The sequence below is a fragment of the uncultured Methanobrevibacter sp. genome, assembly GCF_947170395.1.
Classification (GTDB): Archaea; Methanobacteriota; Methanobacteria; order Methanobacteriales; family Methanobacteriaceae; genus Methanocatella.
On sequence record NZ_CAMVTE010000004.1, the window covers coordinates 1 to 57,671 of the forward strand.

40 protein-coding genes (1 of these 40 running past the window's edge) are annotated in these 57,671 nt (G+C 36.0%); 18 read left to right on the forward strand and 22 right to left on the reverse strand.

What is annotated here, in order from left to right:
• Positions 1-231 precede the first annotated feature (231 nt).
• Complete coding sequence (locus Q0W04_RS01785; protein ID WP_298499545.1) at positions 232-1,467, forward strand: transposase; 1,236 nt, start codon at positions 232-234, stop codon at positions 1,465-1,467.
• Positions 1,468-1,506: 39 nt separating this feature from the next.
• On the opposite strand, the gene Q0W04_RS01790 is transcribed toward Q0W04_RS01785, so the two are convergent.
• Positions 1,507-1,884 (reverse strand): DUF4258 domain-containing protein, encoded by a 378-nt coding sequence (locus tag Q0W04_RS01790; RefSeq protein ID WP_298499548.1) that lies wholly within the window; start codon positions 1,882-1,884, stop codon positions 1,507-1,509.
• A gap of 40 nt (positions 1,885-1,924) precedes the next feature.
• Here Q0W04_RS01790 and Q0W04_RS01795 point away from each other — a divergent pair, with 40 nt between their 5' ends.
• Entirely contained in the window at positions 1,925-3,379 is a 1,455-nt protein-coding gene (locus Q0W04_RS01795; RefSeq protein ID WP_298499551.1) for a sodium-dependent transporter, read from the forward strand.
• Between the two features lie 236 nt (positions 3,380-3,615).
• On the opposite strand, the gene Q0W04_RS01800 is transcribed toward Q0W04_RS01795, so the two are convergent.
• From Q0W04_RS01800 to Q0W04_RS01815, 4 genes are all read right to left on the reverse strand, one after another.
• Positions 3,616-3,837, reverse strand: a complete 222-nt coding sequence (locus tag Q0W04_RS01800) for a hypothetical protein (protein WP_298499554.1) — start codon at positions 3,835-3,837, stop codon at positions 3,616-3,618.
• Positions 3,838-4,180: 343 nt separating this feature from the next.
• Entirely contained in the window at positions 4,181-4,447 is a 267-nt protein-coding gene (locus Q0W04_RS01805) for a hypothetical protein (RefSeq protein WP_298499557.1), read from the reverse strand.
• A gap of 156 nt (positions 4,448-4,603) precedes the next feature.
• Positions 4,604-4,897, reverse strand: coding sequence for a hypothetical protein (locus tag Q0W04_RS01810; RefSeq protein WP_298499560.1), 294 nt, complete (start codon positions 4,895-4,897; stop codon positions 4,604-4,606).
• Positions 4,898-5,153: 256 nt separating this feature from the next.
• Entirely contained in the window at positions 5,154-5,858 is a 705-nt protein-coding gene (locus Q0W04_RS01815; RefSeq protein WP_298499562.1) for a type II CAAX prenyl endopeptidase Rce1 family protein, read from the reverse strand.
• Between the two features lie 82 nt (positions 5,859-5,940).
• Here Q0W04_RS01815 and Q0W04_RS01820 point away from each other — a divergent pair, with 82 nt between their 5' ends.
• The 8 genes from Q0W04_RS01820 to Q0W04_RS01855 all read left to right on the forward strand — a co-directional run bounded on the left by Q0W04_RS01820 (position 5,941) and on the right by Q0W04_RS01855 (position 13,219).
• Entirely contained in the window at positions 5,941-9,318 is a 3,378-nt protein-coding gene (locus Q0W04_RS01820) for a right-handed parallel beta-helix repeat-containing protein (protein WP_298499567.1), read from the forward strand.
• A 4-nt stretch (positions 9,319-9,322) separates the two neighbouring features.
• Positions 9,323-10,267, forward strand: a complete 945-nt coding sequence (locus Q0W04_RS01825) for a hypothetical protein (RefSeq protein WP_298499570.1) — start codon at positions 9,323-9,325, stop codon at positions 10,265-10,267.
• Between the two features lie 18 nt (positions 10,268-10,285).
• Positions 10,286-10,795, forward strand: a complete 510-nt coding sequence (locus Q0W04_RS01830; protein WP_298499572.1) for a hypothetical protein — start codon at positions 10,286-10,288, stop codon at positions 10,793-10,795.
• A 10-nt stretch (positions 10,796-10,805) separates the two neighbouring features.
• Positions 10,806-11,480 carry a biotin/lipoyl-containing protein gene (locus tag Q0W04_RS01835; RefSeq protein WP_298499576.1) on the forward strand — a complete coding sequence of 225 codons (675 nt, stop codon included), beginning with the start codon at positions 10,806-10,808 and terminating at the stop codon, positions 11,478-11,480.
• 140 nt (positions 11,481-11,620) lie between these two features.
• A complete protein-coding gene (locus Q0W04_RS01840) occupies positions 11,621-12,109 on the forward strand; it encodes a toll/interleukin-1 receptor domain-containing protein (protein WP_298499579.1) in 489 nt (162 codons plus the stop codon).
• Between the two features lie 211 nt (positions 12,110-12,320).
• Positions 12,321-12,596, forward strand: a complete 276-nt coding sequence (locus tag Q0W04_RS01845) for a hypothetical protein (RefSeq protein ID WP_298499582.1) — start codon at positions 12,321-12,323, stop codon at positions 12,594-12,596.
• Positions 12,597-12,608: 12 nt separating this feature from the next.
• Positions 12,609-13,001, forward strand: coding sequence for a type II toxin-antitoxin system VapC family toxin (locus Q0W04_RS01850; protein WP_298499585.1), 393 nt, complete (start codon positions 12,609-12,611; stop codon positions 12,999-13,001).
• A gap of 11 nt (positions 13,002-13,012) precedes the next feature.
• Positions 13,013-13,219 carry a hypothetical protein gene (locus Q0W04_RS01855; RefSeq protein WP_298499588.1) on the forward strand — a complete coding sequence of 69 codons (207 nt, stop codon included), beginning with the start codon at positions 13,013-13,015 and terminating at the stop codon, positions 13,217-13,219.
• 8 nt (positions 13,220-13,227) lie between these two features.
• Here Q0W04_RS01855 and Q0W04_RS01860 read toward each other — a convergent pair whose 3' ends face one another.
• From Q0W04_RS01860 to Q0W04_RS01895, 8 genes are all read right to left on the reverse strand, one after another.
• Positions 13,228-19,803 (reverse strand): right-handed parallel beta-helix repeat-containing protein, encoded by a 6,576-nt coding sequence (locus tag Q0W04_RS01860; RefSeq protein ID WP_298499591.1) that lies wholly within the window; start codon positions 19,801-19,803, stop codon positions 13,228-13,230.
• A gap of 86 nt (positions 19,804-19,889) precedes the next feature.
• Positions 19,890-20,816: a DUF11 domain-containing protein gene (locus Q0W04_RS01865; protein ID WP_298499594.1), complete on the reverse strand. Its 927-nt coding sequence runs from the start codon at positions 20,814-20,816 to the stop codon at positions 19,890-19,892.
• The gene (locus Q0W04_RS01870; protein ID WP_298499597.1) at positions 20,813-27,904 is read right to left on the reverse strand and encodes a right-handed parallel beta-helix repeat-containing protein; all 7,092 of its coding nucleotides are present in this window, start codon (positions 27,902-27,904) and stop codon (positions 20,813-20,815) included. Before Q0W04_RS01870 ends, Q0W04_RS01865 begins: the two co-directional genes overlap by 4 nt.
• A gap of 87 nt (positions 27,905-27,991) precedes the next feature.
• A complete protein-coding gene (locus Q0W04_RS01875) occupies positions 27,992-28,963 on the reverse strand; it encodes a DUF11 domain-containing protein (protein ID WP_298499600.1) in 972 nt (323 codons plus the stop codon).
• The gene (locus Q0W04_RS01880; RefSeq protein ID WP_298499603.1) at positions 28,960-35,217 is read right to left on the reverse strand and encodes a C1 family peptidase; all 6,258 of its coding nucleotides are present in this window, start codon (positions 35,215-35,217) and stop codon (positions 28,960-28,962) included. Before Q0W04_RS01880 ends, Q0W04_RS01875 begins: the two co-directional genes overlap by 4 nt.
• Positions 35,218-35,294: 77 nt before the next feature.
• Positions 35,295-36,170 carry a toll/interleukin-1 receptor domain-containing protein gene (locus Q0W04_RS01885; RefSeq protein WP_298499606.1) on the reverse strand — a complete coding sequence of 292 codons (876 nt, stop codon included), beginning with the start codon at positions 36,168-36,170 and terminating at the stop codon, positions 35,295-35,297.
• Positions 36,171-36,181: 11 nt separating this feature from the next.
• The gene (locus Q0W04_RS01890) at positions 36,182-36,991 is read right to left on the reverse strand and encodes a toll/interleukin-1 receptor domain-containing protein (RefSeq protein ID WP_298499608.1); all 810 of its coding nucleotides are present in this window, start codon (positions 36,989-36,991) and stop codon (positions 36,182-36,184) included.
• Positions 36,988-37,482 carry a hypothetical protein gene (locus Q0W04_RS01895; RefSeq protein WP_298499611.1) on the reverse strand — a complete coding sequence of 165 codons (495 nt, stop codon included), beginning with the start codon at positions 37,480-37,482 and terminating at the stop codon, positions 36,988-36,990. The genes Q0W04_RS01890 and Q0W04_RS01895 overlap by 4 nt, the downstream gene beginning before the upstream one ends.
• A gap of 103 nt (positions 37,483-37,585) precedes the next feature.
• On the opposite strand from Q0W04_RS01895, the gene Q0W04_RS01900 reads away from it, so the two are divergent.
• Complete coding sequence (locus Q0W04_RS01900) at positions 37,586-40,765, forward strand: right-handed parallel beta-helix repeat-containing protein (RefSeq protein WP_298499614.1); 3,180 nt, start codon at positions 37,586-37,588, stop codon at positions 40,763-40,765.
• Positions 40,766-40,865: 100 nt separating this feature from the next.
• Here the strand turns inward: Q0W04_RS01900 and Q0W04_RS01905 are convergent, their stop codons facing one another.
• Together Q0W04_RS01905 and Q0W04_RS01910 are read right to left on the reverse strand one after the other, a co-directional pair.
• Positions 40,866-41,582, reverse strand: coding sequence for a zinc ribbon domain-containing protein (locus tag Q0W04_RS01905; RefSeq protein ID WP_298499618.1), 717 nt, complete (start codon positions 41,580-41,582; stop codon positions 40,866-40,868).
• Positions 41,583-41,714: 132 nt separating this feature from the next.
• Positions 41,715-42,467, reverse strand: coding sequence for a hypothetical protein (locus Q0W04_RS01910; RefSeq protein ID WP_298499621.1), 753 nt, complete (start codon positions 42,465-42,467; stop codon positions 41,715-41,717).
• A 117-nt stretch (positions 42,468-42,584) separates the two neighbouring features.
• Between Q0W04_RS01910 and Q0W04_RS01915 the strand changes: the two genes are divergently transcribed.
• A complete protein-coding gene (locus Q0W04_RS01915; protein ID WP_298499624.1) occupies positions 42,585-42,758 on the forward strand; it encodes a hypothetical protein in 174 nt (57 codons plus the stop codon).
• Positions 42,759-42,892: 134 nt separating this feature from the next.
• Here the strand turns inward: Q0W04_RS01915 and Q0W04_RS01920 are convergent, their stop codons facing one another.
• On the reverse strand, positions 42,893-43,483 hold the full coding sequence (locus tag Q0W04_RS01920) for a stage II sporulation protein M (protein ID WP_298499627.1): 591 nt from the start codon (positions 43,481-43,483) through the stop codon (positions 42,893-42,895).
• Positions 43,484-43,654: 171 nt separating this feature from the next.
• On the opposite strand from Q0W04_RS01920, the gene Q0W04_RS01925 reads away from it, so the two are divergent.
• The 3 genes from Q0W04_RS01925 to Q0W04_RS01935 all read left to right on the forward strand — a co-directional run bounded on the left by Q0W04_RS01925 (position 43,655) and on the right by Q0W04_RS01935 (position 50,291).
• Complete coding sequence (locus Q0W04_RS01925; RefSeq protein ID WP_298499631.1) at positions 43,655-46,918, forward strand: Ig-like domain-containing protein; 3,264 nt, start codon at positions 43,655-43,657, stop codon at positions 46,916-46,918.
• 70 nt (positions 46,919-46,988) lie between these two features.
• Positions 46,989-49,154, forward strand: a complete 2,166-nt coding sequence (locus tag Q0W04_RS01930) for a hypothetical protein (RefSeq protein ID WP_298499634.1) — start codon at positions 46,989-46,991, stop codon at positions 49,152-49,154.
• A gap of 201 nt (positions 49,155-49,355) precedes the next feature.
• Positions 49,356-50,291 carry a hypothetical protein gene (locus Q0W04_RS01935; RefSeq protein ID WP_298499637.1) on the forward strand — a complete coding sequence of 312 codons (936 nt, stop codon included), beginning with the start codon at positions 49,356-49,358 and terminating at the stop codon, positions 50,289-50,291.
• A gap of 166 nt (positions 50,292-50,457) precedes the next feature.
• Here the strand turns inward: Q0W04_RS01935 and dmpI are convergent, their stop codons facing one another.
• Entirely contained in the window at positions 50,458-50,646 is a 189-nt protein-coding gene (gene dmpI, locus Q0W04_RS01940) for a 4-oxalocrotonate tautomerase DmpI (RefSeq protein WP_298499640.1), read from the reverse strand.
• Between the two features lie 334 nt (positions 50,647-50,980).
• Between dmpI and Q0W04_RS01945 the strand changes: the two genes are divergently transcribed.
• Together Q0W04_RS01945 and Q0W04_RS01950 are read left to right on the forward strand one after the other, a co-directional pair.
• Positions 50,981-51,439 carry a deoxyuridine 5'-triphosphate nucleotidohydrolase gene (locus tag Q0W04_RS01945; protein WP_298499643.1) on the forward strand — a complete coding sequence of 153 codons (459 nt, stop codon included), beginning with the start codon at positions 50,981-50,983 and terminating at the stop codon, positions 51,437-51,439.
• Positions 51,436-52,968 carry a thiamine pyrophosphate-binding protein gene (locus Q0W04_RS01950; RefSeq protein ID WP_298499646.1) on the forward strand — a complete coding sequence of 511 codons (1,533 nt, stop codon included), beginning with the start codon at positions 51,436-51,438 and terminating at the stop codon, positions 52,966-52,968. Before Q0W04_RS01945 ends, Q0W04_RS01950 begins: the two co-directional genes overlap by 4 nt.
• On the opposite strand, the gene Q0W04_RS01955 is transcribed toward Q0W04_RS01950, so the two are convergent.
• From Q0W04_RS01955 to Q0W04_RS01975, 5 genes are all read right to left on the reverse strand, one after another.
• Entirely contained in the window at positions 52,962-53,222 is a 261-nt protein-coding gene (locus tag Q0W04_RS01955; protein WP_298499649.1) for a hypothetical protein, read from the reverse strand. The genes Q0W04_RS01950 and Q0W04_RS01955 overlap by 7 nt on opposite strands.
• Positions 53,215-53,676 (reverse strand): DUF2953 domain-containing protein, encoded by a 462-nt coding sequence (locus Q0W04_RS01960; protein WP_298499652.1) that lies wholly within the window; start codon positions 53,674-53,676, stop codon positions 53,215-53,217. Before Q0W04_RS01960 ends, Q0W04_RS01955 begins: the two co-directional genes overlap by 8 nt.
• 130 nt (positions 53,677-53,806) lie before the next feature.
• Complete coding sequence (locus Q0W04_RS01965; protein WP_298499654.1) at positions 53,807-54,229, reverse strand: GerW family sporulation protein; 423 nt, start codon at positions 54,227-54,229, stop codon at positions 53,807-53,809.
• Positions 54,230-54,617: 388 nt separating this feature from the next.
• A complete protein-coding gene (locus tag Q0W04_RS01970) occupies positions 54,618-55,760 on the reverse strand; it encodes an alanine--glyoxylate aminotransferase family protein (protein WP_298499656.1) in 1,143 nt (380 codons plus the stop codon).
• A 236-nt stretch (positions 55,761-55,996) separates the two neighbouring features.
• A complete protein-coding gene (locus Q0W04_RS01975) occupies positions 55,997-57,022 on the reverse strand; it encodes a hypothetical protein (RefSeq protein ID WP_298499659.1) in 1,026 nt (341 codons plus the stop codon).
• Positions 57,023-57,244: 222 nt separating this feature from the next.
• On the opposite strand from Q0W04_RS01975, the gene Q0W04_RS01980 reads away from it, so the two are divergent.
• Positions 57,245-57,671: the 5' portion of a 6-hydroxymethylpterin diphosphokinase MptE-like protein gene (locus tag Q0W04_RS01980; RefSeq protein WP_298499662.1), read on the forward strand. It continues 293 nt past the right edge of the window; the window shows 427 of its 720 coding nt (coding positions 1-427); its start codon is at positions 57,245-57,247; its stop codon lies off the right edge, out of view.

Consider the following 57,671-nt stretch of genomic DNA (forward strand, 5'->3'; position numbering starts at 1 on the left):
AAAAAAATTATTACTCTTCAAATGCTCTCTTTGATAAACTCTTTTTATTATAAGTGTATATAATTATAGTTATGGAAAAGAACAGTTATTTAGTTTCTTGGGGAAAATGCTGATTCTTTTATGGGATCCGAAATGTATTTTTTTTTAGGGATATGAAATATAATGATTGTTCTTTCTTTGTCTAAAAATATTTGTGTGGATTTGAGTTTTATGGTTGAAAAGAGTTTTATTTTGACTGATAAAATCGAATTTGTTCCTGATGAGGATTTAGAAAGGACATTGAATTTCAATTTGCGTGCCACAGGTTATGTATTCAATAAAACATTGGAATACAGTATTTACCGTGAAAACCTGGTCAAAGAGTTTAACATTGGCAACCAATTTAAAGTAAATCGCAGTTACACACAAAAAATCATTAAACATCTAATAAAACGCAAACCTTTTTTGAAAAAAGCAGATTCCACATATCTTCAAGCATCTACCGACCGTTTAATCAGAGCATATGAAGGATACTATGATGGCAGAACTGGATTTCCCAAGTTCAAATCACTTAAAAAAAATCCAGTACAATCCATCACACTGAGAAACAACGAATACTCCACCAAAGATGGGATTAAAAGCACCATCAGGTGGGAAGATAATCGATTAAGGTTAAACAAGCTAGGATATCTTGAAGTCAAGTATAAACGGGATATTGATGGTAAAATCAAAGAAGCAACACTTTTAAAAGAAAACGGCAAATGGTTTGTTTGCATAATTTATGAAATGGATAAAATACAACCAAAAGACGAGTTCTCCTACAATGGATTATATGTGGGCATTGATGTGGGTTTAACAGACTTTTTAACCTTTTCCAACGGCAAAACCGTTCCCAAACCTGACTTAAAAAGAATAAATGGCAGAATACAATATTATAATCAAAAACTGGCCAGGCAAAAAGAAGGTGGATCCAACTGGAAAAAAACACTAAAAAAACTCCACAAATGGATAACCAAGAAAAACAACGTAATCAACGACTACTACCATAAAGTATCCTATAATATTGTCAAACTCTGTGAATTCATAGCCATGGAAACATTAAATATACGTGGAATGATTAAAAGTAATTTAAGTCGCAGCATTCATGAAATAGGATGGGGAAAACTCATAGAAATGATACGATACAAAGCCAAATGGTATGGGCGTGAATTCGTACAAATTGACAGGTGGTTTCCTTCCAGTAAAAAATGCCATGTTTGCGGCGAAATAAATCACGACTTATGTCGTGAAGAACGAGAATGGGAATGTCCACATTGTCACGCTGTACATAAAAGGGATGTTAATGCGGCTAAAAATATTTTAGACGAAGGTTTACGGGCCACTGGTTCAATGGTCCTATGCTTAGTAGATTTCATGCCTATTGGTCAAGACAAATTCATATATACATATGAATGGAAATGTTTTGACGAAACAATATGCATGGCCTAAGAATCTCCAGCTTCTTTAAGCCGGAGAGGTTCAATGGGTTTACCATTTTCTTTTTGATAATGCCTTCAATCTCTTTTTTTCTATATTTTTCTTTTTGTCAGACTGATATTGCTTATTTTGGCGATTGGTTGTTGTTTCGTTGTTTCTCATTACGGTTACAAGATCAATGTCATTGCCATTGCAGGCCATAATCACTCTTATTTCCTTGTAATCCTTTGATGGGGGTGCTTTAAATACTGCAGCATACTTTTCCCTTTCGATATGCTCCCAGCTTACGGGTTCCTCATTCATCAGGCAGTCCACTACAAATTCCCTTGAAATCCCATTTTCATCAAGCCTTTCTATGAAGTGTCTGTTTTCAAAACACCAGTTTATGCTTGCAGTGTCGCCCATAATAAATTTGTCAAAAACATTCATCAAGTAAATTTATTATACATCTTACAATAAAAATATTGTCATGAGTCAACAAGCACAATGGGATTCGTCATTGGCATTTATTTTCGCTATGATTGGGGCGGCTGTTGGGTTAGGTAACATTTGGCGTTTCAGCTATGTACTGTATTCTAATGGTGGAGGATCATTTTTCATCCCTTATTTTGTAGCAATCGCAATTATGGGAGTTCCATTTTTAATATTGGAATATGGTGTGGGATTCAGCTTCAAGCAATCATTTTCGAAAATCATGAAGAAAATCAAACCTGAATTTGAAATTATTGCTTGGATACTTGTCCTTTTTGTTTTTATAGTAACAATTTATTATATGGTAATCCTGAGCTGGGATTTGGTTTACCTTTTAAGTAGTTTTACATTCAATTGGGGAACCGATACTGCCGCTTACTTTGTAAATTCTGTTGGGGGAGGTTCAAACCTTTCAAAAGCCGGTTTTTTACTTATTCCAACAACTGTTGGTGTATTGATCTTATGGGTTATCCTATGGTTTATTTCCAACAGGGATGTGGATAAGGGAATCGGTAAGGTTTCAAAGATTTTAATCCCAGCATTGTTTGTGATAATGGGAATTATCATCGTTTATGCATTGACACTTCCGGGTGCTTCTCTGGGAATTAATACGTTGCTTACTCCTGACTGGAGCATGCTTTTGAATGTAAACATCTGGCTTGCTGCATTTGCACAGATTATTTTCTCATTGAGTATGGGTCAGGCAATTGCGCTTACATATGCAAGCTATCTTCCAGAAAACTCAAAACTAATAGATAATGTTTTGATTGTTGTAGCGTCAAACTCCGCTTTTGAGATATGTACGGCTTTTGGGGTATTTTCAATTTTGGGGTACATGTCAACCACTGCGGGAACTCCGATGGTTCAGCTTGTCACTGAAGGTACCGGTCTGGTATTTATCGTATTTCCAATGATTTTCAACATTATGGGTCCTATTGGCCGCATATTAGCTCCAATGCTGTTCTTGGCAATATTGTTTGCCGGTGTCACTTCAGCCCTTGGATTTTTCGAGCCGATGCTGAATTCAACTTCTGATAAGCTTGGATGGTCACGTAAAAAGACTGCAACAATATTGTCCGTTATAGGATGTGTATTTTCAATTCTCCTGACAACCGGAATCAGCAGTTATCTTGTCGGAATCATCGATTCATTTGTTAATGAGTTCGGTATTTTGCTTTTAATCGGTGTTCAGTGTATCGTATTTGCATGGTTCTATGGTGTTGAACACTTCTTGCCGGCATTAAACGTGCATTCTACATTTAAAGTAGGTAAGACATGGAGTTTTGTAATTAAATACTTATTGCCGCTAGTTTTAATCGTAATGTGGGCAATTGGTATCATACAATTGTTTTCAACTGCAAAAACATTTGAAATAATGGTTGATGTAATAATCATTGTTGCGGTATTCGTGTTTGCGGTTGTTTTGACTAAATTTAAACCTGCAGGTGAATGATTGTTCATTCACTTCAACTTATTTTTTTGATTTTCGAAAGAAGAAATTTTAATTATCTTTCAGGCATTAGAATTTCTCTATTGAATTATTAATTTTAGATATAATTAAATTGATTTTATTTTAAAAACTAGTAGAATTATTGATTGTAAATATTAATATATTTATTATAGGATTATTTTTCACAGATTACTTTTGATACATCTATATCTATCAAAGGATAAATATAAAACTCTGTCCTATTGAGGACTTTGCGCTTTTGTGAATGTAAGGTACAATCCAAGAATCCACACCAGAATTGAGATGTGGCTGAATATGGAAAATGTCCACATTCCCAGAATGTTCAGTGCGACTGCAGCTCCGAAAAGGGTAACTCCCTTTTTAACATCTCCCAGATAGGCAATGCCCAAACCTGTAAAGATAAATGATATTACAAGTGCAATTTTCATATCCTTTTCCATTATATTTCCTCCTTGCTGAAAAATTTGTATTTAGTTTGATTAAATTTAATTTTGTTTTTTAGGATAATTGGTTGCCGGAATTATTAAAAAAGTGTTTTGAATGTCTGTAATGGTTATGATTTGTATTGGATAAGTGAATCTAAGGGAAAACCCTTAGATTAACTTAAACTAAAAAATTTTTTTAGCATAACACGAGAGTGTTATATTAATTAGTATTTTTAGGATATTATTTAAATATTTAGATATTTTTGAATGCCTAAATATTACTTTTAATTATAATAATGCCAATTGCATACAATTTAACGAGTTTGGAGCAATTTTTTCGAGATTTAAAAAAAATAGTTTAGTCGAATTCGAGTTTGTTGACGATGTTTTTCATATGGGTAATGGAATCAGTAACTTCTTTTGGGGTTATATCAATGAATGGTTCGTAATCAGCTTTTTTCCTTAAATTAGATAGTTGAAACAATTTTGATTTAATATATATCTCACCATAATCGTATAATGCATCTCTTAACTGCTTATGTTCACTAATTTCTTCACCTTTTTCAAATTCCCAAGGTTTAGTTGTTTTAAATCCATATTTGTCTTCAAGCCATAATTCACACATTAGATATGCACTATAATATGCTCTATTGATGATTGTCGCATCAATACATCATTCATCACAATTTTCTGGTATTAACTGTGTTTTTAGATTCAATAACAAGAGAGTTAGTAAATATAGTTGAAATTGAGGATATTTTTGTATATTCATTATATCACCTTATATGAATAATATTATTGTATTTCTAGAAAATTCGCCGATTCCTTTGTTTTTTGAGAAGTTTTCCATATGGGAATAGAGTTTCTCAAGTATTTCATCAAGTTCTTCTTCTTTGGTACTGTTCAATTTTTCAAAAGAGTAGACATAGTCAAGTGTGTCTATATCCGGCACTTCTTTTAGTTCCATTGTACCAAGAGCATCGAATTTCTTGGAGAATCGTTCAATCTCTTTGGTGTATATTTTTTCTGCCGGTTCCATTTCGCGTTTGAATTTCATGAATCTCGGTTCGCTCATATTTGTCACCATTTATTATTCTGTTATTTGTTTAATAAATAGTTTTTCTTGCTTTTAAACTCAATTTAAGCTTTAAAAATCAATATTTACTTTACTCTGTAATTTTACATCTGTATTATAATATTTGGATATTATTTTTAAATAGTTTTTCTTCTATCTCAAAGCAATTTAATAAAATCAGAACAACTTATATTTAAATCTATCATGTTAATCAAAAAATAAGGGATGGTTGATGGTATTGGGTTTGGCAGATCAGTTAAGCAACGCCTGAAAGCATTATGATAAATACCATGGCATCTGTTAACAGGTGGGATAGATATGGCACGAATAGGTTTTTGGTTTTAAGGTATCCGTACATCTCAAATACGGTTCCAAGCCCCTGCAATAGGAGAACTGAAGCTAAAGTTGAGTATGGCGGATAATAGTGAAGCATACCAAATCCGAACATGACTATAATGACAGAAACAGTAATGGCCAATTTACGGTTTTTGCTAAATTTATAGACAAAACGCATGAAAAACATCAATGGAATAAATTTGACCAGTTCTTCGCCCAGCATTGAAAATACCAGTCCGATAGTACTTTCAGGAGTGACTCCCATGACTTCCGCACTTGCCTCAACTCCTCCAAGTCCAAAAATATCTAAAATATTTCCCATTGCGATTGCATAAACCATATATCCAATAAACATCAGCACTCCAAGTATTATTTCATTTTTTGTTGGCTTGTGGAAAAATAGGCTGTAATCCCAGTTTGAATAATACAGGAGTGGAATCAGCATCAATGAGCAAAATACGAGTCCGCTTATTATTTCAGAGTTTGACACTTCCCAAAGAATAGCATAAAGAATATATGAAATGACTACACTTAACATCAGTACAATCCAACCGATTTTTGAAATTCGGGGATTGTGGTTGTAATATGGAAAATCTCTTGTTTCATCAAATTCTAAAAAGCTCATTTTATCACTACTATAACTTTTGATTTCATCATTTTAAACATTTCGGAAAAGATAATAATATTGACTTAAACATATAATATTAATGGCATTATCAACCCAACACAACTTCCAGTATCTCGATGATTTAATCAAAAACAACAAGGACATCCTTCTTGACTGTGATATCACCTTGCAAAAAGGTGAGGAGGAAATATTTCCTCAGGGAATTGAAATTGCAGGCGACATTGTCATTGACGGTGGGGGTTTTGCTATAGATGCCTGTGAGAGCTCAAGAATCTTTAACATATTGTGCGGAAATGTCACAATAAAAAACGTTATTTTTAAAAATGCTTTTCATGATGAAGATGGAGGGGCAATCAAACACCTTCAGGGGGATTTGAATCTCATAAACTGCACATTCATTGACAATTTCTCAAAAACCGGAGGTTCTGCAATATTTTGTGAGATGGAAAGTAAGGTAACTCTCAGGGATTGCGGCTTTTTTGGCAATAGTGCGGATGAGGTCGGATGCATATACAACTTCAACGGAATTGTCAATGTCTTTGATTGTGAATTCTCCAAAAATAAGAATTCATCCATTTTAAACCAAAGAAGGGGACGTTTGCTCGTTAGAAATTGTGAATTTAAGGCAAACGAAGCTGAAAACGGAGCTGGAATAGCCAATTTCGGAAAATGTGATGTTTTTGATACTTGTTTTGAGGGTAATGTCGCAACACAAAACGGCGGAGCCATCAACACTCAGAGCCGAAGTCTTCTTAATGTTTCAAATTCAAGATTCATACGCAATAGTGCAGGAAGTGACGGTGGTGCCATAATCAACTTTTCCAGGGCGAAAATTGATGGCTGTCTGTTTTTGAATAATAAATCGGATAATCACGGAGGGGCCCTGAGCAATCAGAAAAAGAGCCGTATTTCTCTTTCAAAATCTGATTTCATCGCCAACTCTTCAGTAAAGACAGGAGGTGCAATTTTAAATTGGGGTATAATCGACGCTGATGGTCTTAAGCTTGAAAACAATACTGTAAAGGAGTTCGGCGGGGCGATATTCAATCAGGAAGACAGCATCCTTAAAATTACTCGCTCGGAATTTGGCCAAAACAGCTCACAGTATTCGGGCGGAGCCATCATGAACTGGGCAGGGCTTACAGTAAATGACGTGTCATTTAAAGGCAATTCCTCCAATTTGGGAGGTGCTATAAATAGCTCGAAAAAGGCAAGCACAACAGTTATTAAATCTGAATTTGAGCGAAATTCTGCCTTGAGCGGATCTGCAATATTCAACAACAGTGCAGACTCCATAATTTTTGACTGTGAATTTGCCAATCATTTTGACGATAATGCAATATACAATTTCAAAACGATATCAATTTTTGACAGCCGTTTTCATGACAATCACTGCAAAAATATCATTTTCAACGATGAGGATGCCCATTTGAAGGTTCTGGGCGGTGAGTTTCGGGCAAATTTCTCAGGCATTTCGGCAATATATAATGCAGGAGAGCAGTGCATAATAAACAAGTCAACATTTGATGAAAACAAATCCAATATAACGTTTCCAGACATTTACAACAGAACATACATGATAATTTCCGCTTTGAAATTAAACTCAAAGCAAAGGACAGTTTTAAACAAGGGTGTGCTGGATGTTAAGAAAATGTCTGCTGGTCAAATCAGGCTGAGCATTAAAAACATCAAAACGCTCAATGACTTTTCCAAAATCGTGATAAGCAGATTTGATTTCTCTCATTTGGACAGGCTGGTAAATTCAAAACCTAAACTGACATTAACTCGCGATTATTGTCTTGAAAAGTACGAATCCGATTTTTATGAAGGCGGTATCGAGATTAAAAACGACAATCTCATCCTTGACAGTCAGGGTCACATAATAGACGGCAGAAATAAGACCCGTATATTTATAATCAATGCCAGTAATGTTGTATTGAAAAATATAACTTTTAAAAACGGATTATTTTCAAACAACATGGACAGATACGCTTCAGGCGGAGGAGCGGTACATGTCTTAAAAGGCTGTTCTGTAAGGCTTGAAAACTGCAGATTTATTGAAAACGCATCATCCTCCAATGGAGGGGCAATTTTCAACGATGGTGAAATAACTTCCATCAATTCAAAATTCATTAAAAACAAATCCAAATCATTTGGGGGAGCTATTGACAATAAATCCACATTAACTACTTCAAATGATGAGTTTGATGGAAATTCATCAAGAATAGGTGGGGCAATTTACAATAGGGGTCATTTAAGTATTAATAGCATAGACTTAAAAGGCAACGAATCCCATTTTAATCAGGATATCTATAATGCAAATGTCATTGAAAGCGATGATGATGAGCTGTTTTTGGATTCTATTTTCAATTCATCCAAAATAAGGCTCAGACATGTTGATGTTAAGTCATTTGCACATTTGGCTGATAAAATTCAAAATTCAAATGAAATTAAATTGGAACATGACTTTGTTTTCGATTATCCAAGCGATTATCTCCTGAAACATCACTTTGACATCAAAAAGGATCTTGTCATTGACGGATGCAACCATACGATTGAATATAATCTTTTAGACCATGAAAACTTCATCATCAGTGGTGGAGGATCATCTTCCCTGTTTAGAATAAGGGAAAATGACGTCAGGGTTGTACTGAAAAATATTATCTTTAAAAACTGTTATTCCAATGGCCGTGATATCATTGAAAATGAGGGAAACCTTATCATCGAAAACTGCAAGTTCATCAACACCCGTTTGACATCAGACAATGCATTCATAAACAATAAAAACACTTTGACGGTTGCAAATTCCTATTTTTCAAACAATGTCGCATCCGGCCAGTCCGTTATAGTCAGCTCCTGTAAATTGGACATTTCAAATTCACTATTCATTAACAACAACTCCCATGCCATCGGATCATGCATTTCCAACAGCGGGAAAGCCAGCATAAATCATTCAGCTTTTAAAAGCAACAATACAAAAAACAAGGCATCCTGCATTTACAATGAATCTGACGCCTCTTTGAAGCTCTTTGATGTGGATTTCATACATAATGATGCAGACATTGACGGAGGGGCTATTTACAATTACGGTGAAATAGACATTGACGATTCAAGATTTGTGGGCAATCTCGCACGCGATGAGGGTGGTGTTATAAACAACCGGACAAGTGGGGATATAAAGATTAAAAACTCAGAATTTTTGGAAAATGAATCCAAAACCAACGGAGGAGCCATTTTCAGCTACGGGAAAGTTGTTGCTTCAGGCTGTATTTTTAAGGAAAATATGGCAAAAATAAGGGCAGGTGCAATAGAACACACCAGACCGTTGGACATGAGATTGAAAACCCATCTTAAAGTTTCAGATTGCGAATTTATTGACAACAGAAGCCCGGACAAAAATGCTGTTTATGGCTATGAAGGTGGAGATGTAAAGCTTGTGAGATGTAAATTCAGGTGAAAAAATGAGCATTTGGCAGGACTTGGTTGAAGAAATTAACTCATGGGATAATTTTTTCATAATTCATGATGATGAATCGGCCGATAGGGTATGTGAGTTTTCAAAAGCTCTGGGCGAATTTCATATTGACCATTTCATTATCGGCAGTGATGATTTTCAGTTATTTAAGTCCAATTCGTATTTTGGAGATTGCATTCTGGCAATTTCCGGTTCAGTTGAGGACGAATTCATTCTGGATTTGGTTAAAGAGGCAAAACCGATGGGATTTAAAGTTTATGCAATCTGCAGGGATGTTTGCAGTTTGGCACCGCTTGCAGATGAATTATTTGATGTTGAAGGGGATTTCACAGACTCTTTGACAATAACTCTTGATACTATAATTGATGAAATACGCGATGACAGGCGCAAAAATATTAGGTTAAAGTTCAAAAAATCAGGTGCAGGACTTATTGGAGAAGATTCTGACAATCCGTGTTATTTGTATGTGGCAGACAAGACATCTTGGCTGGTCAAATGCAAGCTTGAAAGGACTATTTTCATCTTTGCTGATTCCCAATTTAAGGATATAGCTTATGCATTAGGAGAAAAGTTACACTCTTTGGATGTAAATGCCTGTGTAGTTAGTGACGGGAATCAGAAGCCTTTCAGAAATCTTGATTTGGACAACTACAATTATAATATTGAACTTCCGTCCTCCGGGAAATTCTCGGTGAGTAGAGCTGACGGATTTGTACTGATTTCAAAATCCTGTAGTGAAGACTATTTCAGAGATATTGCTAAGTTTTGTGACTATATTATCTGTGGTGAAAAATGCAGTGGCTTTTTAGAAAAATCCATAGCCGTCGGCAGTGAGGATTTCCAAAAACACTCATTGGCGGTCATTGATTTTTTGAATATTGAACTCAAAGATAAGTCACTTTCAAATAAAGTTAAAAGGTTATTTAAGTGAAATTTGGAGGAATATGATATGGATATTGAAGGGTTGCCCCCTGAGTTTGTTAATCAATTAAAGAAAACTACAGTAAGGCCTGAATATAGGGCTGCCGTCAACAGTATGGTAAATGATTTGATGTCCTGGGGAGATTTTTACATTCTCTATGATGGTGGTGTTGATCAAGATGTTATCGCATTGCTTTTGGGGAGTTTGACTCAGTTAAAAATCTCCTGGAAACCCGTTGCAAGCATCAGCGACTTGGGGGGTGCAGGTCCTGATGATGCTCTTTTGGCCATTTTTGACGGGGAAAATAGTGCGATTGGTGAGGCAGTTAAATTGGCGGGGATTAATGAAATGTCAGTATATGTAATCTCTAAAATAGGGTCTGATTTTACCAGCCTGGCCGATGAGGCCATAATTTTGGGTGATGAAAATTTAAGAGTAGAATTGGCATTGATCTTTGCAGGAATACTAGCCAAACTGATTGATGTGGTAGATGATAATAAGGTAGAAATGAAACGGTCCCATTTTTTGGGTCACTGAAGGTGTTTAAATGGAAAGTTATCTTGGTGAAGGGCTGATTGCAGATATTGCCTCATGGGAGGATTTTTTCATTGTTTGCGATGAGGAGTCAATGGATTTGGCTTTGAAGTTTAGTGCTGATTTGGATTTGTTGGGTGTATCTTCAAGGCTTGTTGACTACGGTGGTAGCTATGAGAGTATTTTTTCTGATGGCGGTTCCGTTTTGGCCATTTCTAAATCAGGTAGGGATGATTTTGTAATTGGTGCTGTCAAGTCTGCAAGGGCAAACGGCGTTACCGTCTATGGGCTTTGCGGCAATTTCAGAAGCGGTTTGGCATTGCTTTCAGATGAGGTTTTTACAGTTAAAAATCGGGAGGATTTTGGGCAATTTTGCCTTAGGACTTTTGATGAGATTACAGAAAAACTGAAGGATTATTATCTGCAATCCGACGATAATTTTGATGACTCACAAATAGCATATGCTCCTCCGGGCGAGTCTCCACAATTTTTAGGTACTGTAGTCGATATTAAGGTAAAGGTGGGGGACCGGCTTGAAAAAGGTGATGTTATCTGCACAGTCGATGAACTGAAAATGGAAAAGGAAATCTGCATTGAAGTGGAAGGTATTGTAGAGGAAATACTAATTAAACCGGGAGATGATATTTTCACTACTGAAGAAATAATCAGATTAAGGGGGCCAAAATAAACGGTTTTTAGGTTAAAAGATAATCGGCAATGAAATATGTCAGCTCCGGCGGCAGAGTCAAATAATGAAATTAGCAGATGGTGATTTTCTGGATTCATATTAATAATCAGTATTTTCAAAGATAATGTTAGGTGTTAGCTATGACCATTAAGGATTTTTTAGGCAGAATATTCAAACCCCGCCGGGAGGTGGAGGAGGAAATTCCCACAATGTATTCAATACAGCCTTCAGTTTCAAGCATCTATATTTCCTATTCCACAAAGGACAGGGATGTGGCGGATTATGTTTGCGGGCAATTGGAAAACCGTGGATTCAGATGTTGGATTGCTCCTCGAAATATTATTGCAGGCCATCCTATTGATGAACAAATATATGAAGCAATCAAAAAAACCGACTGTTTTCTTTTAATATTTTCCGGTAACTCTCAGGAAAGCAAATTTGTCATGAGGGAATTGAACGCAGCTTATAGTTTAGGAAAAAAGCTTATTTCCTTTCACATTGACAGCAGCTTTTCAAATCGTGAGATGGAATTCTATTTGGCGTGTTATCCTCACGTTGACGGAAGGGAACTTGAATCCCGCGGGGATGAGATAATGGATGATTTGAAAAAGACATTGTCTTATGTGTGATATTATTTGGTTTGAATATTAAAGTGGATTTCATCTTGGGTTTTACTCTCTAAACTCCTTTTAAATTTGTTTTTTAAAATTCAATCTTGGCTTGGGGAAATGTTTATATATGTAGTATTACTAATATTAAAATAAGTAATACTTCATGGTTGGTAATTCCATATTGATGACCTCCAAATTGAATATGCATTATTGGCCGGGAGTTGTTATTGTGTCTGATGACAAAACAAGAATTGGTGATAAAATGATAGCTGCGAAATTAACTGAAAAATCGCTTGAACTTAATTTGTCTTTCAATGGTTTGATTGAGAGGTATATTAGGAGAGGATTGTTTAGTGATGACTACTCTGATCCTCCTCATCTTACTCGTGAGGAGTTGATGGAACTTAGTAGAAGAGAAGTGGAAAAGGACAAAAAAAGGGGAATTCCTCCAAAAAAACATGATTTTAGTGTTTTTATTGGTTTATTAAATAAATCTGACGATTAATGGGGGATTTTAATGATTTTTCTTGATACTGGTTACTTTAAGGGTTTACTGGACAAAAAAGACAGGCATCATAAGGATGCCCTAATTAATGAATTTTTAGTGGATTCTAATGAAACTACTGTAATCAACACCACAGTTCTTGTAGAAACATTAAATCGGGTGGTTGGAACTGGAAATAGTATAAACAAAGTTTTTAATAATTTGCATGATGAAAATCGAGTAATCCAGCTAACTGGTAAAGATTACCTAAGATCTTTAGAAATTAATGGTTGGTATGGTAATTCAATTAATTATGCGGATTGCACTATCATCAATACTATGATGAATCTGGGAATAACTCAAATAGTTTCATTTGACAGTGATTTTAAAAAAATTAATGTTTTTGAAGTAATCTGCAATGTTTAGGAGGTGTTAACGTGGATTTTCACTATGAAATAGAAAACCCAAAACTTAAAAAAATGGTCGAAGACAAAGCCAAGGAATTGGGCATGACTGTTGATGAGGTAGTTTGGGGCTACATTAACCGTGGATTGATGGAAGATAACTTCAGTGAGGAAAGCTGCAAAAGACTGCATTCTGAAGAGTTCTTAAAGATGGTTGATGAGGCGTTAGGCCTTGATTAACCTTTTTATTATTTTTTAACAATTATTGTTGCTGTTTTTGTAACTGAATTGTAGTATTTGTTTCCGCCGTATTTTACAGTAGCCTTGAATGTTCCTTTTTTGGTAATTTTCAGGTTGAATGTGGCCTGGCCTTTTGAGTTGGTTTTGGCGGTGTATGTTTTGCCGTTTATCTTTAGGGTGACTTTTGTGTTTTTCATTGCTTTTCCCATGTTGTTTTTGAGTGTTACTGTGTATTTTTTGGTTTTTGTTTTGAATGTCTTTTTGTTTGCGGTCAGTTTTGGGGTTGCCTTTTTGATTGTGATTTTGATTTGTTTTGTTGCAGTTGAGTATTGGCTGTTTCCTCCATATGTTATTGTTGCTGTGTATGTTTTTGGGATGAGATTTACGGCAACGTATACTTGGCCTTTTGAATTTGTTTTCAGTTTGGTTGTTTTGCCGTTGATTTTAACATTAACATATGCGTTTGCTATTGCATTTCCTTTATCATTTTGTAAAGTTATTGTTAGCTTTTTACTTGTTCCGTATGTTTTTGTTAATGCAGATGCCTTTATCACAGATTTTTTTACAATATTCAGGGTTCCGTCCTTTACGATGCAGTTTGTTGTCTCATCATCCAGACTTCCAGTCAGCTTGTAGGCTCCGTAATCAAGTGAAGATGTATCAAACAGGTATCCTCCAAGGGTATCGTTGTATATGATCTTATGGCTTGTAGTCTTGCCTTGCTTGGTCAGGCGTACATTCAAATCACTAATTTTAAATGTATTTCCGTCAGCATTTTTTATTTGGGCCACACTGACAGTATTTCCCTTAACAGCATTAACATTGCTGAAAACAAGGTATAGTGGTGAGGAGTCTTTCACGGTACTTATATACCATATTGCAGCCGCATTTTTATTGCTCATTTCCATTTTATTGTTTTTCAGATATAGACTATTGGAAATGTTGTTTGTGTTGTTTGAAAAGATTATTTCCATATTTTGATTGGATTTGAAGATGGAATCTGTGATTTCAAGCATGTTCTGTGAATATATGGTTCCCCCATTGTCTTTTGCACTGTTATATATGAATTCAGAACTGGTTATCTTTGCATGTGATGTCTCTTCTGTGTATATTGCTCCGCCGTGTCTTGCCCTATTGGAGCTAAACTTCGAGTTTTCTACAGTGCAGTCCTTAGCCGAATAGATGGCTCCTCCGCTTTCATTTGCATTATTGTTTTTGAAATTGCAGTTTTTGACATTAATTTCTTCAAATGATAATGCCGCCGCTCCGTATTGGGCCTCATTGGATTCGAATATGGAATCTGTTATGCAAAATCCTTCAGGTGCGTATACCGCCCCGCCATCTTCATTGGCAAGATTGTTTTTGAATGTGCACTTTGAAATGTCAACATATCTTTCGCCGTATGCTGCTCCTCCAAAATCTGCACTGTTATTGTTAAATGTTGAATCTGTGATGATGCATTCGTACTGGGAATAGGTCGCTCCTCCGCTTTTATTGGCGTGGTTGTTTTTGAATGTGCAGCTTGTGATGGTGATGTCTTCACAAGAAAGAATAGCTCCTCCAAAGTTGGCGCTGTTATTGTTAAATATAGAATCTGTGATGAAGTTGAATGCAGTGTAAGCATCGTCTTCAGGATCTAAAAATGACCTTGAATCTATCTCAATTGCCCCTCCATTGATGGCATTGTTGCTGTTGAAGTTGCACCTCTCCACGTTTATATCCTGTTCGCAGTATATTGCACCTCCATTTTCCGCGGTATTTTCCTGGAATGTTGAATCTGAGATATAACCTTTGGCAATTGTATCGATAGCGCCTCCATATTTTGCCGTATTATTTTTGAATGTTGACTCTGTGATTGAGTATACCGAAACTAACTCAAGTGCTCCGCCACTTACATTGGCATAATTGTTTTTGAAATTGCAGTTGTAAATTCTTATATCTTCGAGAGCCGAAATTGCACCGCCGTCATCGGCACTGTTTGATTCGAATATTGAATTTTCGATGTATGTTTCGTTTTCTGAATGAATTGCTCCGCCTCCGGCTTGAATTTCATCTGTAACATGATTGTTTTTGAATGTGCAGTTTATGATATCCATAGTTTCTAGAGAGCATATTGCACCTCCAGCAAATCCCGCAGTATTTGAGTCAAATATTGAATTTTCTATAATGCAGTCTCCATTTGAATCAATTGCACCTCCTGTCATGTTGACAGTATTGTTTTTGAAAATACAGTTGTGGATGCTTAAATATCCTTTTGAATAGATTGCCCCGCCGTATTCTCCGACATTATCTGTAAAACTGCAGTTGTAGATGTTGAGGTTTCCAAAAGAGTATATTGCTGTGAGGTTTCCTCCTTTGAAGTTGATGTTTCTTAGGGTGACATTGCAATCATAATCAATTCCAAGAATGCTTGACTTTAACAGTCCGTTTAAGGTATGGCCGTTACCGTCAATGGTTATGGAATGGTCAATTATGATGTAATGTTCAATGAAATTGTCATCGTAGTGGCAATCTTTATCTAGAGTGATTATATATCCGTCGGCGCTGTTGGAAATCATTGCATTGAGTTCTGTAAATGTGGATGAAAGTTCATATTCAGTAACATTTGCACTGACGATGAAATTAAACTCAGTAGTATTTGATGAGTAGTAATTGGATTTGAGTTTGGCTGAAAAGGTGTAGTTTCCTTCCTTATCAAATTTGATTTCCAATGAACTCATTGCCCTTTGAATCTTTGAATAATATGTTTCATTGTTTATCTTTATTTCAACAAGATGTTCGTATTGTTCATCTTGGTCCCATTCCGGAATAGTCATTAGGATGTAAACAGTCTTATTAAGTGGAAGTTCGCTAACGGAATATACGTCAAGATTATAAACGCTAAAGTAAGGATTTAAAAGACTTCCTCCAGGGCTTATGATGAATGATGCTGCAGGTGTATAATCCATTCTGCATACTGTGGTGAATGCCTTTATACAGGCTACCTGTGAGGTATTTGTTTTAAATCCACTGTAGGCAAAGTTGTATTGGCTATTCAAATCATACATATCAATCCAGTCTTTGCCGTTGTAGCTGAAAAATGAAACGTTGCTTGGGTATGTCAGTTTGTATAGTTCGTCCGCCTGACAGACGGGGATATTTGCATCAATCAATTTGATGATGATTTCAAATTCATCGCTTTTGTTTAGTGAAAGGTATTCATCCAGTCTGATTGTATGATATCCTGCAGGAGAATATATTTTTTCGCTTGTTGCGGCCTCTTTGCCGTTTATTGTAATTGCATATGTGAAATAGGTTGGCTTTTCAAAGTATGTGGAAAATGCAGACAGGAATTCATTGTCCTTTGCGATAAACCTGTTTTTATAGTAGATTTCATTTGCATCCACATTTAAAAAGTCGCTTAAGCCTGAAAAGTCGTATTGGTATAAATCCTGATAACCAATATCTGCCTCATTGAAAATAAAGGTGTATGCATGCATATATGGTGCAATTTCCTGTGAAAGCTTTTGCTCGTAGGACAGGTATCCAAAACCGTTTTCTCCCCATAATTCTCCCCAGCTGTTTTTAAATATCCACGCACCCTGTGAAGGATTTCCTAAAATGTCAAGACCTTTATATTCATCATCCCAGCCGATAAGAGCCACTGTATGATATCCCTGAGAAACATTATCAACTGTCCAGTCAAGAATTACACAAACCGCACCGCAGTTTATTATTGCGCTTTTTAATTTGTCGTTGTCGGAACTGTTGTCTCTGGCTGGTATGAATGCAATATCCTGGATATGGTATACAGAAGGCATGTCTGTTGACATTGATGATATCGGATTGTAAATGTCATATGTTTCATGTACCGGACCTAACCAGCTTGCAAGATAGCCTATAAACATTGTATCATATCCTCCGGCATTGGAATCTATATTTAAACCGTATATTGATGAAGCTGCCATTATGTTTTTGGCGTTGTTTTCTGAAAAGTCATATATCTGTCCTGTTGCTTTTGCAAGACATGCTTCAAGTGTTGCAATGCCTGCAAATGCCCAGCAGTTCTTTCCGATTCCCTGGTCTTTGGCTATTGTAATGTAGTGATAATCTCTCGAATCGTAATAGGATGGCAAATCGGTTATGTTGGATGTAAAATTGATTAGTGGAACTTCGCTTAATCTGCTTTTAAATTCATATGCATTTCCAAAATTGGAATCCAACTTTCTGTCTTCAAAATTAAAGTAAAATTTGCCCTTAATGCAGTCAAATGTAAATTCGCTGGAATTAACCGGGTAATGCCAGAAACCGACCCCGTCTTTATCTTCATTTATTATTGCTCTTGTTTCATCTTCAAAAATAGGAAGTGCCCACCATCCACTAACTTGTTTATGATCAATTGTTGAGTAAATGTAATTGTATTCTGATGAGGTGCCGTCTGCATAAGTTGTGTTTGCTATAACTGCAAGGACATCCAGATTTGTGTATTCAAAGCCATCATAATTATATATGGAAACTGTCAGTTCACGAAAATCCATTTCAGCAGGCGGATGACTGCAATCATATATTATGGTTCGGTTTTCATAATCGTTATAGTTTAAAAGGATTACTGAATCATTAGGATATGCTTCATCATGGATATTAAAGTTTCCGGATTTTGCAGTAAATCCCATCATTGAAGCAAATAGGTCTCCCAAATCAGTATAATATGAAAAATTGCTTAGATAATCATTGGAATTGGACACTACATAAGTTATAACATTACTGTAATCGCCGTAGTCAGTATCATTATCATCAGTTCCATTGAAATGCCCTACTGCAAAATAAACGTCTTCATAAATATTTCCGCTTTCAGCAATTTTACCATAATATTCATCAATGTATATTCTTGGTCCTTTTTTCGCTGAAGAGTGTATAAAATAGTTATTGGTAATATTTATCTTTTGGGGGCTTCTGATATATATTGCTCCTCCGTCCTGTGACTTGGAGTAGATGAATACTGAATTGTTAACTGCAACAGATCCGTAAATTGAATATATTGCACCTCCGGAATACCAGGCAGTATTGGCGTAGAACCAATTTTTTTCAATTTCCAAATCTGAATTTAGAGAACAGATTGCACCTCCGAAGGCAGAATAGGAATTGTAATACTCTGTGGATTGGATGTATACTACGGAATTCAAACAGTATATCGCACCTCCTCCGTCCATTTCTGATGTGCAATCTGTAAAAGTACAGTTTTTAATCTGAACATAATCATCATTGAAACTTAAGGAACCTCCGAACCATGAACAGCGGGAATTGGAAAATGTTGTGTTTTCTAAAAAGATCATACTGTTTTGGGTGTAGATGTCTCCTCCTGCGGTTTCTGCATAATTGTCAGAGAACCTGCAGTTTGAAAAATCCAATGCAGAGGAGAGGGCATTTATCGCTCCGCCGATATCTCCTCCCTCAGCATTCATAAAAGAAGATGCTGTGGAGTGAATATTGGACTTTTTAGCGAAAATGCAGCTTCCATTGCTACCTCTGTTACTGTCAAAATCACAAAAGTTAAGATAAATGTTGGTATTGTTGGCTAAAACGGCGCCTCCCAGTTCAGTTCCTTCATTGTCATAGAAATTACAGAAATCAAAAATGATGTCCTTGTTGTTGGTTGCATAAACTGCACCGGCATTTTCAGCATAATTTCTATAAAAGTCACATGAATCAAAGAATGAATTATTATTGCCTGCAAGATAAACCGCTCCTCCTGCAATTAATTGCGCTGAGTTGTCTTCGAAATTGCATAACTCAAAGGAGGGATTATTGCTGTTGATTAGATAAATCGCTCCGCCACAGTAAAAGGCAGTATCGTCGATAAAATCGCATCTTATGAATGTTGTGGAATCGTCATTGCTTGAAAAAATTGCTCCTCCATCATCAGCACCATTTGCAATAAAACTGCAGGTTTTAAATGATGTTATGTAGTTTTCATTTGAATAAATGGCTCCACCGGTTAAATCTGCAGTATTTGCATCAAAATCACATTTGAGAAATGATGTGAATCTGTTATGGGCCATATAGATTGCTCCTCCAGTATATTCGACACTATTTTCTAAAAATTCGCAGTTGGTAACTGATGTGTAATTGGTATTATCCAAATAGACAACGCCTGTACCTGCATTGTTTTCATTGAAACTGCATTTATTAAATTTCACATGGTTGGAGTTGATTACGCTTACAATACCTGCATTTTTATTATATCCATTTTTAAAGACTATATTTTTTAAGACAACATTGTCTGCCTTATTAATTAAAAGAAGTTGTGATTTTTCCAATCCGTCAATGGAATGTCCGTTACCGTCGATTGTTATTGTTTTGGTGATTGTTATTCCGTTTTTACCTGTAAAATTCTTGTTGTAGGTGTAATCTTTGGTCAGGTATATGGTTGAGCCTTTTTCAGCATTGTTTATTTGGCTTTGAAGTTCTGAGAAAGTTCCCGGTTTTGAACTTTCCAAAGGAGTATCCTCATCAATGGCTGTTGGTGTTTCATAGCCTGCACTAGTTATATTGTCTGCTAAATCACTGGCACAGACGGCCGAAAGCATTCCAATTGCTATAATCATTAATAAAAAAATGAAGATAATCCTTTTATTAATCATAATATTATTATATATTATAATCTATTTAAATAATCCGTAAACTGTTTTGTTTAATTTGGATTTGAGTGGGATTTTATTTTATCATATCCTACAAGAGCAGCTAACATAATCATAAACACTGTAAAAATAATAATTGGAATTTGCGCATAGTCATATGCTGGAAGCGGACTGAAATTTTCACCTGTTTGATTATTATTTCCAGGATTTAGTATGTTTTCCAAGGATACAGCTTTTGAAACTGTATTTTGCTGTGAATTTCCGGTTCCATTTTGGTATGGATGTGGATCTGGTTGTGGGTCCGGACCTCCTTGGGGTTCTTCAGTTTCATCTTCCCATATTATGAATCTTGCTCCGCCCATACTTGCCTGGTGGACAGTGTGCTGTGAGCCTTCCCTGTCGTCACTTGTTTCGGTAACGCTTGATGTGACCTTTGATGAACCTGTTTTCATTTTTGTGATTACAAAGTTGTTTAGAAGGTTCTTTTCTTTTGTATCTGTTATTGCATATACCTTGTTTACGTATGTTCCGGCGGATTTAAGTTTTGTTATTACTGTCAGGGAAGCGGTTTCGGAATCTTTAAGGTCTCCTATTGTCCATGTTCTGGTTTCAGGGTTGTAGTCTCCCATTGTTTTGCTGTGGGATACATATTGGAGATTGTTTGAAAGCACTTCAAGGATTTTGGTGTTATGTGCGGTTCCTCCTTTTGCGTTGACAGTTATTGTCCATGGAACCTCGGATCCGACAGTATTGTACTTCCCGTTGACATATGATGGTGTTGCATTGACAACCACTGACAAATCAGCGCTTTCGGTTGTACTAGCCTGTCGGTTTAAAGTGTCTTCACTAACGGAGCCATAGCTATCGCCGGTATCCTCTATGGATATGGTGTCGGTAATGTTTTCACTGGCTGAGACTGCAGACAGCGAAATCAGTATTATCATAATCGCCGTTAGTGTAAGTAAGTATTTGATTTTCATTTTTTAACCGTTATTGTAGTTGTCTTTGTAACTGAATTATAATATTTGTTTCCATTATATTTCACAGTTGCCTTGAAATTTCCTTTTTTGGAAATTTTCAGATTGAATGTTGCCTGGCCTTTTGAGTTGGTTTTGGCGGTGTATGTTTTGCCGTTTACCTTTAGGGTGACTTTTGTATTTTTCATCACTTTTCCCATGTTGTTTTTGAGTGTTACTGTGTATTTTTTGGTTTTTGTTTTGAATGTCTTTTTGTTTGCGGTCAGTTTTGGGGTTGCCTTTTTGATTGTGATTTTGATTTGTTTTGTTGCAGTTGAGTATTGGCTGTTTCCTCCATATGTTATTGTTGCTGTGTATGTTTTTGGGATGAGATTTACGGCAACGTATACTTGTCCTTTTGAATTTGTTTTCAGTTTGGTTGTCTTGCCGTTGATTTTAACATTGACGTATGCGTTTGCTATTGCCTTTCCCTTGTCATCCTTAAGGGTGATTGTAAGCTTTTTACTTGTTCCGTATGTTTTTGTCAAGCTTGATGCTGATATGACGGATTTTTTAACGACATTTAAACTTCCTTCTTTTACTTTGTAAGGTGTCCTGTTGTCAATTATGCTTCCTTTCATGTTATAGATTCCATAGTCAAGTGAGGATGTATCCAATACATATCCTCCCAGGGTGTCGTTGTATTCCAGTTTGTATTTTATAATCCTGCTTTGTTTTGTCAATGCGACCTCAATGTCATTCAGTCCATATGTATTTCCATTGTCATCCTTTAAATAGCATATTTTGGCATTATTTCCTTTAACAGCACGCATGTCGTTGAAAATCAGATGTAATGGTAAATCATACCGTTGGTCATCTTTTCGGATAGGGGAAATGTTTTTATATTTCATCACCATCTTGTTGTTTTTCAGATTTACAGTACCATTGTGCAGACTTTCAATGTATATTATCTCTTGATTTGATTTGAAGATGGATTCCTTAATGCTGAGATTATTTTGCACATAGATGCTTCCACCCTCCTCAAAGGCTTCATTGTATGTAAACTCGGAATTGGTTATGTCCAAATCTGATTTTTCCACTGAAACTATTGCTCCTCCAAATTCTGCACTATTTTCAGTGAATATTGAATTGTCTACTTTGCAGTAGTTTACTGAATAGATTGCCCCTCCATTTTCTGCACTATTTTCAGTGAATATTGAGTTGTCTACATGACAGTAGTTTACTGAATAGATTGCCCCTCCGCTATATGCTACAAGGTTTTCTTTAAATGTGGATTTTGAAACAGTTGAATTTTCAAGTGTATATATTGCTCCTCCATATTTTGCAAAGTTATATTCAAAGTTGCATTCGGATGCGCTCAGATATTTTGATGATAGGACAGCTCCTCCATATGATGCATCATTTGAAATAAATCTATTATTGTCCAGGGCGCATTGTTCTGAATAGATTGCTCCTCCACTATATTCTGCAGAGTTTGATTTGAATAGGGATTTTGAAACAGTTGAATTTTCAAGTGTATATATTGCTCCTCCATATTTTGCGGAGTTATAATAAAATATGGTTTTTGAAACGATCAGTTCATAGGCATAAATAGCTCCGCCATGATTTTCAGCATTGTTGTCATCAAATTCGGATTCTGTAATGATTATATCAGATGAAGATATTGCACCGCCATATTTTGCGGTGTTATTTTCAAAGTAGCAGTTTGATATGGTTGAGTTTGCATTTGATAGGATTGCACCGCCCTCATCTGAGGTGTTGTTTGAAAATATTGAACTTTTTATATTGCATTTAGATGAATCTATCGCTCCCCCATATTTTGCGGAGTTATTTTCAAATTCGGATTCTGTAATGATTATATATTCAGATGAAGATATTGCGCCGCCATACTCTTTTGCGGAGTTATTTTTAAATATGGATTCTGAAACGATTAATTTATAGGCATAAATAGCTCCGCCATAATTTTTAGCATTGTTGTCTTCAAATTGACAGTCGGATATGACGGACTCTTTAAATGTATTAACTGCTCCTCCCTCTTTAGCAGTATTATTTTTAAATACACAGTTTTTTATGGCTAATTTTCCAGTGGCAGATATTGCTCCACCATCTGTTGCATTTCCATCTTCAAAGGTGCAGTTGCATACATTTAATGTAAATAGCGCATCAATTGCGCCACCGTCTTTTTCTGCACTGTTGTTTTTGAAACTGCAGTTGGTAATTGTTGATTTGCCTTCGAGGTATATTGCTCCACCATCTTCTGCGAGGTTATTTTCAAAATGGCAGTTTGAAATGTTTATATTTCCGTCAAGAAGTAATGCTCCGCCCCATTGTGCAGTATTGTTTATGAAATTGCAGTTGAAAATGTTTATATACATATTGCATTCGTATGAATCATCTTCAAGGTCTTCTTCATCATATTCATATTCTTCATCTTCATCATATTCGTATTCTTCATCTTCATTATCTTCATCATCTTCGTATTCTTCATCTTCAGAGTCTTCATCTTCATCGTAGTCACTAGTCTTTAATATATCATCTGAATTGGAATCATTCTTTTCATCTTTGCCATAAATATAATCAAATAATTCTTCAAGATCTAAATCACTGTCTTCTTCGGCGTTATCAATATTTGAATGGATTGCTCCGCCAAAATCACCGGAATTGTTTGTAAAATTACAATTGCAGACAGTCAGGTTTCCATATGAAATTATTGTGCTGCTTTTTGTATTTCTAAAATCAATGTTTTTCAGGGTAACTGTGTTGCCTTCGCTTATGTTAAAGATGCCTGACTGTGACATGCCGTCAATAATGTGGCCGTTACCGTCAATGGTTAGATCTTTATTGATTTGGATATGTCCTTTTTGATATACGTTCTTTTCAAAGTAATAATCTCTATCCAGAATAATTGTTGAGCCTTCCTCTGCGGTCTCAACAAGTATCATAAGGTCGGTAAGTGTTTTATAGGTTGAATTGTCAGTATAGTTGGAATCGACAGTAAAATTGAATCTGACTACATTTGAAGAGTAATGATTTGATTTGAGTTTTGCTGAAAAAGTATATGTTCCCTCTTCATCAAATCTGACTTTCAGATAACTGATTCCACCTATAATTTTAGAATAATAAATTTCATTGTTTATAATCACTTCAACATAATTGTTATTGTTTATAGCTGCTTCAGCAGAATTCTTATACTTATCACTGTCATCTTCCCAGTCCGGAATTGACATCAATATATAAAATGTTTCATTGGCTCTGATTGCTGTAAACGGATATACTTCAAGTTTATAGATGGTAAAATACCCATCAAAAATGATTTCTTTAGGATTTGCAATAGTTATAGGCAAGTCTGTCAGATTCATCATGTAAGTTGTGGTCAATGCCTTTATACATGCCACCTGGCTGGTATTTGACTTCAAACCTCCATAAGTGAAATTACATGTAGGATCCAATTCATATAAGTCAATCCAGTCTTCACCGTTGTAGCTGATATAGGAAACGTTGCTTGGATAGGATAACTTGTATAATTCATCGGCCTGACAAACAGGGATATTGGCATCAAATAATTTGACGATGACTTCAAATTCATCTCCTTTTTCCAATATCACCTTATAATCCATAGGAATGGTATGATATCCTGCAGGGGAGTAATACAGGGCATTTTTTGCCACGTTAATCTTTTCACCGTTTAAAGTAACTGAATAAGTGAAATAGGTTGGCTTTTCAAAGTATGTGGAAAATGCTGATAACAGTTGTTGGTCCTTTGCGGTGAATCTGTTTTTGTAATAGACATATGATGTATTTGTGCATAAAAAGTCTGTTACTCCAGCATAGTCGTATTGATAATTGTCTTGATAGCCGATATCTCCTTCATTGAAAATGAATGTGTAGGCATGCATATACGGAGCTATCTCTTCTGAAAGCTTTTGTTCATATGAAAGATATCCGAAACCGTTATCTCCCCATTCTTCGCCCCAACTGTTTTTAAATATCCATGCGCCTTTGGCGTAGTTTCCCAAAGAGTCAATGCTGTTGTAATTGTCATCCCATCCGACGATGCAGACTGAATGCAGGCCGTTAGAAATGCTGTCTGTAGTCCAATTGAATATTGCTGAGATTGCACCATAATTTATTATTGCATATTTGTATTCGTAATTGTCGCTGCTGTTGTGGCGGGCAGGCAGAAATAGAATGTCCTGGATATGGAATTCTGAAGTAAGGCCTATAGATATGGAAGACATTGGATTGTAATAGTCATATATTTCATGGATAGGGCCGAACCAGCTTGCAAGATAGCTCATAAACATTGTGTCATATCCTCCTGCATTCGGGTCTATGTTCAAACCGTATATGGATGTGACGGCCATCAGATTTTTCGCGTTGTCTTCTGAAAAGTCATAAGTTTCACCAGTTATTTTTTTAAGGCAGGCTTCAAGTGTTGCAATACCTGAAAATGCCCAGCAGTTCTTTCCAACATTCTGATTTTTGGCAGGTGTAATATAGCCGTAGTCCCTTGAATCATATCTGGATGGCAGGATGGTTATTGATGAAGTATAGTTGAATAGTGGAACTTTGCTGTCGTAACTTTTGGATTCATAAACGTTTCCGAATTTGGAAGCCAATAATCGGTCCATATAGTTGTAGGAAATTTTTCCGCTGTTGTTGGTGAACGGATATTCATCATATGTCAGTGGGGAAAACCATGTAGTGCTAGCATTGTCATGTGTAATGTAGCTGATTTTTGTTTCATCCTCAAAGATAGGTACTGCACTCCATCCTGTGGTGTCGGACTCATTGGCAGCATGGTATATGAGGTTGTATCGGCTTGTGAAGTTTTCATCATAAGTCATGTTGTTTATTATGCTTAAAATCTCTATGTATGCAAGTTCCAGACCGCTAGGGCTATAGCACGCAATTTTTGTGTAGGAATTCATTTTATTGGCCTCATAATAGGACTCATAGCCTATGGTCTGTTTTTTATAGTCATCATAATGCATGAAAATTGTGGAATTGTCGGGATTGTCATTGTCGAAAATTTTAAGACGGGAAATATTGTCATCCATGGTAATCGGAAGCAAAAGCATCATGTAGGAGAACTCTTTTCTTAACTTATCATAATATGATAAGTCGTTTTGATAATCTGCACTGTTGGAGAAGACATAAGTCAAAATATTGCTGATATTGAAATAGGTCTTATTGCCATCCAGGCCGTTGAACATTCCTGCAATGAAGTAAACGTCTTCATATATATTTCCGCTTTCAGGGATTTCCCCATAATATTCATCAACATAGATTCTTGGACCAAGGGTGGCTGAAGAGTACATGAACTTGTTGTTGGTAATGTTGTATATCCTGTGCGGGCTTCTGATATACATTCCTCCTCCTTGCTGTGCGCTTGAAAAGAGAAACTCTGAGCTGTCAACAGTTATTGTTCCATAAATGGAATAAATTGCCCCTGCCCAATAGCTTGCGCTATTATTATAAAATGTGTTGTTTTTGATGTCCAAATCACTATTCAGGGAACATATGGCTCCTCCATATGCGGATTTTGAATTAATGTATTGTGAAGAATAACTGTACAGCACGGAATTTAAGCAGTAGAGCGCACCTCCACCGTCGTGTATTGCACTACAGTTTTCAAAAGTACAGTTCTTAAGCTCTATGTAATCGTCATTGAAACTTAGGGAACCTCCAAAACCATTTGTCACGGAATTGGAAAATGATAAATTTTCCAAAAAGACCATGGAATATTGTGAGTAGATGTCTCCTCCTGCAAGCTCTGCACCATTGTTGAAAAAGCTGTTGTTTACAATATCCAAAGCAGAATTGGATGAGTATATTGCTCCGCCGGCGTTGCTTAAAGAACCGTTGAACATGTTGTTGTATGAATGGATGTTTGATTTATATGCGTAGATGCCGCTACCATTATTTGCATAATTGCCATCAAAATGGCTGGAATCAACATAGATGTTGGTATTGTTGCTTAATATTCCACCACCAAGGCCTGTTTTAGCATAATTTCCCTTAAAATCACATGAGTTGAAATAACATTCATCACTTTGGCTTAAATATAGGCCTGCGCATGTGCCTTCGGCGTAATTTGCCTCAAAGCTGCAGGAATTCCAGATAAAGTTATTGCCGCAATCCATGTAAACCGCACCGCCGCATGAAAGTGCAACATCAAGTAAAAAATTGCAGGAATCGAAATTGAAATTCATGTCATTGTTTGAATAGATTGCGCCACCGTCTGTAGCGGCATTATTGAAAAAGGTACAGGATTCAAATTTGGAGTTTTTATTGTGGTTTGAATAAATCGCTCCTCCGGTATAGCCCGCATAATTTTGCTCAAAAATACAATTGACGAATTTAAGATTGGTATTGTAATTGAGATAAATTGCTCCTGCATCATTTGCACCGTTCTCAGCAAAGAAACATGCTTCAAAATAAGAGTCGTCACATCTGTTTAAAAAAATTGCACCTCCGGTATTTTGGCCGGTATTTTCACTAAAATCGCAATTAATGACTGACAGGTGTTTGGTGCGTGTAGAAAGAATGGATCCTCCTATTGTATATGCAAAATTGCTGTTAAAATCACATTTAACAAATTTGACATATTCATCACTATCCAAATAGACAATGGCAGTTATTGCTTCATTTTCACTAAACTCACAGTTGTTAAATTCAATATGGGTGGAGTTAACAACACCTATGACTCCTGAATCACAGTCTCCATTTTGAAATACTATATTTTTTAAAACGACATTTTTTGCTTTATTAATTAAAAGCAATGGTGATTCTTCCAATCCGTCAATGGAATGTCCTTTACCGTCGATTGTTATTGATTTGGTGATTGTTATTCCGTTTTGTCCTGTAAAATTAGTATTGTATTCATAATCTTTGGTGAGGTAAATGGTTGAGCCTTCAGGCGCATTTTTTATTTTTGTCTGGAGTTCTGTGAAAGTTCCCGGTTTAGAACTTTCCAAAGGAATATCTCCATCATTAATGGCTGTTGGTGTTTCATAGCCTACACTAGTAATGTTGTCTGTTAAATCGCTTGCGCTGACTGCTGAAAGCGTTCCAATTGCTATAGTCATTAATAAAAAAATAAGGAAAATCCTTTTATTAACCATAATATTATTATGTATTATAATGTATTTAAAATCATGCTTAAATGGTTTTGTTTAGCTAGCATTTGAGCGGGATTTGACTTTGTCATATCCTACAATAGCTGTCAATAGGATTAAAAATAGGGCAAAAATTATTATTGGGATTTTTGTGTAGTCGTAAGCTAGAATTGCCATAAATTCTTCTATGGTTTGGTTATTTCCTAATTTTAATATGTTTTCTAATGAAGCACTTTTTGAGACTGAATTTTGTGGACTATTGCTTATAGGGTTTGTATTTGGGTCCGGATTCGGTTGTGGCTGTGGGCTTGGTTCAGGCTCAGGATCCGGATTCGGTTGCGGTTGTGGATTTGGGTCTTCGCCTCCGCCACCACCTTCTTCTTCCCATATTGTGAATCTTGCTCCTCCTGTACTTGCCTGATGGACTGTGTGCTGTGATCCGCTTCTGTCATCGCTTGTTTCAGTTATACTTGAGGTTACTTTTGATGATCCGGTTTTCATTGATGTGATAACGAAGTTGTTGAGCATATTTTTTTCTTTGGAATCGGATGTGGCATAGACTTTATTTATGTAGGTTCCTGCGGATTTCAGTTTGGTTATTATTGTTAATGATGCGGTTTCAGATGGACCTAATTCACCGATTGTCCATGTTCTTGTTTCAGGATTGTATTCACCTATTGTTTTTGTATGGAACATATATTGAAGGTTGTTTGACATTATTGAAAGGACTTTGATATTTTTAGCTGTTCCTCCATTTGAGGTGACTGTTATTGTCCATGGAACTTCCGATCCGATTGAATTGTACTGTTCATTGACATATGATGGAGTTACATTAACATTAACGGCTAAATCAGCACTTTGTGAGGTGTATGTATTCTCATTTAAAGTGTCTTCACTAACCGCGCTATAACTGCTTCCCATATCATCTGAAGATACGGAATCTGTTATGTTTTCACTGGCTGTGGCTGTTCCCAGTGAAAGTAGGATTATCATAATCGCTGTTAGTGTCAGTAAGTATTTTATTTTCATTTTTTAACCGTTATTGTTGTTGTCTTTGTAACTGCGTTGTAGTTTTTATTTCCACCATATTTTACAGTTGCTTTATGTGTTCCTTTTTTGGTAATCTTTAATGTTAATGTGGCCTGACCTTTGGAGTTGGTTTTGGCAGTGTATGTTTTACCGTTTACAGTTATTGTAACTTTGGTATTTTTCATTGCTTTTCCTAAATTATTTTTAAGTGTAATTGTGTATTTTTTATTGCTTGTTTTAACCTTAAATGTCTTTTTGCCAGCAGTAAGTTTCGGAGTTGCCTTTTTAACAACTATTTTCACCTGTTTGTTGGCACTTGAATATTGGTCGTTTCCACTGTATGTGATTGTTGCTGTATATGTATTCACTGCCAGATTAATTGCAAGTGTGGCCTGACCTTTTGAATTAGTCTTGACGGTATATGTTTTTCCGCTAAGTTTAACTTTAACATTGGCATTTTTTATTGCATTTCCTTTATCATCTTTAAGAGTTAATGATAGTTTATTGCCTGTTCCATATGTTTTTGTTAAAGTGGATGCATATATGACTGATTTTTTTACAATTTTCAATGTTCCTTCACATACTGTATAATCTAGTTTTCTGTTTTCCAAACTTCCTTTAAGCTTGTAGATTCCATAGTTAATTGAAGAGGTGTCCAGCAGGTATTCTCCTGAATCGTCGTTATAGTGGATAATGGCATTGTTTAATGCAAGATTTATGTCTCCCATTACGTAGGAATTTTTATCTTTATCAATCACTTGACATACTTTAACTGAATTTCCTTTAACTGTAGTGATATTGTTGAAAACCAAATATAGCTGTGGAGTATATGATTGACCATTAATCTTAAAGTAGGTTGGATCTTCATAATCAATAAACATCCTATTATTCTTTAAAGAGAAATAACTTGAATTATTTTTTGAAGATATTATTGCCTTGTTTTGACTAGTTTTGAAGTTAGAATCATTGATATTGAGAATATTTTCCGAATAAATGACTCCTCCATTACTAATTAAGGCAAAATTTTCTGTAAAATCAGAATTTTCAATGTTCAAAATGGAATTGAAATTAGAAAATACTGCACCACCATATTGTGCGATATTTAAATAAAATGTTGATTGGCTTATGTGGCAGTGGGAATCCTGCAGATATATTGCTCCACCCCATTTTGCAAAATTTGTGTTGAATGATACTTTTTCTATGCTGCAATTGCCCTTTGAATATACAGCGGCTCCGCTGTTTTCAGCAGTATTGTTGTTGAACTCACAAGTATTAAGGACCATATTGGTGGAGTAAATTGCCCCTCCCCATTTAGCATGATTTGAACAGAATATTGTTTTTTCAATAGTGCTGTTCAAAGTTGAATATACAGCTCCTCCGATTTCTTCGGCAGTATTGTTGTTGAACTCACAATTATTAAGGGTTATGTTGGTGGTATAAATCGCTCCTGCCCATTTTGCATTGTTTTTATTAAATATTGAACTATCTATTTTGCAAAGGCCACTACAATAAATTGCACCACCGGTAGCATTTGCCATATTGTCGTTAAATCTGGATTCACATATGGTTAAATCGTTAACTACATCGATTGCACCACCGAATTTCGCATGATTATATTCAAAATTGCTGGATGATACAGTTTGATATCCTTTGCAGTATATTGCTCCTCCGCTGTTTTCGGCATTGTTATTTTTGAAGTTACAATTATTAACGGTCAGATTGCTATAAGAATATATTGCAGCTCCATTTGTCGCATTATTAGAGTAAAATGTTGAGTTTTCTATAATACATTCCCCATGTGATGTTATTGCACCTCCGTTAGTTCCATAATTGTCACTAAAAGTACAATTGATAATGTTCAGTTTTCCTATTGAAAATACTGCAGTTTTTGCATTTCTAAAGTTAATATTTTTCAAAGTTACATTTGAGACATAGATTGTAAAAATGCGTGTACTATTTGATCCATCCAAATAGTGTCCGTTTCCATCAATTGTCAATCCTTTGAAAATGTTAACAGAGGAATAGTCAGAATAATAATCGTCATCTAATGTAATTGTGGATTCTTTATCGGCATTGTCGATAATTTCTTGAAGTTTAGTGAATGTTCCGTTTTTAACGTTTTCAACAGTAAAATTAAATTCAACTAAATTTGAAGAATAATGGTTGGATTTAAGTTTAGCGGAAAAACTGTAATTTCCACTTTTATCTAACTTGACTGTCAAAGTGGAACTCTTGCCATTATTAATTGGGGAATAATATGTGTTATTGCCAATTCTAACTTCAATTAAATTTTCAAAGAGATTATTATTACTGTTCCAACCTTCAAGAGTCATCTGGATGGTAATGCTTTGATTTACTAGGGCTTTTTTAATTGGAGTTGCACTAAGTTTATATAAATCAAAATAGACGCTTTGTTTAACTCCGTTAGGAGTTATTATTGTCAGTGCCAATGGTACAAAATCCATTCCGCATGTTGTTGTAAATGCTTTAATGCATGCTACTTGGCATGTGTTTGTTTTCAATCCGCCATAGGCAAAATCATGTTCGCTATCTAAATCATATATGTCAAACCAGTCTTTTCCGTTTTGGCTGTAAAATGAAACGTTGCTTGGGTATGACAGTTTGTACAGTTCATCAGCCTGACAAACTGGAATGCTATTTTTATATGGATTAATCAGTTTTATAATTATTTCAAACTCGTCGCCAGGGGTTAATCTAATGTCATAACCTAATCTGATTGTATGATATCCGGATTCTGCATGGCGTATTGAATTTTCTATTGGGGTGCCGTTTTCTGTGGTTGTTACTTCTTTACCGTTTTTATTGATTGAAAATGTGAAATCGGTTGGACTTTCGAAGTATGTTGAAAATGCAGTAAGATACTCATCTCCTTTAGCGGTGAATTTATTTTTGTAGTATATACAGTCTGTTTTCACATTTAAAAAGTCGCTTAAGCCTGCAAAGTCGTATTGATATATGTCCTGATATCCGATGTCGCTTTCGTTGAAAATGAAAGTGTATGCGTGGAAGTACGGATATATTTCTTCTGAAAGTTTCTGTTCATAGGATATGTATCCGAAACCTTCATCTTCCCATTCGTCTCCCCAGCTATTTTTAAATATCCAAGCACCTTTTGCATAATTTCCAATGGAGTCAAAATTATTATATTTATCATCCCACCCGATAAGACATACTGAGTGCAATCCGTAAGATGTATAATTGCTTGTCCAGTCGAAAATAACTGAAACAGCTCCATTGTTTATAATTGCTTTTTTATATTCGTCATTGTCTGAACTGTTTGCTCTTGGAGATATGAAAGAAATGTCCTGAATATGATATAAAGGAGGTAATAATGGGGATATTGAAGATAAAGGATTATATTTGTCATTTTTTTCATTTACTGGTCCTAACCAACTTGTCAGATAACCTATAAACATTGCATCATATCCTCCGGCATTAGAATCTATATTTAAACCATATATGGATGCGGCAGCCATTAAATTTTTAGCATTGTTTTCTGATAAATCATATGTTTTTCCTGTTGCTTTTTTAAGGCATGCTTCAAGTGCAGCAATGCCTGAAAAAGCCCAGCAATTTCTTCCAATGCTTTGGTCTTTAACTGGTGTGACATACCCATAGTCTCTGGAATCATAATGTGAAGGAAGATAGTCGGTGGAAGTTGTATAATTAAGTAATGGAACTAGATAATAATCGTTTTTAAATTCATAAACATTTCCCAACCGGGATTCCAGATTTCTGTCTTCAAAATTAAAAGAAAATTTTCCGCTGAATTCATTGGCAGGAAATTCATCCGGGTTTACAGAATAACTATGGAATGAGGACTGATTGTTATTATTGTTTTGTGTGTTAAGTCGTGATTCATCGTCAAAAATAGGTCTTGTCCACCATCCGTTAGTTTGTGTATCATTTCTTGAAACGGCCAATATGGTCAATGTTTTTTCCGTTTCGGTTTCATTGATAATTCTTATGGATGTTATAAATGTATTCAGTAAGCTAGTAAGTTCAAATCCAAAAGAATTGTAAATTTTAAGGTTTATCATACGTAAGTTTAACAGATTTTCGCAGAAATGGGTTGCATTATAGATTACTGTTCTGTTTTGATATTCATTGTAATTTAAAAAGATTGTGGAATTATCGGGAGCATCCTTGTCAAAAATACTGAAATAAACATTATTGTCAGAAACGGCAGGTTCAACTCCCTTATTTAAAGCAAATTCATATCTTAAGTTATTATAATAGGATAAATCATTTTGATAATCATTGGAATTGGATACAACATAAGTTATAATATTACTATATTTTTGGTAGTTGTCTCCTTCTCTTGAAGAACCGCTGAAGTTGCCCATAACGAAATAAATATCTTCATAAATATTTCCGAATTCAGGGATTTCTCCGTTATATTCATCAACATATATCCTTGGACCTTCCCCGGTTGATGAGGAATATAAGAAACGGTTATTGGTAATGCTATTTATTTTATATGGGCTTCTAATATAGAGGGCGCCTCCTTTTTGAGCATTTGAATTCACAAAATCGCTTCCATTAATTGAAATTGATCCGTAAATGCTGTAAATTGTACCTCCATATAAAAAGGTATAACTATCCTTAAATTTATTTTGATTAATTGTTAAATCCGTATTTAGACTACAAATTGTTCCTCCAACATTTAATGAAATGCACTTTGTAAACTCTGAAGAAGAACAGTTTACTATGGAATTTAGGCAATTTATGACTCCTCCGCCTTCTCCCCATGAAACGCACCTTTCAAAAGTACATTTGTTAATATTCACATAATCGTCATTGAAACTTAATGAACCGCCAAATCCGTATGACTGGGAATAGGTAAATTCAGAATTTTCTAAATTAATCATACTGTATTTGGAGTAAATGTCTCCTCCACTTTCTGATGCAGTATTATCTTCAAATCCATTATTTATTATATTTAGGCTTGATGCGACTGAATATATTGATCCTCCAACTTGTTTTACATTAGAATTCATAAAGTATGAATTAATGGAATTGACATGGGATTCTTGAGTGTGGATGCAGCTGCCGTTATATCCTTTGTTGTTAATAAAACCACAGGATATTAGATAAATGTCTGAATTGTTAGTTGCTATTGCTGCGCCACAATCTGCATAACTTCGAGTAAATCTGCATGACTGGAAGATAGATTCGTCATTTTTAGTTAGATATATTGCTCCACCTGACTTGGATGCATAATTATTATAAAAGTAATCATAGGCAAATGCAGTTTGGGTATTGTTTTCTAAATAAATTGCTCCTCCAGTATATGAGGCATTATTGTCGTCAAAATGACAATCGATGATTGATAAATTATCATTTTTGGATAAATAGATTGCTCCTCCTTTATATGACGCATTATTTGCTGTGAAAGTACATTTGGAGAATGCGATTTGATTAGTAGTGTCAATATAAATACTTCCTCCATCTTCTGCAGTATTGTTTTCAAATGTACATTGTTTATAATTTGTCCCAGAATTGCAGCTGGAATAAATTGATCCTCCGGTATATGTTGCATTATTATTGTCAAACTTACAGTAATTGAATTTTAAATTTTTATTTTCAGTTAAATAGATTGCTCCTCCATAATTTGCTTTATTTTCCCTAAAACTGCAATCTATAAAGTTATTATGGTGATTATTTGTCAAAAATACTGCTCCACCAGTATATTGTGCTGTGTTATTGTTAAAATCACATTCATAAAAATTACAATAAGAACTGTTAGCTAGATAAACTGTCCCTGAGCTGACATTGTTGTTGGTAAAGTTACATTCATTAAAATCAATGTTAAAGGAGTTAACAATGCTTATCACTCCTATGCTGTCATCTTTTCCATTTGTAAATTTTATATTATGTAACTCTACAACGCCGGTTTCAGTAATTAGGAGTAATTTGGATTTTCCCATTCCATCAATTGTATGTCCTTCACCGAAAATTTTAATGTTCTTATCAATTGTTATTCCATTTCGGCCCTTAAAATCATCGTTATAGTAATAGTCTTTGGTCAGGTAAATGGTTGAATCTATTTCTGCAGTGTTTATTTTTGCTTGGAGCTCTGTGAAAGTTCCAGGTTTTGAACTTTCTAAAGGAGTATCTTCATTGGTGTTTTCGTCAGTCGGAATTGCTAACGTTTGCGTTTCATAGCTTACACTAGTTGTATTGTCTGCTATATCGCTAGCGCTGACGGCTGAAAGCGTTACAATTGCCATAATCATTAATAAAAAAATAAAGATAATCCTTTTATTAATCATAATATTATTATATATTATAATATATATAAAGGATTTTATTTATTGATGACATAACTTTCATTTGACAGCATTTTGTCGTTGATGTCAAACAGTTTAAAGTCAATGTGGTCTGCATTATCATTGCCGATAGGTCCTGACCATATTTTTCCGGATTTAAACTCGTCTGCTGTCGAATTTACTTCATAAACCAGATTGCCATCTTTATCCATGAACTTGATGTTCATGAAGTATGATTCTGAATTTGCAGGCAAATTATATGAGTTGCCGTAAATGGTATATTTGTATTCTCCGTTTTCAGGTGTTACATCAACACCGGTTATGTTCATGGTAAACACGCCATCATCTGTTGTATACTGGCCGGTTGGCACAATAACAAACAGGTAAATTAAAATAAGTATAACAGCTATTGGAACTGCAACTACAAGGGCATTTTTGATAAGGTTCTCTTTTCTTTTCGGATTAATCTTTTTAAATAAATCCACACATTCACTGTCAAGCTTTACATTGCCCGGCTGTTTTTTCATAATTTCTGAGATTTTTTTAACCAGTTCTTTCAGCTGCTTTTTGGTGTATGGATATGCAGGTATCTTTTCCTGGTTTTCCAAAATGAACTCCAGATTGCCTTCAAGCTCTGTTCCGTCAATGTTGAATGCAACAATTGGAACGTCTTTTGAGAATGCGAGATCAGCTTCAGTAATAATCTGGTTGGTTTTCTGATTGTTTTTTGATATCAGCAGAAGAAAGCATTTTGCTGAAGAAATTGCATCGTTTATCTGTGTGGCATCATCTTTTGAAGTGCTGTCCTTTGATTTCATCCATACATTGATGCTGTTTTCTTCAAGCAGATTGTAAATCGCATCGCAATACTTGCCGTCTGCCTCATCATAGTAAAGATAAACGTAATCATTCATTTTAAAAGCCTCTATAAATCAACGTATTCGTCGTAAAGGTAATTGAACAGGTCATCATCTGATATGGTAAACCTTAAGACGGATTTTCTTGTCAGGAATTCGTTTCTTATTACAAATCCGTGTATGATTGCTATTGCCCAGAATATCAGGAATATGATATTGAACATTCTAAACAACGGATATGATATAAACAGGTAATTGAGAATCTGGAAATAAAGTATAAAGCACATAAGGGATGGAACAAGATATAAAAGTCCCATCAAAGCCCACAGCTTTTTGGATGCGCCGATTCCCATATAGATAAATGAAGCCCAATAAATAGGGGTAAACAAAAGAATTCTGGAAACATTGTCCTTTTTATGTCTTGACAAATCTGACGGAATGAAGTTGGTCAAATCTACAAGCACAGGAACGTCGCTTTTCATATCACATATCTCTCTTGCATCCTCAACCAGCTTTTTGAGATGGTCTTCAGGTTTAGGATGAGCCATCAGCCACTGTGAAACCTTAAGGTAGTATTCCATATATCCTTCAGGCATTGTATTGTCGATGTTGAATGTAATGATTGGCTTGTTTCGTGTAAATGCCATATTGATTTCATTGTTTACATACTTTGATGCCTGTGAATCCTTTGAAAATATTAAAACAACAATTTTTGTAGTCTTTATTGCATTTGCAATCTCATCAATGTAGTTTTTACCTGAGGAAATGTTTCTGGGTGCAATCCAGCAGGTAAGACCGTTCTGCTCAAGGGCGTAACATGCCTTGTTGGCAATGTCATCGTCTTTTGTGGAATAGCTTATAAAAACGTCCTGGCTCATAAAACCACCTTGCTGTTGAATACGGTATCTACGACGAATTCCCTGTTGTTCCCGTCAAACAGATAGACGGTAGCATCTTTTGTGAAATTATGATTCTCCTTGTCAAATGAATCTACAGGAATAACCATGGAGTGATATTTAAAACCGGAATCGTCCTGGAACTCCATTGTAAGCAAATAACAGCTCTCGTTTATATATTCAACGGTTCCCTGATTGACCTTTGAGAAATGGCTCAACAGATTCGTAAGTCTGGTGTCATTTGAACTTAACTTACTTACTTTCATGTCATAAAAATCGTATAATGTGTTTTTAAATTCAACACTGTCGCCTACAACCGTATAGTTTGAGCTTTTCGGATGATACATTGTGATTGAATCGGTTACGTTGTTTTCACTGTCCAAGTATCTGTAGCTTGCAAATGCATAACAGCTGTAAAGCAATATTATAATTACTGTTGCTATAATTAGATATTCAATAGTCTTTTTATTCATAATTATAAATTAAATCTATTTTTGGTATTATTTAATTGTTATGTTAGCTGTAAAGAATATCTACTTGTACATATATAGTTAATATTAATGATGGGTGTTGGCCATGGGCATTGGAGACAGGTTTAAAAAGCTATTCAAATCAGATAAAACTAAAAAGGAGGATTTAAAATTTCCAGAAATCAAAATTCCTCCCGAAAATGAGCAAATAATTTCTGAAAAACCATTTGAAGAGGAAATCATTTACGAAAAACCCGCTGGCGATGACGTTTCGGATGAGGATGTTGAAGTCAATGATTTTGATTATCTAAAAAGCCTTATTGAAAGCGGTGAGGAGGAAATCCTTCTTGACTCGGATATTGTTTTGGGCGGTGGTTTTGAGTCCGGCCGACATGAATTTGGAATAAGGATAGATACAGACTCCATTGTCATTGACGGCGACGGACACACAATCGATGCCAGAAATCAGACCAGAATATTTTTCATCATCAGAGGACGGGTTGTCTTAAAAAACATTGTCTTTAAAAACGCTTTAGGAAAACAGAAAGGAGGAGCAATAGAAATCCTTAATGAGAATGCAAAGGTAGTGATTTCGCACTGCACTTTCAAGGACAATTGCGGTGAAGGTTTTGGCGGAGCAATATACAACAAAGGGGATTTGACCATTCAAAACTGCAGTTTTTCAGGTAATTCCTCAAACTATGGTGGGGCAGCAGTATATAACGATTTTAAAGTGAACGTTAAAGATTGCTGTTTTTTGAAAAATGAGGTTTACGGAATAGGAAATGCAGGAATAATTCATGCCGACGGACCTACAAGGATTGAGAAAAGCAGATTCACCTGCAACTATATAAAATCAGGCGGAGGAGTGATACATGTCAGTAGCGGTAAAACTGCCGTAGATGAATGTACAATATCAAACGGGATGGCAGTATATAATGAAGACGGCTGCGTTAAAATCAGAAACTGCCTCGTTAATGACAACCACAGTGAAAATGTCATATTCAACAACAGACATTTGGGGATTTTTGCCTGCCGATTTGAAAACATCACTGGAAAAAACACAGTATTCAATAAGGGGACTGTTTCTATCCTCGGCGGTGAGTTTATAGAAGCGAATGTGGACTTTAGTGTATTCAACCAGGGAAACTGCATCATTAACGGAACTTCCTTTAAAAACAGTATTTATAACTCATCAGAATTGATTCTCGATGACGTTAAAAGCGATTGTGTTAAACCTGTCGTTAATGATGGAAATGTCCTTCTTGAAAATTCGGCTGACGGATTTAATGACAGAATTGAAAATAATGGAAGAATTGATGAAGGGGACTGTAAATTCACTTTCAGCTATCTTACCCGAAAGATATTCGAAGAGCCTGCAGGCGAGATTATCCTAAGCCATGACATTAATTTTGAGGAGTATGAATCACCATTTTATCCTGAAGGAATCGAATTGGACATTGATGATGTTGCAATTGACGCAAATGGCCACACAGTCAGCGGAAGCGGCATATCAAGAATATTCAGAATTGCAGCAAACAATGTCGTGATTAAAAACATCACTCTTGAAAACGGACACAACGAATCCGGCGGAGCCATATACTGTGAGGGAAAAGCCAAAATCATCGATTCAACATTTAAAAACAACAGTGCTGATGAGGGAGGAGCCATATACAACCTCAAAGACATGGAAATTGTAAAATCTATATTTTCCAAAAACAGTGCAGATGAAGGCGGTGCCATATACAATATTGACTATGAGGATTGGGGAGCAAAAATGAAGATTTCTAGCTCTGTTTTTAAAGAGAATGTATCAGCAATATGCAATGAATATGGGGCGATATTGGATATGGATGAAAGCTTTCTAACAGATAATTATTCACAGAACTTCGCTTCAGCAGTTGATAATTCAAGCGGGGCAAAAATGCAGATTAATAACTGCAGTTTCTCCAACAATAGGGGTGATTCGAAGGTACATATCATAGGCAATCTGGCATCCATGAAAATTGCTGAATCCGAATTCACAAACAACGAATCAGAAGACGTCCTCTACAATGCCGGAACTTTAGATGTGCTGGGCGTGAATTTAAAGAACAATTCATGTAAAAATATAATTACCAATTTCAATGATTCTACTCTGTCAGTCTCTGGGACAAACATCACAGACAATGACGTTGGTGAAGCTACAATTTTAAATAACGCTAAATTCTGCAGTTTAACAAAAACCAAATTTGACAATAACAGCTCGGATAATGCAGACTTTAAAAACATCCTCAATAAAACAGAAATAATCTTAAAATACATTAATTCAATAGAAAAAATATTCAATGAAGGAAATATTATTGTTAAAAACTCGCCGGCCGATTTGATAGATTCAATTGAAGGTCCCGGAACAGTTGAGACAATTTCCATTCCCCTAGAGGAACGCTATAATTTTGAATACCTTGACGGTTTGATTCATGAATCCGAGAGCAAAAAAATCATTCTCGACAGGGACATTTCCATTGACGGCTATGAGGTCGAGTTTTATGAAGGGGGAATAGATCTTGACATTGACGGTCTGGTTATTGATGGCGGGGGCATGACAATCGATGCCATGCAAAAATCACGGATATTTTTGGTTAGCGCAGATAATATTGTCCTTAAAAACATCATATTCAAAAACGGTAAGGTTTTCTCAGACTATAATGGTCTTTTCAACAATCACGGTGGTGCAATAAGGATAAACGGTGCTAACGTAACGGTTGAAAACTGCAAGTTCATCTCCAATTCCTCTGAAGGTTTTGGTGGGGCGATAAGCAAATCATGGGGTGAATTGAAAATCATTGATTCAATGTTTGAAAATAACGAATCAACAGGTGAGATGTTTGAATATGGATATTTGGGAAGGGGCGGAGCAGTATATAATATCTATGATGATTTAGTGGTCATATGCTCCAAATTCAACAAAAACACAGCCAAAATGGGTGGCGCAATATTCAACGGGGCAACGGCAGAAGTTATCTCATCTTCATTAAATGAAAACACGGGTTCTCAATGCAGCTGCATATGCAACAGCGGCAGTCTGAAAATCATCGATTCAACATTCAGTAATAATGACGGGGCCTCAGTAGTGGTGAATGAAGAAAATAGTAATGTGGAATTGTCCGACTGCATATTGTCTTTAAACAAATATTCAGTTGAATCAATTCTAAATCATGGTGAACAGCATGTTAGAAACACTACTTTTGGAGGCAATGAAAAAGATAGGGGATATGTCAATTCATCATCACAGTACTGTCTGTGAGGTTATATGCATCATACATTAATGTAAATGATAAATATTAAATTATTCCAACAGTATCTTCATTTGTCCAAATTTAGCCCTTAAATACTGCATCGCTGAACTATCCCAAATAGGTTATTTTATCCAATATTTCAGGACTTGATGCGGAAATAACATTGAGATATGCTCCGTCAGCAAATGCAAATGTATAGATGTCGCTTTCTTCTGAGTAATATCCGCTGACACCCATCATGTTCTTTTGAACTCCTCCTTCGGCAGCGACAACTTCATCGCCGTCAACGCCCGGCGGAACGTTCATGACTCCGATATAGATTATATCTCCACGGTCATTGCTGTAACCCTGTGAAAATACCGCATTGTATCCTGTATAGTCAACATCGATTGTGGACGGGTCGACAGCATAGTCTCCAGGAATTTCGAATCTGTTTGATCCAACCGAAGTGACCTGTGTTCCCACATCCTCCGGCACAAGAGATACAGCAGCCACAATGATTGCCACCACAACTACTAACGTTGCAATGATTATCAGAGGAATCTTGTTGTTTTCAAAAAAACTGTTTTTTGATATTTTTTCTGGTGCGTTCAGGTTGGTTCCGCAGTTTTCACAGTATCTTTCATTTGCTTTCACCGGTTTGCCGCAACCCGGACAGTTTTTTCCCTTAAGGTTCATGCCGCATTGAGGGCAGAATGCAGTGTCTTTGGTAATTTTTGCGTTGCAGTTCGGGCACATATTGTTGTTAGCTATTTTCCCGCACTCCGGGCAGAACGCATCTGTCGGTTTTAAGTTGCAGCCGCAGTTTTTGCAGTAGTTTTCCATTACTTCACCTCTGATTTAATGTTTGGTTTTTGTTGTTAATATCGTTTTGTTGAGGAATTATTATATTTAAAAATCAAATCTAATTTGGGAAATATTGTTTTATTAGATGATGAATAAATTAATCTTCTTTTATTAATAATCCTCGTCTTCATAGTTATAATAGTCATTATCACTATAGCTGTTAGCCGAACTGCCGGAATCATAATCATAATCATTATAATCATAATCGTTGTAGTCATTGTATGAGTTATAATAATATGAATCATCATATCCGTCCGAATAACCTGTATAATATCCATATTGGGCCGCCAATATCAAATCATCTTCCGAATACTTGTTTTCATCAACGCTGCTGGTATTGGTCGGGGTCGGTGCGGAACTCTGTTCCAAATCAGCATCTGCAGCCTCACCCGGCTTGCCAAGAACAAGGCTGTCAAGCATATGTTTCAGGATATCAAGATTGTCGCTTCCGATAAGGATATTGTCGTGGGTTTCGTTGTTGCTTACATATACCATATAGTAATGTGTTCCGTTTATTGTGTTTTCCTTGATTTGATAGTTATTGTATGTTTCAACGTCTTTTGAGCCGTCAAGTAATAGGTCCCGGGCTATGGCAAATCCTCCCGCTCCCACAAGGTTGGAGTCTTCCTGGCTGTTGAATGAAGTTACTACTGTATGTTTGGACGGACAGGTATATGTTCTTATTCCATTGATGTCCTTTGTCCATGATACGTCATCAGCTTTTGGAACTTCAATGGAAGTTCCGTTGCTCAGGCCGATTTTCTGATATTCTATGTGTGGAAATAGTAGGGCATAACCGACGGAAACCGCAAGTACAGCTATAACTGCAATCAATGCTATTATAATGAGTTTGTTTTTCTCCATGTTTGTCACCAGTTATTTCCTTTTTATAATATTATTTCTGATTTGAAATTATTTATTGTTTGTGATTTGCATTAAGTTTATCTTGTCCGGGTCCAAATATATTATCAAGGTGATTTTATGGCGGACAAAACCAACATAGAACAGAGAATCAAACAGGCGCAGGATTTAAAGGCATCCCTTGAAGAAAAGCTAGAAAAAGTTAAAGGCAGTCCGAGGGAAGATGATTTCAGACTTCAGATTGAAAAGATTGATGCATTGATTGGCCATCTTGAAGGTGAACTTGAAGAGTAGTTTTCCAAACAGGTTTCACTTTCACCAAATCAAATCTGTGGGCGATTAAACGGCATATTCATGTCAAACATTAACGCTAGATTATATTATATTAATGTTTCTTATTTTTAATCCGCAATGAGCACTGTTGATTACTAAAGCCCAAAATACCATGTTATTACCATTCCGGTAATGTGACCTTCAATGACGGCTGCAACAGCCAAAAGAATAACTGTCACAATAATGATTACTGCAATGTCTTTAATGTCAACTCTGCGGTCTTTAAGTGTATCCCTGATGTTTCTGTTTTTTATGACATCTATTTCAAGTTTTGTTATTTTGAATGCGACTGCAAGGGCCAGGGATCCTGCAAAATATTCGATGATTCCGTGGGGCAATATACTTGTGCATGCAAAGGTAAAGTCCGCTCCGAACAGACCTCCAATGGAAATTCCATTGAATATTACTATAATTACAGATATAATGGAAAATAATAATCCTCCAATCATTACTATCAAATCTGCAGTAAGGTTATGGGTAAAGAGATATAGTGAACTCATTCCTTCATCTTCCTCTCCGACTATGGTTGGATCTGACTTCAGAGCATTTGAAATCAAATTTCGATCCTCTCCGGCATTAATATATCCCAGACCTGCGCCTGCAATAGCCGAAATAAGCATTATCAAAACGCCAATCAATATCACTTTTCTGTTTCTTTTGAAAAATCCTTCCTCTATTAATTTCATAATATAATGTTGTTGGCTTTTTATTATTAATTTTTTGTTATACAAAAAGATAATTTTCAACTGGAATTGTGTCAACCGTTCAGTTTTGGGAAAATTTATTTTACTTTTCGATGTAAATTTTATATGTTTTAAAATGAATATATAATGTATATTAATAAGGGAGTTTTAATCATGAAGTTAAAAAGATTTGTTTTAGTTGGCATATTTCTCCTGGCCATCATAACTTTAAATTGTGTCTGTGCTGCTGACAATCTCACAGAATCTCCATTAAGTGATGATTATGAATTTGTGCAGTATGAAGACGGGTCAGGAATAGTTGATTCGAATATGCAGGTGGAATGGCCTGATGAAATGCTGGTAGGTGACTATCCGTTAATAAACTATACTCTGCCCAAAGACATAAGCGTGAATTCGGCACTGGTCCTGTATGTTAATGACCACAGAATCGATGACGGAAAAATGGCAATATATGATTTGCCGTACTGGCTTTATGTGGATGATTTCGGAACTTATAACCTTAAGCTCAAATTCACAGGCGACGACAAGTACGCTCCAGCCGAAAGTGTAAAGACATATGTGGTAAAGGACTACCTGTTCAATGTGGATGCGCCGGACACTGTAGTCTACGGCAAGAATGCGACAGTTGCTATTGAACTTCCATTCGACTGTGAAGGTTTCATCAAACTCAACAACGAAAAATATGAATTGGACGGCTTGTCTTCAATCGACATTCCTCTCAAGAACCTGAAGCTTGGAACCAATGCAATCAACATTACATACTCAGGCGACAGCAAATACAAATCACAATCAAAAGTGTTCAATGTCAATGTCATCGCCGGTCTGATTTATGATGAAAAGGCGGTGTTTGACGATGTTATATTCTCGTTAACTCTGCCGGGTGAGGTAAAAGGAAAACTGCAGGTTTGCGTTGATGGAAACATAATTAAAACTTCACCTTTTACAAACAACGTTGCCGAAATCAGATTCGACGGTTTGGCATTTGGAAACCATAGCGTCACAGCCAAATATCTCGGTGATGACCATGTATTTGATATGGGGGCAGATAAACAGTTTGAAGTCATCCCAAAAATAACAGTAAACAGCTTTAAAACTCCTTTGGAAGACAATACTGTTGAAATCACCATTCCCGAAACCGATGCGGGAACACTGAACGTGACCCTTAAACAGTTCGAGGTTGACGTTGGAGGGGTCATTGAAACATTCAAAACAACCAACGTCGTTTTACACTCCTTAATTTCATTTTCAAAACTTGATTACGGATATTATCAGTATGACATAACATATGCATCAGACAGCGGTTATGTTTACTCCACATCCGTAAACGGTCTTGTCAAATACTGTTTTGACATGAACATAACCTATCCTGAAGTTGTCTTCGGCGACAGCAATATATCAATTTCAGTCGATTATCTTGACGTTGATGACGGTGAACTGTCAATATATGTCGACGGTGTGCTGGTTGATACCATAGACATTGACGATACAGGTATTGCCGATTTCAATTTGGATTCCCTAAGCTTCAGTGACCATGTTGTGGATATCGTATTTTCAGGAAACAACAACTACGCTTTGATGATGGAATCGTTCTTAATTCTATCAACATACTATCTGCTCAACATTCCCGATGAGATTATTATGGGAATTGCCGATGATATATCCATAACAACCCTCAAGGATGCCACAGGCCAGCTGGTCATATACGTTGACGGAAAGGAATTTGCCCGTCAGAACATCATAAACGGATTTGCAAGCATCAGTTTGGCAAAGCTTTCATTCGATACTTATGACGTTCGCGTAGCATATGAAAACGGAAACTACCAATCATTTTCAAAGGACATGAAACTGAACGTGTCCTATTCATTTGCAATGGCTGATCAAACATTCCAGTATGGTGCAAACGCAACATATTCATTTGAAATACCTGAAGGTCTCGACACATCAAAACTGGTTATAAAGCTTGACAACGTAACCCAAAAGTTCACAGTGGTTAACGGCAGAGTCAATGTCGATGTCTCAGGTCTTGATGTGGGAATCTATGAAATTACAGCCACACATCCTGGAGATGACATATTCTATCCTATGTCAGTTAAAAAGACCATAAAGATTGCAGGAAGAGCCAGCATTCCACAAACCATTAATCTTGGAAGCGATGAGTTCATATCTATGGTTTTACCGGCCGATCCTGAAGGAAAAATGGTAATATATGAATTTGATGAATTCAACATGCATTATACGGCGATTGCCAATGTGGTGTTTGAGAAATTTGACAATAGCAAATCAATCGCAAAATACTCCCTTTCCCGCTTGGGTCTGGGTATACACGACATTAAAGTGTCATATTCAGGTGATGACTTCGATGTCAGCGATGCATATCAGCTGGTTGAGGTTGACCTTGACGTGCACTATGACGCATTGATGCAGTATGGAAAGGCAGTGACAATTCTGGTCAATCTAAAAAATGCAGACGGACTGGTTGACGTTTATCTCGATTATGATTTGGCAGACTCTGTGGCATTTGCAGACGGCGTTGCCAAAATCCAATTGGATGATGTCTCTGCCGGTTTGCACACATTTTCATTGGGATATGATGGCAGCCCTCAATTCGAATATGAGGGAATATTTATGGTATATCCGTCAATAACCATTCCGACAAGCGTCATTGACGGCGGAAGTTCCATCACTGTCAATTCAGGTGATGACCCGACCGGAACTGTAATCGTTTATGTTGACGGCAAAAAACTCAAAGAAGTTGATTTGGATGGTGGAAAACAGACAATATCCCTTTCAAGCGTGGCTGCAGGAAGCCATACGATTGAGGTATTGTATGACAGCTGGGAAGGTTTGACTTTCAAAAAACAGGCTAAAGCAACTGTCAAAAAGGCATCAATATCTGCAAAGGACATGTCAATGTTTTATCTTGACGGATCCAAGTTTAAAGTGCAGATTAAGGATTACAAGGGCAAGGTCGTAGGCAAAAACCAGCAGGTCAAATTCTACATTGATGGAAAGTTATTCAAGACAGTCAAAACAGACTCCAAGGGATATGCTTCAATAGTCCTTACAAACCCTCCAAAAACATACTCAGTTAAAGTGACCTACAAGGCATCTTCAGTTACCAAAAAGGTTACAGTAAAACAGGTTCTCACACTTTCTAAAGTCACTCCTAAAAAATCAGCCAAAAGTCTGGTTTTAACTGCAACCCTTAAAAAGGTCAATGGCAAATACCTTAAAAACAAGTGGATTGTCTTTAAATTCAACGGTGTGACTTTCAAAGCAAAAACCAATTCAAAAGGTGTTGCAAAAGTGACTGTTCCAAAATCCACTTTAAGTAAACTTAAAGTTGGAAAAACAATCACATATCAGGCAACATACTCAAAAGCAACTGTAAAACTGTCTGCAAAAGTTAATAAGTAGGGTTTATCCCTCTCTTTTTTTTTCTTTTGAAATATGCCAGTTATATACTACTTTTTACAAATTAAATTACATGATGGCAAAAAAGCTGATTTTAATATTTATTATTCTAATGTCATTTTTCCTTATATCATGCGTTCACGCTGCAGACAGCTCTGCTGCTGATGACATTAACGTATCATTTGAAGGCAAGGTTTATGAAAAGGATCTGGGTGAAATTGATGTTGAAATACCCCAAAACACTTCAGGCAATCTCAAGGCAGAAATAGATGGTGTTGAAATCTACAATGAAAACGTCACATCTTCGGTAAAGATTCCAATTTCAATTCCTGAGTCCAAATATCCTATACTGCTTCCAAACAGGGAAATGGATTATTATCCGCACAGCATCTATCTTTTTTTCAATGATGTTGAACTTAAGATGAACCATTCTCTTAAGGTCATGAAACTGCCTAAGGATTGGCAGGTTCAGCATTTCCAAACGGAAATCCTTCAATATGATGATTCTCACTTTTGCAATTTGTATTTCCCGCCATCTGCCGATGGTGAAATTCAGCTTTTTGTTGATGATGTCCTCGCAGACAAATTCATCTCACATCACTATAATTTCCTAAACATTACCAAATTCAACAGGCTGGCCCTTTCAAACCATACTCTGAGGGTTGTATATGCCGGCGATGACTATTACCGTCCTTTCAACAGGACATTCTCATTTGATGTCGTTGACATGATAATCAACATTCCGAAAAACATGATATTTGACCATGACGACTGCATTTCTGCAAGAATCATTAACAATAGAGATGGGGTGTTTTCCATTTTCGTGGATTCCAAACTGGTATTTGCAGGCAAATTTGAATCATATGATGAATTCATCCATTCGATGTTTTACAACATTACCTGCGGAGAGCATTTGATTGAGGTTCAATACAATGCATCAAAGTTCTCAAAATCCAAAAGACAGATGGTCAATGTCAGTTGGTATGTGGATATTTTCCCTATAGGAAGCAGAACCTACGGCGATACCGATAAAGTCAGTGTTCTTGTTCCTCTTGATTTGAAAAGAAATCTTATAGACATTACAGTTGATGGCATCAGGTGTGATTTTGAAATGGACGATCAGGGATGCATTGATGTTGATGTTTCACGTATTGGGGTTGGAAACCATACTTTCACATTCTCATATCCGGGTGATTTGAAGTATTACAGTATCGCAGCCTCTGAGAACTTCACTGTGGACTATAGGATAACGGTTCCTGATTTCATCTATTTCACGCAAGACTGCATTATATCACTGCGTCTGCCTACATCCGCAAATGGAACTCTTGACGTTTATGTCAATGGGTCATTATTTGAAAGCCGACGTTTGACTAAGGGGTATGCTTCAGTCAATGTCAACGGTTTAATTCCCGACAATTATAATTTGACTGCAAGGTATTGCGGAAGCGATTTTGATGTTTGTGAAAGTTCAGATATGATAACCGTCTATCCGGACTACAGGACTCCCGGCGAGATGAGATATGGTGAAGATAGATATCTTACTGTTTTCACCGCCAAAAACGCCAAAGGCCATGTGGTATTTTCAGGGCTTGATAAAAACTATACTGTCACAATCAAAGACGGAAAGGCTTCCCTTTCACTTAAAAACATTCCTGTCGGTGAATACGGCGATGTCGAGATGGTTTATTTCGGTGAAAACGGTTTCAATGCTACACTATACGGATATGTTGATATCATCAAGCCAAAAATAAGGATATCCGATGTTCGCACAGATTATAAAACCAATGCCAAAGTCAAGGTTTATATAAATGATAAACTGGCCAAAAACACATACGTGACATTCAAGGCAGGCAAAAAGACTTTTAAGGTAAAGACAGACAAAAACGGTGTTGCAACACTCAAGGTAGGTGATTTCAAACCGGGGTCATATTCACTGACTGCAAGCTATATGGGTGTCAAATCATCCAAAAAACTCACAGTAAGACATATTGTCAGCCTAAACAGTGTAAAGATTAAAAAATCAGCCAAAAAGGTCACAGTTAAGGTAACAGTCAAGAATGCCAAATACAAAAAGGTTACAGTAAAGTTCAACGGCAAAACAGTAAAGGTCAAAACAGATAAAAAGGGAATTGCCAAAGCCGTCTTTAATGTCAAAAACCTTAAGGTTGGCAAAAAAATAGTATACAGTGCAACATATTTAAGTGATTGCATTAAAAAGAGTGTTAAAGTGAAAAAATAAGAGAATCATTCTTCGGATTCTTCTTTTTCTTTCTGTTTTTCTTTTAGGTTTTCAATTCCAATAATCATATTTTTCCTCCTTTTTCTTGGTTGAAAGTAATGTATCTAAATTATTGTTAGGTTTTCTTATTATATAAATATTTAGGTATGCCTAAATTTTAATCATCATATATTTTTATTATTGTTTACAAAATTATCTGTAATGGCTGAAAAATATCTTAGAGAAAACAAAAACTCCTTTACAATAGTTAAAGGCTCAAAAACATATGCAAAAATCAGTAGTTTTGATGATGCAATTTTCATACGGGACCTTTTGGTTGAAAACGATTGGAACTTGGATAAAATTCCACAAACAATAAAAAACGGGGATAACTATCTTGTTTTGTCCGTTTTGGATGAAAAGATACATCTGATTGCAAAATACAAAGCAGAACCTTCCCAGGAAACAGTCGATAAGCTTACAAAAAAACATAAAAGGAACCCGAACAACTCAAAATATGGTTTAAACATCACAAAAGTCTTTGAAACATTTGTTATCAAAAAGCAGATTGCAGGCGATGACTATATCTTCGGATATTACGACAATCTGGAGGATGCCGAGTTTGTCAGAAATTTCCTCATGGACAATGACTGGAACGTCAATGGATTCGAGACGGTCAACTTCTGCGATGAAACAGGCATGTATAAGGTGGTAAAGGTTATTGATGATAAGGCATATGTCCTTGATTCATTTACAGACGATAACATAGATTTGGATAGGGTTTACGGCGAATTTCTATCAAGGATATCAAAACACAAATACGGTCTTGCCAGCTATCCTCACCTGGATTTGCTTAAGGATGAAATTGAGAGTCTGGAAGAAGAATTGGGCGTAAAGGCGGTTGATGATGTATGGTCATTTGACAACATCACAGACGACGGATCTGCCTTGAATGATATAATCTTTACATTAACTCCCTTTGAAAAAAGCATATATGATTCAATTGGAGAGAAAACCTCTCTTGAAGATGTCAAAAGGTCTTTAATCAGATATAAGTCCAAAAATTTCGATGAAAAGATTGCACGGAATTTGGACCGTCTGATTGAAAAAAATTTGGTTGAAAAGGTTGGAAACGATTACAAAAAAACAAATCTATAAATATTTCGGAAATCTAATATGTTAATGTATTTGCATTGCAAATACTTAGTTCTTTTTTGGTTTGAACTGGGGAAATTCATTGAATTTCCCTTTTTCATGCATATTGCCATCTTAAAATATAATATTCTTTTTTAAATTAAAATTATTTCCAATAAGGAATATCGCTCTATTCCCTATCAGATAACAATTCACCAGCCACACCAATACTTTCTTTTGGATAAGCTTGTACGAGTACGGTTATTGCTTCAATAGGCAAATCATAGGCCTCAGCAACAACTTCACTTACTTTTTTAACCATTTCTCTTCTTTTCTCTACACTTATTCCGTCATTTCCACCAATAGTTACTACAGGCATTCTATCACCATTTAAAATTTATACACTGTGAAAAATACTCAAACCTCTGCAGGTTGAATTTCACAAAAAAGCACGTGAGATACATTGAAAAATTCTCTCAATGCTCTTGTATATGATTTAATATTATGTGCTGGTGTTTTAATATTTTTTCATAAATGTGCAGTAAAAATATAGATTTGACCATATGCAAAGCCTTTGCGTGTTAAACATTTTTAAATTATGGAAAATAAAATATAATTATATTGAGGCCTGAAGGATAGCTCGCCAATCCTAGGGCTCATAAAGAAAATCTCTGTCCTCTTTAAGTTGGAGATTCAGATATGGATTTGATATTATGCTCGGTGAAGAAGAACTCATTAAACTGTTTCCGGACTTTGCGGATTTGGTACAGCCGTCTGGAATTGATTTGGAACTTGATAAGATTTACATACAAACCTCTGAAGGTTCACTTATAGACAATGAAAAGAATTTGCCTGAAATTGAAGAGCTTGAAGGTGATGTCTACACACTTAAGCCACATACTGCCTATCTGGCAAGCATCAAAAGGAAAATCAAGATTCCAAAAGGATATACAATGCTTTATCTTCCACGTTCAACACTTTTAAGGTCATTTGTTTCCGTTCAAACTGCGGTGGGAGATCCGGGATTTTATGGAACACTGATGTTTATGATATACAACCATGGGGAATTTGAATATAAAATCAAATCCGGCGACAGAATAGCTCAGGCAGTGGTATTTCCGGTCAAGGGCTCAGGTGAATACAGCGGGTCTTATCAAGAGGAAGAATCATGAGCGTTGCTGACGGTTTTGTTCAAATCCTTGAAGAGGAAGGCATTGAGCATGTTTTCGGAATACCTGGCGAGCAGATAATGCCCCTTTATAAGGCATTGTCCAAATCAAACATAAAACACATCCTTACGCGCCACGAACAGGCAGCGGCGCATGCGGCGGACGGCTATGCAAGGTCAAGCGGTAAAATAGGTGTCTGCATTGCAACCGCCTCACCGGGGGCTTTGAACTTTACTATGGCTCTTGCAACAGCTTTCAAGGACAACGTGCCGATTCTTGTCATCACTGGTGACAACGAGCTTAAATACAGAAACACAGACCATTTCCAGACATTGCCTCAGGTGGAAATCTTTAAAAACATTACAAGGGCATCCTACAATCCGCTGAATGGAACAGAAGTGATGTATGTTTTAAGGGCAGCTATTTTTGAGCTTAAAAACAATCCTAAAGGTCCGATTCACATCAATCTCTCAAAGGATGTTTTGCTTGAAGATACTTTTGATGACTTTGATTTGTGTTATCTGTGTGAAGATGACCTTTCCAATATCACAAATGCACAGGAACTGATTAATTCATCCAAAAAGCCATTATTTATTCTGGGTGGTGGAGCTATAAGCGAACAGGAAACCATTAGGGCAATTGCCGATAAATATCGCATTCCAGTTACAACAACTTTTCATGGAAAGGGCATCATATCTGAAGGCGATGAGCTGAATCTTGGAATGGTTGGAATCAGATCAACTCCAAGGGCAAAATATGCCTTTGAAAATGCCGATTGTATCATTGCATTGGGAATTAAGGCAAGTGAAAGGACTCTTCCTAAAATTCCTGATAATCTGATTCATGTAAACATCAACAGGGATGTTCTGGTTGGAGATTATCCTATTTATGGAAAAGTTGAAGATTTTCTGGACAATGTGGAGTTCAAACAGGTGGACTGGCTTGATGAGATATTGGAAATTGACAATTCCATTGAACTTGATGGTTTGGATGATGATTTGGCTCCTCAATCAGCAATCAAAAGGATTCTGGAGAAATTCAACGATAACATCATCGTTTCGGATGCTGGAAGCCACACCACTTGGACGACCCTTTTGAAAAAATCCCTCCGTTCCAGGCAGCTGCTTTTCTCAGGGGGCCTTGCTCCAATGGGATATGGTCTGCCGGCCGCAATTGGTGCATATGTCGCAACCGGTGAAAAGATTATTGTGATTAATGGAGATGGGGATTTCCAGATGAATCTCCAGGAGCTTGCAACATTGAGACAGAATAATCTGGATGTTATTGTATTCATCCTCAACAATTCCGAATACGGCATAATAAGGCAATGGCAGGAACAGTTCTATGATATGGAACACTATCAGGTTGAATTGGAAAATCCTGATTTTGTAAAGTTGGCTTCAAGCTATTCCATTGATGGCGTTAGGGTTGACAGCTTATCTGATTTGGAATATTTGCTGGAAAGGGATCTGGTCGGGCCTCTTGTGGTTGAGGTTGTCGTTAGAAGTGAGGACATTCCGCTTCCTCATTGAATACGTTTTTCAGCAAAACTTTTAACAATTTCATCTATTTCATACTGTCCATCTAAGGGTGCGAAGTAATATTCATCATTTTCTTCGTATATTATGCCGATTGGAATGATTTCGGCAGAGGTAAGTTCATCGTTCAGGGTTGTAATGTCCCTTCTAAATACAAAGGTAAATCCGCAGACTTCACGAAATGCATATTCACTTTTTGTGGTGAAATCAAATATGTAATCGATGATTCTTTTGATATGCTTATCCATTTCTAAACACCTTTATTAAATTTCGAACTTCCTTTTTTGAAATCAGCTTGACTGCAGGTGGAATAATCTTTAAAAGATTGATGTCAAGTAAGTTTTCCCCTTTTGCATCTAAAATGCTTCCATTAAATGATGGTTCGGCAGATAATCTTGCATTTTCATGAGCGCTGTTTACAATTATAAGCAAACTCCAGATGTATCCGATGTATTTTGCAGTGTCTACATAGGAGTCAAGGCCAAAAATCAGATGGTTTTCAAGTTTTGATATGTTAATGCATCCGGTGAATGATTTTAAAAATTCCTTGAAGTATCCAAGACATGGTTTTGCCGCTTCAAGCAGTTCTCTAGGTTCAGGTTTTGATGATTCCTCTTTCTCATCATCCTTATCGTCATCTTTTTCTTTTTTAGGATAATGGGCAGAATAAACCTTGATTTTCTTTAAAATTAGTATCTTCAAACATCCCTCAAATTTACTACCTGTTTTATCATAATTGAAAGCTATTCTGACTCCCAAATATAATAAAATAATAATAAATAAGATGATTATTAAAATAATCATCCCTAGGATGTTTAACATGTAATTGTTCCTATTCTTCTTCGTCTATATCTATTTTTGTGGTGAATTCAGGTTCAATGTATTCTCCTTCATCATAGTCACCATCATATTGGGAATCCATATAACCTTTTACCAAGTCACTGATAATCAGTCCCAAATCGGATAATGCCTTGTTTGTTTCGCTTCCTTTACTTAAGTCAAGTACACGAACGCCTTCTGCAGTATTTCCTTTTTTAGGAATCAGCACCATTGAAATCGGTTCAACACCGGCACCTGCACCTGCCGCATCACTTCCTTCTTTACCGAAAAGGTTTTCACCGGCTCCAAAGCCCACTCCCATTCTCATTACTGGGATTAAAATTTTATCTTCTGTTTCGATTGGGGACCCGATTACATTGTCCACAGTAATCAGTTTACGTAATTCTTCTACAGTTGCTTTAATATTTTCAGACATAGTTTCACATCCTAATTGTTAATTAATATTTGTTGTTAATGTTTAAAATATTTTTATAAATTTGTGAAACGATGCTAAATAGTAATACTTTTTTTACTTATAAGACATAAGTTTCAAGTGTAACTTTTTTCTTATAACATATTCTTCAAGTGTAAAGAGGTGCGTTTCAAGTGTAACTTTTCACTTATAACTTGTAACTTTTACCTGAAGAGGTGCATTTCAAGTGTAACTTATCACTTATCACTTATCATTATGTAAAAAATATATTCCTTATAACTTATAATCAATATGTAAAAAATAATTTACTTATAACTTATTACAATTTTCAGGTTCAAAAAATTATAACTTATAACTAAATTTTCAACAAAAAAAAGAAAAGTTAACAGAATCATAAGTATGATTCTGCAATTGATGCAACACCTGCGCCTGCATCTTCAATTACACCTAAACCTTTTAAGGTCATTCCGATAGCAGCAAAGGTTTGTGTTAATTCTTTGTAGGAAATATTTCCCATGTGTCCGATTCTGAAAATGTTTCCTTTCAAGTGATCTTGACCTCCGGCCAATTCCACACCATATTTGTCACGTGTAGTGCCTCTGAAGTCAGCATCTGTAATTCCTTCAGGCATTTTAACGGCGGTCACGGTTGCAGATGAAACAGCTTCATCAGCGAATAACTCTAAACCTAAAGCTTTAACTGCATCAACACTGGCTTTAGCAGCTTTGTGGTGACGTGCAACTCTTGCATCAAGTCCTTCTTCCATAACCATTTTCAACGCTTCATTCATTGCATAGGTAAGTGAAACTGATGGAGTGTATGGAGTTTCAGGTGGGACTTTGTCTCCGCTTTTTCTTACAGCTTTCATGTCAAGATAGAAAGTGTTGGTTTCCACTTTATCAACAGCCGCCCATGCGTCGTCGCTTAAGGTGATTGCTGCCATGCCCGGTGGTGCAGCCAAACATTTTTGAGATCCGGTAAGACAAACGTCAATTCCGAATTTTTCAACGTTTACTGCGTCCCCTCCAAGGGATGATACGGTATCTACGATGTATAATGCATCATAATTTTTCATTACTTTACCAATTTCTTCAATAGGTGCAGCTACACCGGTAGAAGTTTCGTTGTGGATAACACTTACAGCTTTAATGTCTTCGTCAGCTTCTAAAGCTTCTTCGATAGCTTCAGGAGTAACGGCAGTTCCCCATTCTACTGCCAATTCTTTAGTTTCAATTCCATGAGTGTTAGCTATTTTCATGAAACGTTCTCCGAATTTTCCACCAACAACATTTAACATTTTTTCTCCAGGAGCTACAGTGTTTGCAATACCTGCTTCCATAGCTGCAGTTCCAGATCCAGTTAATAAATAAGAATTATTTGGGGTTTGGAAAACTTTACTCATTAATTCAGTAGTTTCAGTTAAGATTTCACCATATTTAGCGCTTCTGTGGTTAACAACAGCTTGTGACATTGCATTGAGTACTCTTGGGTGTACTGTTGTTGGTCCAGGAAGCATTAATAAAATATCGTTCATTAAATTCCTCCAAAATATTAGCTTACTTTAAGCTATATATATTTTTTATTTTTATACTTATTAAATATTTTTAACATGTTATTTCATTCAGTTTTTCTGATGGTGAATTGGCATATTTTATCATATTGTTTAATTTTTCATTTAATTAATTAAATAATGGTTAGGTTATATGCAATTTAGTGGAGAAGAACTTCCATTTGGAGGAATTTTTAGAGATATTCTCTTTAGATGAAATGTTATTTTTGAAGAAGCAGCAGTGATGTGATAATTTTCTGGGCTTGTGGTGTATTCAAATCATCCAATGCATTTAGCTGTTCGATGCCCTTTTGATATTCGGTTAGTTCAGCATCTTTTTCAGTTAATTTTGCATCTTTTTCACTTAGTTCAGCATCTTTTTCAGTTAATTTTGCATCTTTTTCACTTAGTTCTGCATCTTTTTCGGTTAATTCAGCATTTTTTTCGGTTAGTTTCTGGTTTTGCTCTTCAATTTCCTGATCTTTTTTTTCCAGTTCTTCACCGTATACGTTGTATACGAGTTCTTCCATATCACTCTTATATTTTCTCATGTTAATCTCCTCCAACAGCTTTTTTTGCTTTTCTTTGCTTGGAATATTGTTCAATATCATTACCATCAATATTACTGCAATATCTCTTTTCATTTCTCTATCTGCAATCTTTGCATTTGAAAACACATGAGCCAATGCTTCGGTAATTTGTTCGCTGTACTTATCAGAGATATATTTCGGAATGAATGCAATATCCAATGCTTCGTTATCAGTTAATTCAATATTATGTTTTACTTTGTTAATAAGATTTTCATATTTTTCCCACAATTCGTCATCAGGGAAATATATGTAATGTGGTCTGATAATGTCTGTTTTGGTTATTTCGTATTCTTTAGGGAAATTTGAATAATCCTTTCTGCAGGTTACTGCAGTATACATCGGCAATGAATATATGAAACTACCAAATGTTTTGTATTTTGCAAATTTCCTTAAGGTTTTTTCAACAACATCTTCGGATTCATCTTCAAGATTAATCAGCATATGCTCTATTAATTCTCCTGTTGATTCGTCACTCTTACCTACGGAGTACAGTTCATCCATCCTTCCCATTTCCATATTTCTCAAAACGACTTCTGTAGGATATCTTCGACAATATTTGCCTGGCAATCCCAGATACTGGTGTTGCCTTTTTCTGAAAGCCATTGATGAATATTTCATTGTTGCATCAAATGTATGAAAGGGCTTTTTAAATTTCATATTTTTCCACCTTAAATATAAAATTTCCGGAAATTTATTTTTTAAATCCACATCGATGTATTTGATAGTCTAAATCATTTCATATATAACCTTTTTAACTAAAAAAGGAATTATTGATGTTTATTTGTAATTTAAAGGATTCATAATAATATTTACTTTACTTCATAAACAATAAATTATTTAATCAATTAAAGCCAAACTAATATTTAGTGAGGTTTAAATATGGAATTTGGACTCTGGGAAAAATATTACAAAGAAATTCTTGAAGATTTCGGTTTTTCACGTGAAGGCGATGAGGAATCCGCAAAACTGTTGGATGAAATATTGTTTGAAGAAGGTTGTCTTACATTGGATGATTTAAGCAAGATTGTAGGATTTTCAGATAAATTCATCGTATTTGGTGCAGGACCTTCCGTTAAGGAGCATATTCAGGAGCTGAAGGATAATTACGATTTAAAGGATTACGTTTTGGTTGCAGCTGACGGCGCAACAACCGCCATGATTGAGGAACGTCTTGTTCCGGATATAGTGGTTACAGATTTGGATGGAAACATTGACGATATCCTTTTGGCCAATTTGAAAGGGGCAAACATTGTAATCCATGCCCATGCAGACAACATTGAAAGAATTGCATCCTTAAGTTCATTTT

Bases quoted from the DNA above. Each gene is read 5' to 3' on its own strand.
- Q0W04_RS01835 (WP_298499576.1), top strand. From the start codon at position 10,806: ATGGAAAGTTATCTTGGTGAAGGGCTGATTGCAGATATTGCCTCATGG.
- Q0W04_RS01875 (WP_298499600.1), bottom strand. From the start codon at position 28,963: ATGAAAATAAAATACTTACTGACACTAACAGCGATTATGATAATCCTA.
- Q0W04_RS01885 (WP_298499606.1), bottom strand. From the start codon at position 36,170: ATGAATGATTACGTTTATCTTTACTATGATGAGGCAGACGGCAAGTAT.
- Q0W04_RS01935 (WP_298499637.1), top strand. From the start codon at position 49,356: ATGGCTGAAAAATATCTTAGAGAAAACAAAAACTCCTTTACAATAGTT.
- Q0W04_RS01815 (WP_298499562.1), bottom strand. From the start codon at position 5,858: ATGAGCTTTTTAGAATTTGATGAAACAAGAGATTTTCCATATTACAAC.
- Q0W04_RS01920 (WP_298499627.1), bottom strand. From the start codon at position 43,483: ATGAAATTAATAGAGGAAGGATTTTTCAAAAGAAACAGAAAAGTGATA.
- Q0W04_RS01965 (WP_298499654.1), bottom strand. From the start codon at position 54,229: ATGTCTGAAAATATTAAAGCAACTGTAGAAGAATTACGTAAACTGATT.
- Q0W04_RS01915 (WP_298499624.1), top strand. From the start codon at position 42,585: ATGGCGGACAAAACCAACATAGAACAGAGAATCAAACAGGCGCAGGAT.
- Q0W04_RS01790 (WP_298499548.1), bottom strand. From the start codon at position 1,884: ATGAATGTTTTTGACAAATTTATTATGGGCGACACTGCAAGCATAAAC.
- Q0W04_RS01975 (WP_298499659.1), bottom strand. From the start codon at position 57,022: ATGAAATTTAAAAAGCCCTTTCATACATTTGATGCAACAATGAAATAT.
- Q0W04_RS01895 (WP_298499611.1), bottom strand. From the start codon at position 37,482: ATGAATAAAAAGACTATTGAATATCTAATTATAGCAACAGTAATTATA.
- Q0W04_RS01900 (WP_298499614.1), top strand. From the start codon at position 37,586: ATGGGCATTGGAGACAGGTTTAAAAAGCTATTCAAATCAGATAAAACT.
- Q0W04_RS01820 (WP_298499567.1), top strand. From the start codon at position 5,941: ATGGCATTATCAACCCAACACAACTTCCAGTATCTCGATGATTTAATC.
- Q0W04_RS01840 (WP_298499579.1), top strand. From the start codon at position 11,621: ATGACCATTAAGGATTTTTTAGGCAGAATATTCAAACCCCGCCGGGAG.
- Q0W04_RS01850 (WP_298499585.1), top strand. From the start codon at position 12,609: ATGATTTTTCTTGATACTGGTTACTTTAAGGGTTTACTGGACAAAAAA.
- Q0W04_RS01945 (WP_298499643.1), top strand. From the start codon at position 50,981: ATGCTCGGTGAAGAAGAACTCATTAAACTGTTTCCGGACTTTGCGGAT.
- dmpI (WP_298499640.1), bottom strand. From the start codon at position 50,646: ATGCCTGTAGTAACTATTGGTGGAAATGACGGAATAAGTGTAGAGAAA.
- Q0W04_RS01970 (WP_298499656.1), bottom strand. From the start codon at position 55,760: ATGAACGATATTTTATTAATGCTTCCTGGACCAACAACAGTACACCCA.
- Q0W04_RS01800 (WP_298499554.1), bottom strand. From the start codon at position 3,837: ATGGAAAAGGATATGAAAATTGCACTTGTAATATCATTTATCTTTACA.
- Q0W04_RS01805 (WP_298499557.1), bottom strand. From the start codon at position 4,447: ATGTGTGAATTATGGCTTGAAGACAAATATGGATTTAAAACAACTAAA.
- Q0W04_RS01825 (WP_298499570.1), top strand. From the start codon at position 9,323: ATGAGCATTTGGCAGGACTTGGTTGAAGAAATTAACTCATGGGATAAT.
- Q0W04_RS01910 (WP_298499621.1), bottom strand. From the start codon at position 42,467: ATGGAGAAAAACAAACTCATTATAATAGCATTGATTGCAGTTATAGCT.
- Q0W04_RS01865 (WP_298499594.1), bottom strand. From the start codon at position 20,816: ATGAAAATCAAATACTTACTTACACTAACGGCGATTATGATAATACTG.
- Q0W04_RS01905 (WP_298499618.1), bottom strand. From the start codon at position 41,582: ATGGAAAACTACTGCAAAAACTGCGGCTGCAACTTAAAACCGACAGAT.
- Q0W04_RS01930 (WP_298499634.1), top strand. From the start codon at position 46,989: ATGATGGCAAAAAAGCTGATTTTAATATTTATTATTCTAATGTCATTT.
- Q0W04_RS01925 (WP_298499631.1), top strand. From the start codon at position 43,655: ATGAAGTTAAAAAGATTTGTTTTAGTTGGCATATTTCTCCTGGCCATC.
- Q0W04_RS01955 (WP_298499649.1), bottom strand. From the start codon at position 53,222: ATGGATAAGCATATCAAAAGAATCATCGATTACATATTTGATTTCACC.
- Q0W04_RS01810 (WP_298499560.1), bottom strand. From the start codon at position 4,897: ATGAGCGAACCGAGATTCATGAAATTCAAACGCGAAATGGAACCGGCA.
- Q0W04_RS01870 (WP_298499597.1), bottom strand. From the start codon at position 27,904: ATGACTATAGCAATTGGAACGCTTTCAGCAGTCAGCGCAAGCGATTTA.
- Q0W04_RS01880 (WP_298499603.1), bottom strand. From the start codon at position 35,217: ATGGCAATTGTAACGCTTTCAGCCGTCAGCGCTAGCGATATAGCAGAC.
- Q0W04_RS01860 (WP_298499591.1), bottom strand. From the start codon at position 19,803: ATGATTATAGCAATTGGAATGCTTTCGGCCGTCTGTGCCAGTGATTTA.
- Q0W04_RS01795 (WP_298499551.1), top strand. From the start codon at position 1,925: ATGAGTCAACAAGCACAATGGGATTCGTCATTGGCATTTATTTTCGCT.
- Q0W04_RS01890 (WP_298499608.1), bottom strand. From the start codon at position 36,991: ATGAGCCAGGACGTTTTTATAAGCTATTCCACAAAAGACGATGACATT.
- Q0W04_RS01950 (WP_298499646.1), top strand. From the start codon at position 51,436: ATGAGCGTTGCTGACGGTTTTGTTCAAATCCTTGAAGAGGAAGGCATT.
- Q0W04_RS01830 (WP_298499572.1), top strand. From the start codon at position 10,286: ATGGATATTGAAGGGTTGCCCCCTGAGTTTGTTAATCAATTAAAGAAA.